General features: G+C 34.7%; 32 protein-coding genes (1 of these 32 running past the window's edge). 2 read left to right on the top strand and 30 right to left on the bottom strand.

The features are described from left to right. From OM075_RS03960 to OM075_RS03880, 17 genes are all read right to left on the bottom strand, one after another. Window positions 1–710, bottom strand: a 710-nt coding sequence (locus OM075_RS03960; RefSeq protein WP_301189175.1) for a thiamine pyrophosphate-binding protein, incomplete at its 3' end; no start/stop codon positions are given. Between the two features lie 27 nt (window positions 711–737). Next, the gene (locus OM075_RS03955) at window positions 738–1169 is read right to left on the bottom strand and encodes an RpiB/LacA/LacB family sugar-phosphate isomerase (RefSeq protein ID WP_301189174.1); all 432 of its coding nucleotides are present in this window, start codon (window positions 1167–1169) and stop codon (window positions 738–740) included. A 71-nt stretch (window positions 1170–1240) separates the two neighbouring features. After that, on the bottom strand, window positions 1241–2878 hold the full coding sequence (locus tag OM075_RS03950) for a ribulokinase (protein WP_301189173.1): 1638 nt from the start codon (window positions 2876–2878) through the stop codon (window positions 1241–1243). A 205-nt stretch (window positions 2879–3083) separates the two neighbouring features. Further along, window positions 3084–3773, bottom strand: a complete 690-nt coding sequence (gene araD, locus OM075_RS03945) for an L-ribulose-5-phosphate 4-epimerase (protein ID WP_301189172.1) — start codon at window positions 3771–3773, stop codon at window positions 3084–3086. Window positions 3774–3785: 12 nt separating this feature from the next. Further along, a complete protein-coding gene (locus OM075_RS03940; protein ID WP_301189171.1) occupies window positions 3786–5498 on the bottom strand; it encodes a sodium:solute symporter in 1713 nt (570 codons plus the stop codon). A 20-nt stretch (window positions 5499–5518) separates the two neighbouring features. Continuing rightward, window positions 5519–7021 (bottom strand): L-arabinose isomerase, encoded by a 1503-nt coding sequence (araA, locus tag OM075_RS03935; RefSeq protein WP_301189170.1) that lies wholly within the window; start codon window positions 7019–7021, stop codon window positions 5519–5521. A 140-nt stretch (window positions 7022–7161) separates the two neighbouring features. Beyond that, entirely contained in the window at window positions 7162–7845 is a 684-nt protein-coding gene (locus OM075_RS03930; RefSeq protein WP_301189169.1) for an NUDIX hydrolase, read from the bottom strand. Between the two features lie 524 nt (window positions 7846–8369). Then, on the bottom strand, window positions 8370–9116 hold the full coding sequence (locus OM075_RS03925) for a rhamnogalacturonan acetylesterase (RefSeq protein ID WP_301189168.1): 747 nt from the start codon (window positions 9114–9116) through the stop codon (window positions 8370–8372). A gap of 38 nt (window positions 9117–9154) precedes the next feature. Further along, window positions 9155–10852, bottom strand: a complete 1698-nt coding sequence (locus OM075_RS03920) for a glycoside hydrolase family 28 protein (RefSeq protein WP_301189167.1) — start codon at window positions 10850–10852, stop codon at window positions 9155–9157. 45 nt (window positions 10853–10897) lie between these two features. Next, window positions 10898–12514: a glycoside hydrolase family 43 protein gene (locus OM075_RS03915; RefSeq protein ID WP_301189166.1), complete on the bottom strand. Its 1617-nt coding sequence runs from the start codon at window positions 12512–12514 to the stop codon at window positions 10898–10900. Between the two features lie 39 nt (window positions 12515–12553). After that, window positions 12554–13519 carry a pectinesterase family protein gene (locus OM075_RS03910; protein ID WP_301189165.1) on the bottom strand — a complete coding sequence of 322 codons (966 nt, stop codon included), beginning with the start codon at window positions 13517–13519 and terminating at the stop codon, window positions 12554–12556. A gap of 10 nt (window positions 13520–13529) precedes the next feature. Then, a complete protein-coding gene (locus OM075_RS03905; RefSeq protein WP_301189164.1) occupies window positions 13530–15035 on the bottom strand; it encodes a right-handed parallel beta-helix repeat-containing protein in 1506 nt (501 codons plus the stop codon). Window positions 15036–15470: 435 nt separating this feature from the next. Continuing rightward, window positions 15471–17063 carry a DUF5123 domain-containing protein gene (locus OM075_RS03900; RefSeq protein WP_301189163.1) on the bottom strand — a complete coding sequence of 531 codons (1593 nt, stop codon included), beginning with the start codon at window positions 17061–17063 and terminating at the stop codon, window positions 15471–15473. Between the two features lie 29 nt (window positions 17064–17092). Next, window positions 17093–18874, bottom strand: a complete 1782-nt coding sequence (locus tag OM075_RS03895; protein WP_301189162.1) for a RagB/SusD family nutrient uptake outer membrane protein — start codon at window positions 18872–18874, stop codon at window positions 17093–17095. A 19-nt stretch (window positions 18875–18893) separates the two neighbouring features. Beyond that, on the bottom strand, window positions 18894–22112 hold the full coding sequence (locus tag OM075_RS03890) for a SusC/RagA family TonB-linked outer membrane protein (RefSeq protein ID WP_301189161.1): 3219 nt from the start codon (window positions 22110–22112) through the stop codon (window positions 18894–18896). 11 nt (window positions 22113–22123) lie between these two features. Further along, complete coding sequence (locus tag OM075_RS03885; protein WP_301189160.1) at window positions 22124–23419, bottom strand: pectate lyase family protein; 1296 nt, start codon at window positions 23417–23419, stop codon at window positions 22124–22126. Between the two features lie 38 nt (window positions 23420–23457). After that, entirely contained in the window at window positions 23458–24681 is a 1224-nt protein-coding gene (locus OM075_RS03880; RefSeq protein ID WP_301189159.1) for a glycoside hydrolase family 88/105 protein, read from the bottom strand. Window positions 24682–25187: 506 nt separating this feature from the next. On the opposite strand from OM075_RS03880, the gene OM075_RS03875 reads away from it, so the two are divergent. Beyond that, window positions 25188–25628: a hypothetical protein gene (locus OM075_RS03875; RefSeq protein WP_301189158.1), complete on the top strand. Its 441-nt coding sequence runs from the start codon at window positions 25188–25190 to the stop codon at window positions 25626–25628. Window positions 25629–25725: 97 nt separating this feature from the next. Here the strand turns inward: OM075_RS03875 and OM075_RS03870 are convergent, their stop codons facing one another. Genes OM075_RS03870 through OM075_RS03860 form a run of 3 tightly spaced genes read right to left on the bottom strand, consistent with a single transcriptional unit; the run spans window position 25726 to window position 29011 of the window. Beyond that, entirely contained in the window at window positions 25726–26685 is a 960-nt protein-coding gene (locus OM075_RS03870; protein WP_301189157.1) for a pectinesterase family protein, read from the bottom strand. A gap of 5 nt (window positions 26686–26690) precedes the next feature. Continuing rightward, the gene (locus OM075_RS03865; protein ID WP_301189156.1) at window positions 26691–27677 is read right to left on the bottom strand and encodes an alpha/beta hydrolase; all 987 of its coding nucleotides are present in this window, start codon (window positions 27675–27677) and stop codon (window positions 26691–26693) included. Window positions 27678–27697: 20 nt separating this feature from the next. Next, window positions 27698–29011 carry an acetylxylan esterase gene (locus OM075_RS03860; RefSeq protein WP_301189155.1) on the bottom strand — a complete coding sequence of 438 codons (1314 nt, stop codon included), beginning with the start codon at window positions 29009–29011 and terminating at the stop codon, window positions 27698–27700. A 146-nt stretch (window positions 29012–29157) separates the two neighbouring features. Here OM075_RS03860 and OM075_RS03855 point away from each other — a divergent pair, with 146 nt between their 5' ends. Continuing rightward, window positions 29158–31686 (top strand): hypothetical protein, encoded by a 2529-nt coding sequence (locus OM075_RS03855; protein WP_301189154.1) that lies wholly within the window; start codon window positions 29158–29160, stop codon window positions 31684–31686. A 198-nt stretch (window positions 31687–31884) separates the two neighbouring features. Here OM075_RS03855 and OM075_RS03850 read toward each other — a convergent pair whose 3' ends face one another. The 10 genes from OM075_RS03850 to OM075_RS03805 form a co-directional block, all read right to left on the bottom strand. Continuing rightward, a complete protein-coding gene (locus OM075_RS03850) occupies window positions 31885–33714 on the bottom strand; it encodes a right-handed parallel beta-helix repeat-containing protein (RefSeq protein ID WP_301189153.1) in 1830 nt (609 codons plus the stop codon). Window positions 33715–33740: 26 nt separating this feature from the next. Further along, the gene (locus OM075_RS03845) at window positions 33741–34712 is read right to left on the bottom strand and encodes a glycoside hydrolase family 43 protein (RefSeq protein ID WP_301189152.1); all 972 of its coding nucleotides are present in this window, start codon (window positions 34710–34712) and stop codon (window positions 33741–33743) included. Between the two features lie 70 nt (window positions 34713–34782). Beyond that, complete coding sequence (locus OM075_RS03840; RefSeq protein WP_301189151.1) at window positions 34783–35916, bottom strand: endo-1,4-beta-xylanase; 1134 nt, start codon at window positions 35914–35916, stop codon at window positions 34783–34785. Window positions 35917–35921: 5 nt separating this feature from the next. Then, a complete protein-coding gene (locus tag OM075_RS03835) occupies window positions 35922–37391 on the bottom strand; it encodes an MFS transporter (protein WP_301189150.1) in 1470 nt (489 codons plus the stop codon). A gap of 17 nt (window positions 37392–37408) precedes the next feature. Then, window positions 37409–40354, bottom strand: a complete 2946-nt coding sequence (locus tag OM075_RS03830; protein ID WP_301189149.1) for a glycosyl hydrolase 115 family protein — start codon at window positions 40352–40354, stop codon at window positions 37409–37411. Window positions 40355–40479: 125 nt separating this feature from the next. Then, entirely contained in the window at window positions 40480–42057 is a 1578-nt protein-coding gene (locus tag OM075_RS03825; RefSeq protein WP_301189148.1) for a glycoside hydrolase family 43 protein, read from the bottom strand. A 2-nt stretch (window positions 42058–42059) separates the two neighbouring features. Beyond that, entirely contained in the window at window positions 42060–43091 is a 1032-nt protein-coding gene (locus OM075_RS03820; RefSeq protein ID WP_301189147.1) for an NAD(P)-dependent alcohol dehydrogenase, read from the bottom strand. A 116-nt stretch (window positions 43092–43207) separates the two neighbouring features. Beyond that, window positions 43208–44683, bottom strand: a complete 1476-nt coding sequence (locus OM075_RS03815; protein ID WP_301189146.1) for an MFS transporter — start codon at window positions 44681–44683, stop codon at window positions 43208–43210. Window positions 44684–45031: 348 nt separating this feature from the next. Further along, window positions 45032–47113 carry a RagB/SusD family nutrient uptake outer membrane protein gene (locus tag OM075_RS03810; protein WP_301189145.1) on the bottom strand — a complete coding sequence of 694 codons (2082 nt, stop codon included), beginning with the start codon at window positions 47111–47113 and terminating at the stop codon, window positions 45032–45034. Window positions 47114–47124: 11 nt separating this feature from the next. Further along, on the bottom strand, window positions 47125–47340 hold the 3' end of the coding sequence (locus OM075_RS03805; RefSeq protein ID WP_301189144.1) for a SusC/RagA family TonB-linked outer membrane protein. It continues 2838 nt past the right edge of the window; 216 of the gene's 3054 nt are visible here — the last part of the coding sequence; its start codon lies beyond the right edge, outside the window; its stop codon occupies window positions 47125–47127.

The following is a 47340-nucleotide window of genomic DNA, read 5'->3' as shown; positions in this document are numbered from 1 at the left end:
AAGAAAGGTTTTTCTGTTTCAGCTTTGGCTGCATCAAGAGCTTTACGGATTTCGTCAGCGTTATTTCCATCAATGGTCATAACTGCCCATCCCCAGGCTTCATATTTTTTAGCAGTATCTTCTACTGTTACTGCATCTGTTTTTGTAGATAACTGAATGTCATTTGAATCGTAAAACATAATAAGGTTGTTCAAACCTAAATAACCTGCAATACGACCAGCACCCTGAGAAATTTCTTCCTGAACACCACCGTCAGAAATGAATGTATAAATATCATGAGACATCCAATCTCCGAATCTTGCCTTTAAGAATTTCTCTGTAATTGCAGCTCCAACAGCCATTGTGTGACCTTGTCCTAGTGGACCTGAAGTATTTTCAACACCTCTTGCAAAATCAACTTCAGGGTGTCCTGGAGTTGGGCTATCCCATTGGCGAAACTTAGATACTTCATCCATGCTGTATGTACCTGTTAAAGCCAGCTGAGCATATAGCATTGGTGACATGTGACCTGGATCAAGGAAGAAACGGTCTCTGTTTACCCATGTTCTGTCTTTTGGATCATAGTTAAGGTATTCAGAAAAAAGGATGTTAATAAAATCTGCACCACCCATAGCACCACCCGGGTGTCCTGAATTTGCTTTTTCAACCATTGCAGCAGCTAATATTCTGATATTATCTGCAGCTCTGTCTGTTACACTAATAGATGCCATAACAATGTCTTTGTTTACTTATTATTTTTATTTTAATTCTATCTTTTCAATTCGCTTTTGATGTCTTCCTCCTTCAAACTCAGTAGCCAGAAATACATCAATAATTTTATAGGCGTCTTCCTCCTCAATAAATCGAGCTGGGATAGTACAAATATTGGCATCATTATGCTGACGTGCGAGTGCAGCAATTTCTGTTTGCCAACAATAAGCCGATCTAACTTCTTTATGACGGTTAAGCGTGATATTTATGCCATTACCACTACCGCAAAAAGCCAAACCTACTTTTAGTTCTTTTGTCTCAATAGCTGTAGCTAATTGATGTGCATAATCTGCATAATCACAACTATCAGCAGAATAAGTTCCGTAATCTTTAACTTCCAAACCTTTTGAAGTCAAATACGCTATAACCTTAACTTTAAGGTCGTAACCAGCATGATCAGAAGCTAATCCGATAACCATTTTATAAAATTTTACGAGGGATAAAGGGGGAAATGAAGCATATTTCCCCCTATTATAAACATGAAAATTGACTACAATTCTTTTTCAGTGAAAGCACCTAATTTAAGGTACTTATCGTAGATTGCTTTGTAAGCTTCAACATTAGCTGCAATAGGATCGTATTCTTTTTCAAAACCTTGTCCCATTGCTTTTTGAGCTTCAGCAATATTTTTGTGCGCACCTGAAGCAACTGCTGCAAACATAGCAGCTCCTAAAGCCACACTTTGCTCTGAACGAGCTACCTTAATTGGCATACCAAGAACATCTGCCAGTGTTTGCATTACAAAATCTGATTTTTTTGCAACACCACCAATAGCAACAACCTGATCTACCTTTACACCATTATCTAAGAAACGTTGAACAATAGCTTTAGAACCAAAAGCTGTAGCTTCAACCAATGCACGGAAAATACGAGGAGCTGAAGAACCTAAGTTCAATCCTGTAATGGTTCCTTTTACATTTTGAGTAGCATCTGGAGTTCTACGTCCGTTTAACCAGTCTGTAGCTAAAATAGTAGACTCTTCAACTGGAATTTTAATCGCTTCTTCTGATAAAGCAGGAATAATTTTATCTTCAATTGCTTTAGCCTGATCTTTATCTTCGATAAATTGTAATGGCCATGCTAATACATTTTTGAACCATGCATAAACATCACCAAACGCAGACTGACCAGCTTCTAGTCCAACCATTCCAGGAATTACAGAACCATCTACCTGACCACAAATACCCGGGATTAATTTATCTCCCAATTCATCTTCAGGAGAAACCATGATATCACAAGTAGAAGTACCCATGATACGTACAAAAGTATTTGCTTCAATCTCAGCACCTACTGCCCCCATGTGTGCATCAAAAGCACTCACACCGATGACTACGTCAGTAGATAAACCTAATTTTTCGGCCCACTCAGGAGTTAAAGTTCCAAATGCCTCATCACTGGTATATGTATCTTCAAATAAGTTTTCACGTAAACCTTTTAATTCAGGTCCAAGTTCAACTAAAAACTCTTCTGGTGGAAGACCGTTCCAGTCAGTATGCCATAAAGCTTTATGACCAGCAGCACAACGGCTTCTTTTTACTTCTTTAAGAGCTGTTTTTCCTGTTAATACAGCTGGTAACCAGTCACAGTATTCAATCCATGATACAGCAGCACCTTTAACAACCTCATCTTTACGTAATATATGAAGAACTTTAGCCCATACCCATTCTGAAGAATAGATACCACCTTCGTATTTAGTAAAATCTACATCCCATTTACGTGCCAATGCATTTATTTCGTCTGCTTCTTTAACAGCAGTATGGTCTTTCCATAAAATAAACATTGCATTTGGATTTTCTTCGAACTCTGGTAACATTGCCAAAGGCGTACCGTTAGCATCTGTTAATGCAGGTGTACTACCAGTTGTATCAAAAGAAATTCCAACTACATTTTCAGCTACTGAAGCATCACATTTAGCTAACGCCTCTGTAATAGTAGCTTCCATTACTTCCAAATAGTCTTTTGGATGCTGACGGTATTGATTTTGTGCAGGAACACAATATTTTCCGTCCATCCAACGAGGATAATATTTTACTGATGAAGCCATTTCTTCACCTGTATTCACATCAACAATTAATGCTCTGGCTGAGTCAGAACCATAATCCAATCCAATTACATATTGATTTTTCATTGATCTATCTTTATCAAGAAGTATTATCTATCCTTGTTATGCAATCATCTCATAAAAGAGATTATTAACAGGATCTTTATAAAATTAATATTTGCCCAATTTGAGAATGTAATAAAAGGCAATTAAGAGAATATTTTACAATTGATTTAAAAGGGATTTTCTAATTAATTACTTAAAAAGAAAATCCCATCCCTATTCATATCAATTATTTACCTTGTCCATAGTATGCATTTGCACCATGTTTACGGTTAAAATGCTTTTCTGTAAGGTGATTATTCATATCTGCATTAGGATTAACCTGAAATGCAATAAAATCCATTTTAGCAATTTGCTCTAACACAACTGCATTATGCACTGCGTCATCTGCATTTTTACCCCATGAAAACGGACCATGATTTTTAACTACTACACCTGGAACATGAGAAGGATTACGTCCTTCGAATGCTTCAATAATAACAGTACCAGTATCTTTTTCATAGTCACCAGCAATTTCCTCTTCAGTCATAGACCTTGTACAAGGAACATCTCCATAGAAATAATCTGCTTGTGTAGTTCCTAAAATTGGAATATCTTTTCCTGCCTGTGCCCATGCTGTTGCATAAGTTGAGTGTGTATGTACAACACCACCAATTTCAGGAAAAGCCTTATATAATTCAAGATGTGTAGGTGTATCAGACGAAGGTTTTAAATCTCCATCAACCACATTTCCATCTAAATCTACCACAACCATATCAGAAGCTTTCATTACATCGTAATCAACGCCACTAGGTTTTATTACTACCAAACCTTTTTCTCTGTCAATAGCACTTACATTTCCCCAAGTGAAAATAACAAGTCCGTGTTTTACTAAATCAAGATTTGCTTTAAAAACGTCTTCTTTTAATTGCTCTAACATTTCCTTAATTTTTTACCAGAAATAAATATAAAATGCAACTGTTAAACTTAGGATAATCACAGTGTTAACTACATCCCAAATATTCCAGCTTTCTCTAGTAGCAGCTCTTTGTTCCGGAGTTGAAGTACCAAATACCAAACCTTGAATTTTTTCGGCAGATGGTGCTTTTGTATTTAAACTTACAATTACCACAACTGCAATACAAACTAACAACATATATCCACAGAAGAATAACCAGTTTGTATCAAAGAATACAGCTTTAAATAAGCTATCTCCAGCATCCGGGAATGAATTATAATAAACTTTAGCTCCTAAACGAGTAATACCAATGATAAATCCAGACATTAAACCCCAGTATCCACCTTTAGCTGAAGCTCTTTTCCAGGTAATACCCATTAAGAAAGCAGCTGCAATACCTGGAGCTAATACTGACTGAACATCTTGTAAATATTCATACAAAACGTCTCCAATACTTCTCATAATTGGAATCCAAAGAATACCTAATGTTACAATTACAACAGTTGCCATCTGGCCGATTTTAACCAATTTCTTCTCAGGAGTTTCTGGTTTAAATCTTTTATAGAAGTCAATAGTAAATAACATTGCCGATGAGTTAAACAATGAAGCTAATGAACTCATTAAAGCAGCAAGGATACCACAAACTACAAGACCTTTAACTCCTGCAGGTAATAACTGAGCAACTAATGAGGGGAACGCAGCATCTGCACTTGGTAAAACATACAACTGTCCGTTTAACATCACATCACCTTTAGCACTCATTGCATAAGCAATCATACCAGGAATTAAGAATAAGAATACTGGTAATAATTTTAAGTAAGCACCAAAGATAGTACCTCTACGAGCATGTTTCTCGTTTTTACCAGATAATACCCTTTGAACAATAAATTGGTCAGTACACCAGTACCAGAAACCAATAACGGCAGAACCAATTAAGGCTCCTAACCATGGAAAATCAGGGTCACCATTGTCACGAATAAGGTTAATCATACTGTCACCATATTCGTTTACTTTTGTAGCGCCACAAATTTCAAGAACATTTTCCCAACCCCCTACTGCTTTTAATCCAAGCACTAAGATAATTAAGGAACCCCCTAAAAGAATTGGAGTTTGTAAAACCGATGTATAAAGTACCGATTTCATACCTCCGAAAATAGTATAAAGGGCTGTTAAAATAACCAAACCAATAGCAGATATCCAGAAGAAGTCAATACCCCAAAGCTCTTCTATTCCAAAAACCTGTTGAAATACCAATCCACCTGCATAAACGGTAACTGCTACTTTTGTAAGCACATAACTAACTAACGAAATCAAAGACAATACTGTTCTGGATTCTTTGTTATATCTACGCTCCAAAAATTCAGGCATTGTTAACACCATACTGCGAGAATAGAAAGGCACAAAAACCCATCCTAAAATCAATATCATCCACCCTTGAATTTCCCAGTGAGCCATTGCCATACCACTAGAGGCACCAGCACCAGCAAGTCCAATTAAGTGTTCAGATCCAATATTTGAAGCAAAAATAGATGCCCCAATTGCAATCCAGGAAGCATCACGCCCCCCTAAAAAGTAATCTTCGGAATTCGAATTTTTTTGACTAACTACCCATACGATAATGGCAACCAGCAAAACAAAAAAGACTCCTATTACAATCCAATCTAAAGTAACCATATTTTTAATTGTTTCTGGCGTATGAATCCTCATACGCCATATTTAGTAAATTATTATATCCCTTTTGCTAAGTGATAATAAAGGTCGTTCCATTGAAGTTCTTTTTTGAACGCTGGAATAGTAGTATTGTTATCAATAACTACAGCTTCAATACCTGCAATCTCTGCATAATCTAATAAATCTTCAACAGTTAAATCATATGAGAAACTAGTGTGGTGAGTTCCACCTGCAAGAATCCAAGCAGCAGCACCAACTTCAAAGTTTGGCTGTGGAATCCAAAGTGCACTAGCTACAGGAAGTTTAGGTAATTTTTTAGATTCGATACAATCAACAGCATTAATGATCATACGGAAACGACTTCCCATATCAACAATAGTAGCTGCAACACCTGGTCCTGTTTTACTAGTAAATACTAAACGAGCAGGATCGTTTTTACCACCAATTCCTAATGGGTGAACTTCTAATTTTGGTTTGTGGTCAGCAATTAAAGGACAAACCTCTAACATGTGAGCCTGAAGGATAGAACTATTCTCACCATCGAAGTTTAATGTATAATCTTCAAGGAAAGAACATCCGTTAGGTAAACCTTGTCCCATATACCACATTGTACGACATAAAGCAGCAGTTTTCCAGTCTCCTTCAGCACCAAAACCGTAACCATCAGCCATTAAACGCTGAGAAGCTAAACCTGGTAACTGATCTACACCTTCTAAATCATCAAAGTTTGTAGTAAACGCTTTTGCACCTTTAGCTTCAAGATATCTGCGTAATCCAATTTCAATACGCGCAGCTTTAACAACTTGCTCACGATCTTTTCCTCCTTCTTTACAGTTATCAGCAAGGTCGTACTCTTCTTCGTATATTTTAACTAATGCAGCAACATCTTCATCACTTACATTATCCTGTACTTTTACAAAATCAGCAATTGGGCTATAATCAACATGGTAACCAAATACTCTCTCAGCATCTACTTTATCACCATCTGTTACAGCAACATTGTTCATTTGATCACCAAAACGGATGATTAACATATCTTGAGAATCAGCCCATCCTGCAGCAACGCGAGTCCAACCAGCTACTTTTGAAACTGTTTTAGGATCTTGCCAGTGACCAACTACAACTTTGCGGTTTAAACGCATACGTGCTGTGATGTGACCAAATTCTCTATCTCCGTGAGCACTTTGGTTTAAGTTCATGAAATCCATATCGATTTCATCCCAAGGAATCTCTTTATTATATTGAGTGTGTAAGTGAAGTAATGGCTTATTTAATTCTTTAAGTCCATGAATCCACATTTTAGCAGGTGAGAAAGTGTGCATCCAGGTAATAATACCGATACAATTTTCTGCACTGTTAGCTTCTTTACAAATTTTATGTATTTCAGCAGAACCTGTACCTGTAGGTTTACAAACAACTTTAACAGGAATTTCTGAAGAAGCATCAAATGCTGCTGCAATTTCTTTTGAATGATCAGCAACCTGATCTAATGTTTTTTGTCCGTACAAATGCTGGCTTCCTGTTACAAACCAAACTTCTAATTGATCTATAGTTTTCATAATTACACTGATTTTACCACAACCGCTAAAAAACCAAAATACTATATTATATACATCTGATTTTCTGGTCGTATCATTTCTATCTTAATGTTTCTTTTGTTTTATATAGTACTTTATACTATTATACAGTTAAAAAAAAGTCAAATTTTCACGATTCTGTCAAAAGGACGGGCCTTTGCTCCCTCGATAAATTTGAAATAATAAGCACCGCGTCTAGACTCTGTTGTATTTTTTTCATCCAAACGCTGTAGAACTTTTAACGACAACACTTTTTTTCTAAAATTTCCTGTATCAAGCTCTATTTGAAATATGGCTTCATACAACCTTCTTAATTGTAACAAAGTAAATTTATCTGGTAACAATTCACTTCCAACTAATTCCATTTCTGCTTTAACCTGCAGTTTTTCAAGCGCCTTCATCACCATCTCCTGATGGTCAAAAACCAGATGAGGCAAGGACTTCATTGACCACCAGTGTGCTCCATTTTCCCTAACTTTATCCGAGTTATGCTGATCAATTCTAATCAAAGCATAATACGTGATACTAACCACCCTATCTTCCGAATCCCTTTTTGGTTCAGAAAATGCTTGAACTTGCTCAAGGAAAATATCATCCAAACCGGTAATATTGTGAAGTATGCGACGGGCAGCTGTATCCGACGATTCTTCTTCTCCAACAAACCCTCCCATAAGCGACCACTTACCTTTAGCTGGCTCAAAACCACGATGATAGAGTAATAATTTTAAATCTCCATCTTCATAACCAAAAATTACACAGTCAACAGCTACAAAATACTTAGAGTGTCTGTTGTATTTATCTCCCATATAATACATATACGTTGCAAATATAATAATAGTATCAAATACTATTATAAATTTATAAACTTTTTTTTGGATTTTGTAACAATTCTAAATAACACAACATTTAAATTATTGATTTAATGCATTTTAAAAATTAACATTTGATTGATTTTTCTTTATTTAGATGTTTTATTAACATACACAAACCCCAAATAGGATTTAATGCTAAAATTCAACATTTTAAACTTAGATAAGCTAACTACAAAAGGGTATAAATTCAGATTATTACTATCATATTTATATCATACCTGTTCCTATTTAGGCTTGCTATAAAAACAAAAGAGGTTGCCTGCAAAGACAACCTCTTTAAATGGAAAACTAGTTTGTAAATTCTGAGAATTATTATTTATAAACAACTCATACAAACACTTCATTAAACTTTTTCTGAAAACAATTTAAATATTGTAATTCCATTATAAACCCAAAAACTATATCTAAAACACCTGTTCTATATTAACAGAACAGGAAAAGCACAAATCCTCTAGTCTCTAATGATTCTTAATTATATGTGCTGATAATACCTCATCTTTTTCAGACAGGCCTTTTACAGCTAAACCTGCAACTTTTTTGGCTCCTTCAACGCAAAGATGCGTGTCATCCTTTCTTCCTTCAGGAAATCTTTCACTGGTATTAGGATCCCATAAATAAAGCTGCTTTGAAGCCTCATCTCCAAGTGACTCCACTAAATTAGCAGTCATCGCTTGCAAATCAATTAATGGCACATTCATTTCTTCAGCCACCTTTCTCATAGCAGGCGGATAATCTGTATGTGTATCAACCAAAGTACCGTCTTCGTTAAATTTTCGGCGAACAATAGATGTTAACAATATTGGTTTTGCACCTTTAGCTCTACTCTCATTGATATACTTTTTTAAATTATCAGTATATTCCCCATAAGGCTCAGTATATCTATCCGGAGATTTGATTTTTTGATCATTATGACCAAACTGGATCAAGAGATAATCACCTGCCTTTAAACTATCAAGTACCACTTGCCATCTGCCTTCACCAATAAAGCTTTTTGAACTCCTTCCATTAACAGCATGGTTATGTATGGTGGTTAAGGTATCAAAATACAAAGGAAGCACTTGTCCCCAACCTGTTTCCGGATATACCTCAGGTATTTTATTTGCCATTGTAGAATCACCTATCATAAAAATATCAATAGGTTCGGGTTTTGTTGTACACGCAACAAAACCCATTACAAAAAGCATAAACACTATTAATTTATTCATCTGTTAAATTTATTTTCAAACACCAATTCAAAAATCAATTATTTAGTAGTAGCCACTACTACTTCATTTTTATCTACAGCTTTGCCAATAGTCATCGCCTTATCTTCAGAAACTCCTTTTGGTAATTCAATAGAAACTTGTTTTGTTTTACTACCTGCAACTGAAATCATAGGAAAATCAGGATTAGCCAGGTCTAATTTTTCAACTTTTAAATCTTTAACATTAACAAAATTAAGTGCAGGATAATTTTCTACATCCAAATGCAGATCTTTAATTTTAATACCAGTTGCATCCATGCATAAAAGACCATTTTTAGCAACCATGGTTAAATTTTCCAGAAGCACATTTTCAAGATTCATTTCAGGTAAACCTTGTAAGTAAATAGCCTGAAGGGCTCCCTTACATGTTACATTTTTGATTACGATATCTTTAAACTGAGGTGTTTCTTCGGTAACTTCAGGAAGAACCTCATCTGTTTTCTTATCGTCTTTTTGAGCTAACATTTCAGATACAGATAAACCTCCATAATACATATTAAATGATATTGCATTCGTTGGAATATCAATCATATCAATATCCGAAATAAAGATATTCTCAACGATTCCTCCTCTACCTCTGGTACTTTTAAAACGAAGACCCACATCCGTACCAACAAAAGTACAACCTGAAGCATGCAGATTTTTAACGCCTCCTGACATTTCACTTCCAACTGTAACACCTCCATGACCATGGTAAACGATACAATTTTTTACGATTGTATTTTCAGCAGGAATACCTCTGTCGCGACCATCCTTATCTTTACCTGATTTAATACAAATGGCATCATCTCCTACATCAAATGAAGAATTATATAACAATACATTTTTACAAGATTCAATATCAATTCCATCTCCATTTTGAGAATACCATGGATTACGCACAGTAATATTTCGAACAGTTAAATCATCACACATTAAAGGATGTACATTCCAGGCCGGAGAATTCTGAAAAACAGGCCCATCTAATAATACCTTTTTACAGTTAACAAGACTTACCAACACCGGACGAAGGAAATCTCTGATTTTCTGGTAATCTTCCATCGAATCAAACTGTGCTACGTTCATATCGCTCATGCTGGCCGCCTTCATATAACTTTCAGAAGGATACCAGGTATCACCTTTTTCATCCACTACTCCGCCAGAAGCTACTAATTCTTTCCAATGCGAAGCTGTTAATTTAGATCGTTTTACAAACCTCCAGGCATCACCTGATCCATCAATTACACCATTACCTGTAATAGCAATATTTTCTAAACCTTCACCAGATAAAGGGGCCTGACATCTAACCGTATTTAAGCCTTCAAAACTTGTTTCTACAAGTGGGTACAAATCCTTGTTTTCGCTAAATAAAATCAGTGCACCGTCTTCAAGATGAAGATTGATGTTACTTTTTAAAACAATTGGTCCTGTTAACCAAATACCTCTTGGAACAACAACCTTTCCTCCTCCATTATTGGCCACATCAGCAATAGCATCAGCAAAAGCTTTAGTATTTAATGTTTTGCCATCATTAACCGCATTGTATTTTTCAATTGAAACTGAATAATCCTGAAAAACCGGCTCCTTTACCTTTGGCATCTCAAATTCAACGCCTTCATAAATTTTGTCAACCGAATTCTGCACAACATCTTTTGGTTGAGTAGTACAAGCCATTAAAGTTACTATGGCTAAATACGTCAGCTTAGTTAATTTTATCATCTGCTTAATTATTTTATTCCCTTATTATATCTAAAAAACCCTTAACTATTTTGTAATTCTAAACCAATCAATATCAACTGTACCTGAGTTATTGATTACACCATCACGCAAAGCAAAATATCCAACTTTAGAACCAATCCATCTCCCCGGAACAGCTGTAAAATCAGCACCTACTTGCTTATATTTTTTTCCATTTAAGCTATAACTAAATCTACAAATAGCTCCCTTTTGAACTTCAACTCTAAAATAGATGCTGTTACTTATGCATTCTTCTTTATAAAGTTCCACTTCTTCGCCACCCGTTCTTGCGTTTTTACACACAACCACACGGGCAAAAAGTTCTTCTCCTATTTGTTTTAGTGATATATATTGATAGTCTTCTCCCATAACAACAAATCCAACTTCTTCTCCATCAAAACGATGATCAAAAGTTAATTTTGTAGTAGCGACAAACTCCTCTGCAGGAAATTTCTGTAATAACAAATTTGGAACAGTCCACAAATTCACATAATCTTCAGGACGTGTTTTACAATTTAATCTGTAGAAACCCAGATTACCAGAAGGAAATCCATATTTTGCATCAACATCATTATTGGCATGCCATTGCCACTGTATTCCCAATTCTGGTGAATTAAACTCATCATTTTCAAGCGGCGTTGCTATTGGATAAGTTTTTCCAACATTAGGTTTATTATAAGTTGCTACAGGTTCTCCTATTCCATCTCCGTCAGTATCAATACCCATTACAGGCCAATCATTTTTCCAACTCATTGGCTGCATATGTACAATTCGTCCGTAGGCCTCTTTATCCTGAAAATGAATAAACCAGTCCTCTCCAGAAGGCGTATCTACCCAGGCACCCTGATGTGGTCCGTTTATTCCGGAGTTTCCTTCCTCTAATGTTACTTTAACTTCATATGGCCCAAATACATTTTTTGAACGCAAAACGAGTTGCCATCCTGTAGAAACACCTCCTGCAGGAGCAAACAAATAATAGTATCCGTTGCGCTTATAAAATTTTGGACCCTCAACAGTTGAATGCTCTTTCTGTCCATCAAAGACCAATACATCATTATCCAATAATTTAGTTCCATCAGGAGTCATTTCACAAACCATCAATACACTTTTAACAGTTGCTCTGCTCCCGGCAAAGGCATAAGCCAGATAAGCCTTACCGTCTTCATCCCACAACGGAGTTGGATCGATAAATCCTTTTCCTCCTCTTACCAATACAGGATCAGACCATTTACCTGCTGGATCTTTAGTTTTAACCATGTAGATACCAAAATCAGGATCCGGATAGTAGATGTAATACTCACCCTGATGATATCTTATACAAGGTGCCCAAACTCCGTTACCATGCTGAGGTTTATCAAACACATCAAACGGTGGCTGCTTAGGTAATGCATAATTAATTAACTCCCAATTAACTAAATCATTAGAATGTAATATAGGTAACCCTGGAACACAATTGAATGATGAAGAAGTCATATAGAAATCATCTCCAACCCTAACCACATCCGGATCTGAATAATCGGCATGAATGATAGGGTTGGTATAGGTTCCATCCCCATTATCCGAAACCCATACTTTTGATTGCGCTTTAATCCCAAAACTAAAACAGACAAAACACAGTAATGTGATTAAATTTTTTTGATGCATCTTATATTATTATTGTAAGTGACCATGTTTTAGTAATGTTTATTTTCCTGATTCCTCTGGAATCCATCCACCTAAAATGTTTTCCACGGTATATTTTTCACGTTCCTCTTTTGAAAGCTGATGCGACCATTCTACTCTTTTTTCTGGCGTATAACCTTTACCTTTATTATTATACTCCGCATAGAAAGAAGTTTCCTCAGCATCCTTTTTATTCCAGTTATGCCATCCTTCCTCCTTTATAATCTTGCTCATCTCACATTCAATAAATACCGTTTTTGCGTACGAACGCCATGGTCTGCCTAAATAAAAAGATTGCTCAGGAGCATCACCAGTAATTTTACAATTCATAAATACAAAACCGAATGGAGTTTCTTCTAATGTTGCGGATGCAGTTACATAGCCTTTATCTTTGCAAAAAATTTCGCAATTCTGAAATAAGGCAGTCGATTTACCAAAAATAAAATCAACAGTTCCTTCTATATAGCAGTTTCTGTAATATTGCCTGCTAAGGGGACTATGAGGATAAAGTGTATCCTGATTTCCCAGGAAACGACAATTTTCAAACACAATCTGATCTCCATCAATACGCACAGCCACTGCTTGTCCAACAGGGCCCGCTGTATTTGAAAACGTTATATTTTTAGCAGTAAATTCATTTCCGAATACAAAAAAACCGGAAGAACCGGTAGTTCCCATTTCCTCTCCAAAACTGTTTTTCTTTGAAGCATAATCATCATTGGTAATAATTGTATTTTCCGCACTTTCACCAATCAGTGTTATTTTATTTTTTGAGGCTGGTAATACCAGCTTTTCTTTATATGTTCCATTTTTCACATAGATTACCGTGGTTACTTTTCTAAAATCAGGAACTGCATTAAAAGCATCCTGAACTGTAATAAAATCACCTGAACCATCTTTAGAAACTATAAAATCAGGTTCTGTTGCAAAACACATCGATGTTGAAAAACCAAGTACTATTAAAAAAACTAAAAAGGAAAGTTTCATGCTACAATAATTAATAATGATATATTTTATAGGTTACAGATGATCTGCCATTCTTTACATTTAACAAATACACTCCCTTTGTTAAAGCGGAAGTTTCAAGAGTTATAAGCTGATATTCCAATCCTTTAGGGATATCTTTATTAATTACAACTTTACCTGAAACATTTATGAGTTGAACCTTTAAATCCATTGATTCATTTGGAAGATTTACGATTTGAATTCTAAGCCTATCGTAGAAAGGATTACCAAGTATATCGACTTTGAGTTTATTTGCTGAAGCATTTACTTCTTCTACTGCTGTATGAGCTCCTGATTCAAAAGCACCAAGATCAGGTGCTGTTCCATTATAGGAAATACTATCATTTTTAACTCCGGCATCCACCATTTCAGAGGATGATGATAAACGTAAAAAATTAATTTCAGGAAGACTACCATCTGCTTTTCTCGGTCCTCTCACTCCTGCACTATCAACAGATAAAAAGTCATCATCAGATAAACTTACTCCACTTAAATCCCAGCTATTATTTTCTAAATCAGAACCTGAAACAAAATTAATATCCTTCGGATAACAAATATTATTATAAGCAACATGTCCTTCTCCTGCTGTTGTAGCTTCATACATTTGAAAATCCTTACCTTCATTTTTATAAGCCGTATTATTGATCATAGTAATCACACCCATATTATGATTCTGATCAAAACCTTTACCTCGGTTATAAAAAGCCGCACAACGATAAACAAACTTAGCGGATACAGTATAATCACCACCTAACTTAAATGCATTACCATCACCAGAAAAAGAAGCATCATCCCAATGATTATAACCATTTGAAAAAGCCCAGCAATTAACCAACTCTACCGGATTTATTGTTTGGTACATGTCCCATCCGTCATCAGAATTATCATAGGCTCTGCAACCATAAAAATAATTACCTGCACCTATGGCATGCTTGGGTGCAAAGCCATCTGCATCTTCTCCATTACCTGAAGGATCATAATTGTAATAAGAATCACAGTTTATAACCATGTTATAGGCAGCCCCGTTTTTCATCTGAAACCCAGAATCTCTGTTCTCCGTAAAATTACATTGCTTAATTACATTGTATGAACCGCCATCTATCAAAAGACCATTATCGCCTGCTCCTTTTACAGTAAGTCCTTTTAGTAACCAATAATTACCGTTGAGTAAAATTCCCTGATTTGCATCAGCTGTTACCATTGATGAAAAATCTAATATTACAGTTCCACCAGAATAATTTTGAATTGAACAACGATTACTTGCTGAACCACTATTTTGTATTCTAATTCGTGATGTAACAGTATAAACACCCTCCATAACAAAAATATCATCACCTGATGAGCAAACACTAATTGCCTGACTTAACGTTAAAAATGGTGTTGATGTAGATGTTCCATTATTGGAATTACTTCCACTTGTAGAAACATAATAATTAGTAGCCTCTGCGTTTATGAAACAGCAAAATGCTAACAATAAAAAAAACAGACTTCTAATCATATTTTAAAGCTTAAACTTTATTGCATGTGTAAATTACAGAGTTCCCTATTTTATTAACTCCATTTTATGCTTTACTATCAGTATTGAGATTAAATCTCAGATCTCTTAATTATATAGTGAATTTCATACGCCAAAGGCATTTGAAATCAAATCATTCACTCTTATAATATTATTCTCAGCCTCTTAATTTATTTACATTATTGACTTTAGTAACCAATATAAATTCAACTAAAAGTCAATAGGTATGATTTTTTAGGTTATGGCTTTGAAGTGGCTTTGAGATAGCTGTGAATAACAATTATATTCTGAAAAAAACCTTTATTTAATATGAGAATACTATACCGAATAACTACAAAAAATGTAATTAAATTAAGATTGTATAATAAATATGGATATAGTAAATTACTATATCCATATTATTAATCTATTTTAAGTTTATCTCCAACGAGGATCTCCTGCATCAAGAGAACCATCTGTTAATGTAAAATCGCCATTATCAGGATCGGTAAAAATATCTGTAGATGCCACTCCTAATGAAGTACATAATTCAACAATTGAATAACCTGTATTTACAAAATCAGTAGTTGCATAACTATCAGACACAGTTAGCGTTGTAATATCAGCATTGTAATAAACACCACTAATAGAAGGTGTATCACCGTAAGTAGAAGTTCCAAAAATACAATTGGTAATTTGGACTCCATCTGTAACTGCAACGTTTCTGATATCCATTAAGTATCTACCAGAGCTATAAGGCACTTTATTAAAAGTACAATTTTCAACCACAATGTTTTCGCAAGCTGTAGCATCATCATAACGTATGAAGTGACACTTTAAACTATCAATTGTAGAATTGGTTACTTTTATGTTTGTAACATTTGTATTTGTTTCTGTAGCACATAAAACACCATAACTACTGCTACTGCTACCTAAATTGTGAATAATACAATCATCAATTACAAATTCGCCAATAGTTTGATCAGAACCACCACGTAATCTCATAATCTGACGTCCCATGTCATATATTTTACAACCAAGGAATTTTACAGCACCAATATTACATGCTTCACTTTCCATATCAAATACACCTCTTATTTGAGAACCAGCAGTATAATTTACATAACCACTCATATAAAGGTTTTCAAAAACCAGTGAATCTGTTACTGTTGGTGTGGAACCAATGAAAAACATTCTATCTCCGGATGTGGTATACATAACAGGCATTTCACCACCATCGATACCTTTTATTTTCAAACTTTTATCTATAGTTAAATCTCCTACAAAACCATAAGACTCACCACCTTGTAAAACAATTACATTTCCACTTGCTGCAGCAGAAATAGCAGCAGCTAAATCACCTCCAGCCTCTAAAAGAATATCACCTTCAAGCACATATTTTTGTGTACCTCTTACTGCACTTCCGTTCATTAAGTTAATTGTATACAAATCATTAGCTAAACCAGGAAAATTCTTAACTCCGGCAGCTAATTCTTCTGGTGTAATGGCTAAATCATATGCAGTTTGACCTTCGCTATCAACAAACACCATAGAAGTTACTTGTTTACCTGGTGTCCAGCTTAAAGTAATATCACCCAAACCGTTCATCACAAGATCATAATTATAGAATAAGTTTTCTGGCAATGATTCAAATGAAACAGTTACCCATTTTGAATCATTTAAAGTTTCACTTAGTCCCATGATTCTTGCAGAATATTGCGTATCACCTGCAGGTAAATCATAAGTATAAGAAGTCACACCTTTTTCTAAGGTAACTGACTCAATAATATTAGTGAATTCCAAATTATCCTGACTAATTTCTAATTGATATGAATCAATATTTTTATTTGAATTCCAAGTGATTGTCACTGTAGTCTGATCTGTTATATCTGCTTCAATACCAGAAGGAGCAAAAACTCTCGTGATTGGCAGTTCTTCTACTACAGGATCAATATCGTCGTCGCAGGCACTAAATGTTAATGAAGAAACAAAGCCTAACAATATCCATATATATTTATAACTTTTTATCATCTGTTTAATTATTTATTCGTTAAACTTAACTATTCAACAAAACCTGGAACTAACTGACCATTACTATTGTTGATAAACACTTGCCAAACTGGCCAAAATTGATTTTCATCAGGATTGTTTTCATATAATGATTCAATTTTAAGCAGATCAAGTTTCTCTTCACTTATCCATTCTGTTGATGTGTATCCGGCAGGAGCATTTGCATCGCTATCACCTCTGTTTAATCCGTAAATATCTAAAGTTTCACCATCATCCATCAACTTATAGTAGATAGTATGTAAAACGTTACTATATGGAGCTTCACCTGCAGCTAATGCTTTCATATTAGCTATTGACTCATCCATTTTTGTTTTTAATAAATTCCAACGGATTAAAGCTTGCTTTCTTTCCATTTCACCACAGAACTCAAATCCATGTTCGTCAACAATTGCATCAAACATTGCTTCTTTGGTTGTTAATGCATCAACATAAGCATCAACTTTTGTTGACCAATCTGACTCATCAAATGCTCTTCTTCTTATTTTTTTCAGATAAGGAGCAGCTTCTGTTGGTCCGTATAATTCATTTTCGATTTCTGCTGCCATTAATAAAATCTCTGCATAACGCATATAAATTTTATTCACTCCATCATCATTGGTTGATGTTACAAAGCGTGTCATCCATTCATATCGCCATTTACCAAAATACCATGTCTCAACACCTGGAATTTCCTGATAAGCTTGTTCGTCATTAGACCATCTGTAAGGCACACATGTAACATCTCTACGCATATCTTTAGTATCATAATCATAAAATACAGTTGGTAACGGACCAAAAGATCCTCCTCTTGGCTGTCCTGTATATTGATCTTTATGCTGATGTCTTACAGCATATGTAAATAAATGTCTACCACGACCTTCTGAAAAAGGAATTTCCCATAATGATTCTCCACCTGCAGTAATATTTTCTTCACAATTTTTTCTCCAAAGCGTTTCAAAATCATCCTCAAGATTAACAGAAGAACCTTCTTGAGCAATTACATCTAAACATTCTTGTAATGCAAGTGGATATAATACACTAACTGCTAAATCAGGATCATTACTTCTTCTGATTCCATCAGCTCTTTGGCCATAACCTGCAGCCATTAAACACAAACGAGCTCTTAATCCTTTTACAAATGCTTTATTGATATCCTCAGTAGTTTTAGTCGCACTTGTTTCACCTGGCCATGCCACTAAATCCTCAGCTTCCCCTAAATCTGCAATTATTTGTTTATAGATCACATCACGATTGCTTTTAGGTAAGTAGATTGTTTCAGTAGTAATAGGCTCAAATCTTTCTACGATATCTCCATGAGCTTTCAATAAGTCAGCATAATAAAAGGCTCTTAATGTTAGTGCTTCACCTAATAATTGGCCCATTTCTGTTCCTGGAGCAGGGTTTCCGTAAGTTCTTAATCCTCGGATACACACATTTGCACGTTCAATACCACCATAAACCTTTGCCCAATACACATTGTCACGGTTCATATCTGAATTTTCAGGGCTATTAACGTACCTTGATAAGTCATTTCTTCCACCTGTAGAAGTAGCATCTGCATTAACCCATTCAATATCTGTATTAGATCCGTAGTGTGTTAAAAAACGACCACGATAAGAGTTAGTTTGCCCGATAGGCTCTTTAATTCCATCGATTGCTCCCTTTGCCAACTCATATATAGAGAAGATAGAAGCTTCATCCACATCAGATGGTGATGGAGCATCAAGATGTTCATCACAAGATGTGATCATCAATGCTAACAATACTGTTAATAAATATGTTATTTTTTTCATAATCAACACAATTCTTCAATTAAAAATTAAGATTTAAACCAAAAATAAACTGACGACTTTTTGGATAAGGAGAATAATCCACTCCAGGAGTTAACGGTGTACTTCTACGTGTTGAAACCTCAGGATCAAAACCACTATAATTGGTTATTACAAATACGTTACTACAAGTTGCATATAATCTCACATTATTAATGTGCACTTTATTTGTAATTGCCTTAGGAACAGTATAACCTAAAGTAAGTGTATTTAAACGTAGAAATGATGCATCTTCTATTGCCCAATCAGTCAACACCATTCTTTGCATATATGGAGACCACATTGTAGTATTAGCATTCATAGCTTCTAACTGAGCTGGATCATTAACCAATTGACCATTATCATCAATATTAGTCCATCTCTTTCCTTTTTCCATTTCAGTAATCATATTTCTGTACCTATAATTATTAGTACTTGTTGTGTATTCAATTTTATTAGCATTATACACATCGTTACCATAACTATAACTAAACACAGCTGAAAGATCGAAACCATAGGCACGTCCTGCAATATTAAAACCTCCTGTTCCCAGTGGGTTAACATTACCAATGATTTTCATATCACTTGCATCAATTACATCATCATCATTTGTATTTTGGATTTTCATAGAACCAGGACGAAGTTTTCCAATTACTTCATTAGCATCAACCACACCTGGTTTTAAAATCCACTCTTCTGATGCTGCATCATATCCTTCAAAATCTGAAACCTCATATCTACCACCTGAAACATATCCTTTAATTTCACCTACAGAACCTCCTTTTGAAATCCAGTAATCATCACCAATTTGAGTTGATGCCCAAGATGATGCACTACCAAAGTCATTCATTATTCCTAAAGAAGTAATTTCATTACGGTTCATTGAGATGTTAAATCCAACTGAAAGACCATATTTAGGTTTATCAATTGCTACCCAATTAACAGAGAATTCCAAACCTCTATTTTCAGTTTCACCCATATTTCGGTATTGTGTATCATAACCTGTACCGGCAACAGGGAAATTGATTAATAAGTCTGTAGTAGTATTATAATATACTTCAACAGATCCACTTAATTTATTGTTGAATAATCCATAATCCAACCCTAGGTTTCTGGTTACTGTTGTTTCCCACTTTAGATCTGGATTTGCCATTTGATTAGACACAGACCAGTATGAACTTACATTATTAATATATGTAGTTGAGTTTGATGCAAAGTTTTGTACTAATTGACCAGAAGGAATGTTATTATTTCCTGCAGTACCATAACTTAATCTTAGTTTTAAGTTACTAAATGTGGTAGTTAACCCACTCATAAAACCCTCTTCCAAGATTCTCCAAGCCACAGCTGCTGATGGGAATTGTCCCCAACGATTACCTCTTGCAAACTTACTTGAACCATCTGCACGATAGGTTGCTGATAACAAATACTTACCTTTAAAATCGTAATTAACACGTCCAAAAAATGAAACCAGTTTATCTTCTGCACTAACTTTATTATTCACACTCATTGGATGTCCCTGTGATGCAAGGTTAACAACATCTTTTGAGTCAAAAGAAGATGGGAAACCTGTAAGAATATCCACCTGTTCCTCTGAACTGGTATTTATCACTTCCTCACCTAATAATAACTTAAGAGAATGATCATCATTAGAAATAAGATCACTAAAGTCATAATTTAAAGTATTTGTATTCCTAATCGTTCTTCTATCTCTTCCTGTCATCTCTGAAGCAGGTAATCCTTGATCGTCAGCACTTGGGTAATTTTGTACCCAATAAGTAGAACTTCCTCTAAAACGGTCTCTGTCATATCTGTAAGTTTGCAGACCTAACTCTGTTTTGAATGTTAATCCTTTATAAACTTCCCAAGAAAAACTTCCTGCCATATTTAGTGTTTTTCTGAATTGAGTCTGATCATTATCTGCCACAGATGTTAATGGTGGTATCATTGAACTAGAAAACTCTTCATCATCATAATCCTCAATACCATTTAAAGGAATTGGAGAATACAGCATACAGTTTTTAACACGCGCATCTGTTGGTGTTGAACTAGCTTGTTCAATTGCACCTCCTCCTTCAATTTTTGTATCAGAGTAGCGAACAGAGTACGAAAGCTTAATTTTATCATTAGGTTTATGATCTAGTTTTAATGCAAGGTTAGTACGACTAAAACCTGAACCTAACATAATTTCTTTAGTATTTAATCCTGCATAACTAAAGTTATATGCAAATTTTTCAGATCCTCCTCTAACACTTAAGTCATGGCTAAATGTTCTTCCTAAACGTCCATACACCTGATCCATCCAATCATTTCCCTTTACTCCTGCATAAAGATCACGATCTTCATAATTTCCAAAATAGTCTTCATATTTATCAAGTTTATCAGGACCATCTACAAGATTGGTTAATTCATATTGCCAATCCACATAATCTTGAACACTAATTTGATCTAATTTTTTAGCAATTTTCTTTATACCAGTATATGCATTATAGCTTACAGAAACCTTACCTTCTTTACCACTTTTTGTTGTGATAATTACTACACCATTAGCACCACGAGCACCATAAATAGCTGTAGAAGAAGCATCTTTCAAAACATCAATAGACTGAATTTCTGAAGCCGGGATATCTGAAATAGAACTCACTGGGAAACCATCAACAATATACATTGGGGAGTTATCCTGAGTAATAGAACCACCTCCACGAATACGAATATTTACATCTGCATCAGGAGATCCCTCTGTTGTAGTAATTTGAATACCTGCCATCTGTCCAGCCATAGCTTCTGCAGCAGAGGCAACTGGAATTGCTTCTAACGCAGCACCTTTAACAGATGATACAGATCCTGTAATATCTCGTTTTTTAACTGTACCGTAACCAACAGCAACAACTTCATCTAATTGAGTAGTTGCGTCTACCATTACGATATCAATTTTTGTTCTGCCATTTACCTGAATCTCCTGAGTTTCCATACCAATAAATGATGCAATAATTACATCAGTACCAGGATCATTTATTTGTAAATTGTAAACTCCATCAATGTCTGTAATTGTTCCTACTGCACCAGCACCTTTAAGCATAATTGTTACACCTGGCAATGGTTCTTTTGATGAATCTGTCACCTTTCCTGTAAGCGTTTGAGCAAAACCACTTATACCACACATCAGCAGCATAAGAAAACTTAGCATAAACAAACGGCTAATTTTTAATCGATTTTTATTCATATTAAATTAAATTAAAGTAAACTGTGTAAATAGACTTCTATGTTTGTATAATGTTTATCTAATTGATAAGTAGAGGAATCAGAAGAATCCTTAGGGTTCAATTTATTTTCTATTTCCCATTCATCAGGTATTCCATCTTTATCTGAATCTTCAGGACACTGAGCTGTTTTTAATTCAGGCCAGCCTTGTACATCAGAAGGTGAATTAATTATTCCTTTGAATTCAGAATGCGCTGTTCCTGTTTCAACCTCTTTAATTACTCTGGCATCAGCGGCGTCTCTATATTTGCTTGCCCCTACTGATGTTAATACATTTTTATATGCTTTAGTTGCGGATTCTGGCCTATAACATGAAATAGATGAAGATTTCTTTTTAAAGTAGAAAGGAATTGAATCTTCTTCCATCTGAACACCTTCGAGGTTATTTTTTGTTATTGCTTCATAACCTTCTAATACATTCCCTTCAAGTACAAAATTTCCATAAGGGGAGTATGGTTCTATAATTCTTTTTGCTGCTGATTTAGAGGTAGCAGGACCTGGTTTGATGTAGTTATTAATGATATTGTAGGTGCCCTGTTCTCCGGCATAAATACATTTTGATTTCCAATTATAGATGACATTATTGACAATCTCTGCGTTCTCTGTTTCCGGAGTTGAAGTATATCTACATCCTTGTAATCTTGGATTTCGGCTTTTATGATGTGCCAACAGATTATGTAGAAATGATGTTTTCATCCCCCCCCAGATTCCTCCGTATCCGTGTTCTCCTTTTGAATGATAACTTTTATTTAAACTTTCACTAATTAAACACCATTGGATGGTCACATTTTCATTATCATACACGGAACAAACTTCATCGGTAGCCCAACTAAAACTGCAGTGATCGATAATAATATTTTTATGGTACTTACTGGTAAATGCATCTAATTCTTTTTTGTGTAAATCACCAGGACGTACTCTCAAGTACCTGATTATAATATTGTCGGCATTAATTCTAAGCCCTTCTCCTCTTAAACAGATTCCAGCACCAGGAGCACTTTCTCCAGCTATTGTAATATCATTATTATTAATCACTAATTGTGATTCAAGATCTATATAACCATCAACTGCAAATACTATTATTCTGGCTCCATGTTTTTGAATTCCATCTCTTAAACTTCCGGGACCATCATCATTCAGATTAGTAACCGTATAAATCACTCCTCCTCTTCCTCCTGTGGTATACTTCCCAGCACCTTCTGCTCCGGGAAATGCAAGAACCTTATCATTGTTCTTTTCTGCATTTAATCCCAGAAAACATGTAAGCATGAATACTATAGTCAAACACTTGTTCATATAAAATACCTTTACTTAGTCAATTCAATGCTAGCCAAAATAAACGGACCAACTCCTTTTGGGTCATTATCCCGTACTGGCTCACCTATATAGTATTCATACGTTCCTTCTCTGTATGGATTTCCTCCAAGACCTGCTACAGCACAAATTTTTGTTAAACTAATTGTACCATCTTCATTTTCTCTTACAAAAGATTTTAGAATTCCTTCATATCCTTTTACAGCTAAATCCTTATAGCTTTTATCGATATATCCATTTCGTACTGCTTTTAATAAAGTATACACAAACATACTTGATGCAGAAGCTTCTAAATAATTGCCTTCTCTATTCCCTTGATCCAATACCTGGTACCAAACTCCACTTTCCTGATCCTGATATTTTTTAATTGCTGCTGCAACCTCATTTAAAATTGTAATTAATACATCGCGTTCTGGATAGTTTGCAGGCACAAAATCCAATACATCAACCAAAGCCATAGCATACCAGCCTTCGGCTCTTCCCCAAAAATGGGGTGAACATCCGGTTTCAGGATTAGCCCATCTTTGCTCTTTACTTTCATCCCACCCGTGATAATTTAATCCAGTGATTGAATCGTAAGTATGTTTATGAACTGTTTTAAATTGGTTAATGACATCGCTGAATGATTCCGGTTCATTAAAAACTTTACAAAACTCAGCATAAAATGGAGCTCCCATATACAATCCATCTAACCACATTTGGTTTAAATATCGTTTTTTATGCCAAAAACCACCTTCTGTTGTTCTAGGATGATCCTTTAACTGATCTCTTAAAACATAAATGGCTTTTTTATATTTTTCATCTTTAGTAGCAGCATATAAGTCAAATAAAAATTTACCCGAGTTTATTTTATCAATATTAAAATCAGATCTTTTATATCCTTTAATATCACCATCTTCATTAATAAATTCATCAGCGTAACCTTTTGCATAATCAAAGTATTTTTTATCCTTTGTTACTTCACTTAGTTCAACCATTGCATAAGAAATTAAACCTGGTGTATAATTCCACTTTGGTTTTACATTAAAATCAACATAGGTTACATTTGGGAAAAATGTCATTTCAGAATCAGCCATTTTAACAGCCATTTTAAGTCCTACAGCTGAAATATCATCTTTAGCCGTTTTCTTATTTGCAGTAGAAGTACATTGCGTAAACAATAACAAAACTGCTACTGAAATTAATAGTAATTCTTTCCCTAACTTAATTTGACACATAATTGATTTATTAATTATTGATAATTGAACCAAACTTTACAGACAACATTTATTAACTTTTTGCGTTAATCACTGTTAAGGAATCGACAAATAATTAACAAATGTTTGCATTCTGATATTTCTCTGCGTCAAAAGTAGTACAGCAGCCTATTTTAACCTTTATTTAACGTCTCAAAAAGGATGGTCTGCATTCCCATCAGCGGGTTAAATTTTCCCAAAAAAGGAGGGTATACGTACCATTCTCTATGGTATTTTTATCAATAAAAGTTCCCTTAACCCTTGATTTAATGTATATTAAATAGAGATACTTTGTGTATTGTTAATTTTATTTAATTTTATCAAATATTTGTTTTGTTTTTGATATTACCATATAACTATTTAGTATCAAATCAAACCCAGGAATACACCATTATTTAATCTTTTTGGTATTTGATTACCTTATTTCCGAATCAAAAATTATCTCTATATTTGTACTCCCCCAGAATTAGAATATTTGAAACAAAAGAATGAAAAGTAACTTTTATAGAATGTACCCTGAGTATAATTTTGCTGTTGTTAAATTACAGTCAGAATTTCTATATCTGGAGGAACTCGATAAATTGAACAATGAATATAAGTTAGATCCAAATTATTCTAAGATTCATTATCTCGTCATTATTATTGATGAAAAAAGCAGACCTAATTTTAAAATTAGTGATCTAGGTAGACTTTCAAAAAAATATAACACTGAACCCCAGGAAAACAATCATAAATCTGTTGTATGGGTTGTTTCGAGACCAATAATAACGGCTTTGGCTCATTTGTTTATACTAAAAACCAAGGATAACAGCAGTTATTGCTCAACAACAAAAAAGGCCTACAGACTCCTGGAGGCTCCTTTTGACTATGATACTTTTAGTCATTTAATTGAAACTGCAGTTGAAGTTAATAACAAGTGCGATAAATAATCCACACTGATCCCTGATCTAAGTTTTAAAAACAAAAAATGCTCCTGATTATTTTTGAGGAGCATTCATATTTTAAGTGATGGATATGTAACAGATACTATCTTATAATCCAGTCAGTTTTACCTCTAAATATATTTGATAAAGTATAACTATTGGCCCCTTCTTTTGTTAATTGATGTGACCATTTCACCCTATCCTTATTAATAGCTCCAGGTCCATAATTTTTATATTCAGCATAAAATGCTGTTTTCTCTCTATTGGGCTTTGACCAGTTATGCCATCCTTCAGGTAGTATATGGCTACCCATTTTACATCGTATAAATACTGTTTGCGCATAATCCCTCCATGGACGGCCCAGATTTACTTTATTGGTTTTATCATCGGAGGTCAGCTTACATTTAATAAAAACCAATCCAAAAGAGTTTCCCTGAGGAGTATTGGCCGCAGTGATATAAGAATTCTTTTTACTATGTACCACACATTTATGAAATACAGCAGCCGCAGATCCAAAAATAAAATCAGTAGTTCCTTCAATGTAACACTTATAAAAATACTGTCTGGTAGATTTTCCTCCATTATAGACAGTATCCTGATTGCCTAATAACTTACAATTCCAGAAAGAACAGCAATCCCCATCTAAATAGATAGCTAAGGCCTGACCTACATCTCCTGCAGAATTTTCAATAGTTAAATTCTCTATTTTCGTATAATTAGCCTTAATAATAAAAGTATAGCTATTAGCGGTAGTTATTCCTTCCATACCAACATGATCGCCATAGCTGATGACAGTTTTATCTTTGCTTTCTCCAATAAAATGTAGGTGAGTATATGCCGAATCTAAAACAAGTTTTTCTACATAAACACCATCTTTTATAAAAATGATTTGATCTTCTGTTTGATTCTTTTTACATGAATTAATGGCATCCTGAATCGTGGAATAATTTCCAGTCCCATCTTTAGCTACAATAATTTTTTCAATACTATAAACCATCTGACAGTTAAAAACCATCAACAGTAAAACTCCAACTAAATATTTAAACATTATATTCTTCATCATTAATATCACAATACTTTATTCATAAAATCAACCATATAATCCACTGTTTCATCTATAAAAGGATGAAATAGCCAGAAAGTGTGCATGCGTACTTTAAATTTTACCACATCATTATAAATTCCCCATTCATTGAACATGCCAATAAGCTCATCCTGTCCGGCATGAAACCTTGGGTATCCACTATTTATAAAAAGCATGGGCACACTATTTTCATTGGCCCAATAAATTGGAGAAACTTCTTTCCATAGTTCCGGAACATCTTTAAACTGGCCCCCGATCCACTGCACATCCGGACTATCATCTGCCCTTTCTTTATTTAAGGATATAGGTGCCATAAAATTCAATACACCATCTATATCTATAATTGCCTGAATTTCACTACTTGAATCAGAGTTCCCCATCGTTCCTTCAAACTTTTCAAGTCCATTTGTTAATCCAACTAAAGATGCTAAATGACCTCCAGCCGAAGTTCCTGAAATAACTATCTTGTCAGCATCAATATTATATTTTTCTGCATTGGCACGCATCCATCTTATGGCCGACTTAATATTATGAACAGCCGCCGGATAAGGAGCTTCGAGGCCCAGTTGATATTCAACGGAAACAGCCACAAAACCCTGCTTGGCAATCATTTGAGCCATTGGCACCAATAATTGTTTGTTCCCGGCTCTCCATCCTCCACCATGAACCAGAATAATGGCTGGAAACTTTCCTTCTTTTTCCGGACGAAAAATATCTAAATGCAAATCCCGTTTCCCGTATTTAGTATTTTTTAGCGAGGTATAAATGACATCACTTTCTCCCACAACACCTTTAAAATCCTGATCTTTAGCCGGGATAAGGTATGGATAATGTTTTTGATACTTTCGCAATTGATTGCTTACTGTATAGCTTGAGTCGACTGGATAAGCAGGTGCTTTTGTTTGCGCACACACAATTGTAGCAAAAAACAAAAAATAGATAAATATTGATTTCGGTATAGAATTTATCATGATAAAAATGAGCTTAACGATTACTTTAATTGAGTTCTAATCCAATCTAAAATAGAATGGCGAGTGGTTAATGAAATCCAGTGTTCTGTTACTGGCATTATTAACGCTTCTTTTTGTGTATTTAAGGTATTATAAACAATATAACTTGTTGTTGGAGGGCAAGTATTGTCATTAAATCCCCATGTCATAAATACCGGAACATTGATGTTTCTGGCAAAATTTACCACATCGTAATACTGCAATGTATTTAACTTTTCAGGCGTATCCATACCTTCAAACTTTGTAAATAAATGAGGATATCCACCAGCTCTGCCCATTTTATATCTGGCCATATCACTTAAAGCTGGATGATTGGCAGCACAGGCCGTAATTCTGGAATCAAGAGCTGTAGTTATTAGAGCCAGTGCTCCACCCTGACTTCCTCCTTGAGCTATAATATTTTTTCCATCCCACTCAGGTAATGTTGTCAGATAATCAATAACCCTAAGACATGAAAGATAAACCTTCTTCATGTAGTAATTATCCTTATTATCCAAACCATTTACTAAATAGCTATTATTCTTGTTCCCAAAGGCTCTGCTAATCTCGTCGTACGTTTGTTTATCTAAATTAGGTCTGATTCCATGAATCTCCATATCGAAACGAATAAAACCACTTTCAGCATAAAAAATATCTTTTAAAGGATTCATTGGTTTGATGCCAGCTCCGGGAGGAGAAAAAACAACCGGAAATTTACCTTTTTTATTAGGCATAGTTAAATATCCATATACACAGCTTGATTTTTCATAAGCCTGTATTTTAACCAGATAGCAATTCACTTTATCACTGGAATATTCAGGAATAAAGGTTTTTTCAACCACCATAGGACACTGATCAGCCTTTTCCTTTGCAGCCTTCCAAAATGAATCAAAATCAGATGGATATTTTGTATAGGCAGTTAGTTTGTCAGGATCGAATCCTACTTTAATATGATGCTTAAATTCCTCTCCTCCTAATTGTACCTTTAAACTCAAATCCAGAAAGCCCGGATATTTAAGAGTTCCCACATCAATGGTTACTATACCATTTTTAATATGAGCAACTCCGGATTGAACCTCTTCCATCAATTCTGGTGCAACACTATATTTTACAGTTAAGGTATCCAGCAAAATTCCATAATGATAGAGAGATACGGATACTTTTGCTTTTTCATTGGTTTTATATATCCAATCGGAATGATTGGGATTAGTTATCCACAGAACATCACTTCTATGAGGATAATTTTCTGCTTTCAATATGGTACTAAATACCAAAAGAAAGAAGAGTAAAAATGTTTGAAATATTGATTTATTCATAAGACGGACTATGTTTATTAAAAAGTAAAAATAAAAGCTCTGCTAACATATTACTAATAATAACATTAAAAAAGATTAATTCTTAATTACGAACTACATAAAATGGTTATAACTTTATCGCCCTTACTTTAAAATTCCAACTATAAATGAAAAAAACACTACTTCTAATCTTTCAAATTATAATATCATCGTATTGTTTTGGACAAAATCGTCTTCAATATAAATCTCTCGATGATTCCAATCCAATTCAGTTTAAAGGGAAAAGTATTATTTATCAAGGTTCCGAAATTACGTTAGGACCAAAAGCCTTTTTTATTGACGGACAACTCTCCGACGAAGAGGTGAACCAACATCCATTTGTTTATAATTCGATTAATAAGGCAGCTAAAGACCTAACACAGGGAACAGAAGAAGAGCCAATGGTTTTATATATTGCTCCATGGGTTTATTGGATTGATAACCCTGATGATTCGGAAATAAGAACAAAGGGAAATGATCCGGTTCCATACGGATTAAAAATAGATTGTGATTGGCTCCGGTTTTTTGGACTAACCAACAATCCTGAAAATGTAGTATTAGCATGTAACCGAGGTCAAACAATGGGAGCTACAGGAAACTTTACCATGTTCAGGTTTTCCGGCGATGGCACTTCTTCAGAAAACATCACCTATGGAAACTACTGCAATGTTGACTTGAATTTTCCTTTAAATCCAGCACTAAATCGCAAAAAGAGAGGTGACGCTATTGTTCAGGCGCAATTGATTCATTGCAATGGAGATAAAATTGTAGCACGAAATACTCATTTTATCAGTCGGTTAAATCTATGCAATTTTATTGGCGCTAAGCGAATTCTTTTTGACCGATGCCACATGGAATGCACCGATGATGCACTTTGTGGAACTGGCGTATATTTAAATTGTACTTTTAATTTCTTTAGTTCAAAACCATTTTATAATACCGTACAAACTGGCTCTGTCTTTTTAAATTGCGATATAAACTCCGTAACACATGGCAACCAATATTTTACCAAAGCCAATGGACAAGTAGCCGTAATCGATACACGCATAAATGGTGACAATGTTAAATATGTAGGTTGGAGAGACAATCCTCCACATGAGATGAAAAACTACCAGTATAATGTCTCTTTAAATTCGAAGCCAATAATCATAAGCGAAAATGATCCCGCCACAACTATCAATATAACAAACCTACCTATATTGAATGCTTATAGAATTCAATTAGAAGATACGGTAATTTATAATACTTATAACCTATTAAAAGGAAACGATGATTGGGATCCTTGTGGTATTAAAGAAAAAGTATTGCAAGCTGAAAAACTTCATCATAAAAAGTATACAGATTTGCCTACACAAATTCGGATTCCATCAAGTCGTAATACAATTGAAACGGATAGAGAAGCTATATCTTTAGGTGCAATTGTAAACCGTTTTGGTAGTTACCCAATAGAGAATGCAAAATTAACCTGGTTTGTAGCCTCTGAAGATAGCTCCATCGTTAAATTAATCCCTTCTTCAAATACTTTATCATGTAAAGTAATTGCTACAAATAATAATGATAATATAGAAGAAGTAATTCTACATGCCACAAATGATTTAGGTTTAGAGGCTGCTAGTGTGGTTATGGTTTCGCCATTAAAACTTGAAGCGCCTAATTTCACTAAGTTTCCAGAACTATCTAAACCTTCAAAAGGTATTATCACAATCGACTATACACTTGATATGGAATACGAGGATGAATCCATCATAACCTGGTACAGATGCGATAATAAGGAAGGTAGGCATCCCATAGAAGTGATGGTTTCACGATTAAAAGAACCTTTAAAGATATACGATTTATCAAGTGCAGATATTGGTTATTACATCATGGCTACTGTAGCTCCAAAACATTTAAGATGTGAACCAGGGAAAGCCATAAAAGTCATAACAAGAAAGCCCGTTTCAAGTAAAAATATTGTTTCGAATGACCTGTCTTATTCAACAGACTTTAAAAATGTATCGGTTAAAAACCAATTTCAGATTATTCCCGGATTTTGGACGTTCAGACCATTGGAAACGATAAAGGATGGACAAATAATTCCTGCCGATACAACTAAAAACGCATGGTATTATGGTAAGGGTTATGAAGGCAATGCAAACATGTCAGGACTTCTTCAAACAGGCAGAAGTGCTACAATGCTTTATACTCCATCAAAAAATACTTGTACCAATATGCAACTAAAAATGACTGTTTCACCGTTTAAAACGGCTGGTCAAGGTTTTAGCGTGGCACCATTATATATGGATATTCTTATCAAATTCGACAATAAAAACATGTCGGGTTATGGTTTACGATTTATAAGAACCACAAAATATGGCAATGCTGTTGATTGCTACTTTGTGAAATACGAAAATAATGAAGTAAAACAGATAAGCGAAGCTGTAACTACAAGCTGCTTCCGATCTCCTTGTTTAATTGATTTAAAAGTTGACGGAAACCAACTAACAGCTCATGTTTCTACAACTAAGAAATACCCAGCTTATACAAAACATCCAGAAATTGTTCCGGAAGTCAATATCAAAACAGCAATTGACAACACTCCTTTTTCAGGCTTTGGAATTCAATACAATGGAGGTTCTACTACTATGATTAACAAAGTAGATGCTCAATGGGAATAGATACAGATTAATGTTTAACTATTGCGATGCAATTACATTTCCCATAAAAATTGGGTAGTTTAGATTGGGTACTGGAGCTGAAAATCTCCAGTACTCATTCTATTATTTTAAAAGAAGTGTGTAGATTTTAGAATCTATGTAAAGATAAAGATTGTAAATTATGCATTTTGACCATGAAATGGTTTCTTAAAACACTCACTAATAGGCACCAACTCTTATCGTTTTTTTATCTGAACTTAGCTTTACAACGCTATCAATTTCTTTCGGTAATTTTGACCCTTTTACGTCAGGTAAAAAATTTGTTGATAAATGAAAATCCCCTATCTCAATACATTTGAATAAAGGACCTTTATAATTCGTTAATACTATGCTTCCTTTGCCAAATTCAGGATATGTATTGCTCACATCTTTTAATGTTTTATATGGAGCTTTACTGTTAACAAACGATTCATCAACCACATAATAATCCTGAGAATCAGAAACAGTGTTTACCCAAATATTATTTGACATTCTGGCTACAGAAGGAACCTTAAGCTTACTACACAAATCCTCTGGCTGAGCTACAAATAGTAAAGGTCCCTGATATTTTTCTGTATTAACAACGATATTATTCACAAACTGATGACCTGTTCGTTCGTCAACATCAGGGCCAGTACTAGGATGCCATCCAAAATGATCATTTTGTGCACTTCGAGCAGTTCTGCCAAAAACTGGCAAACTATTTACAAAGGTGTTATTAAAGACTTTAACATTATTACTGTTTAAAATCAAGCAACCATGATCACAGTTATTAAATACATTACCGGCACAAATTGCTCCTTTTGATATTTCAAAGAAGAATGCGTTACGACTGGGATAAACACTATTCGTTGAAAATTCTTTTCGTGGAGCACCTACACCCTGCAAATAATTATTTACAAAAACACCATCTACATTACCTACATCATACCATACTCCATTTGATTCAGGCAGATCAATTACAAGATTATCTCTGAATACAGCTCTATAACATTGATTAAATATTTTAACTGCTGCAGGATAATAACCATCTAAAATCTCAATATTATTACGAGTGAAAATATTTTTTTCTATCAGAATATCGTCTGAACTCACCACATAAAGTCCTTCTGTACTGGTATCAGAGATTTTACAATTTCTAAATACAAAATTGTCTCCAATAATATTGACTCCCATTCTGGCACAGAATGACATGGTGCAATTTTCAAAAGTTGTACCCACAACATCATTACCATGATCCGAATCGTTTGATAATCCTTCTGGATAATAACCTTCCACGTCAATTATTCGATGCGGATATTGTGAAAATTCAATTCCGCGAACTACAGGACCAATTTTATCAGACTTTTTACCGTGCACATCCACTGTTGTACGAATTAATCCTCTTGAAAAAGCTGTGATTTCAACTTGCTTATTTTTTGGATCAATTCCGATATAAACATGATGATTTTTGTAATCGATATAATAAGTATTCTCATTCACTTCTCCCTCCCATCCTGCAGATTGAAGGAATTTACCATCTACAAAAACCATATCATTGTTAAAACGATGTAAAGGAATATAAGTGCCATGTCGATGGCGACGCCACCAACTTTGAGGTTCTGATGGAAATAAAAGATCCCAGGATGTACGCCATAAACCATTTTCAAGATGCTCCCATTCCGAGGCAATTTTTGTCCCTTTAATTACTGGAGTTTCGTCTTTATAAGGTTGAATTGTGATGCCCTGATTAAATTTTAAGTCTCCCGAACGATAAGTACCTCCTCGCATTACAATTGCATCTCCTGAATTAACTTTTTCCAGAGCAGATTCAATTGTTGTCGGTGTGGTTAGTTTTAATCCATCAGCATTTGAATTACCTTCAGGTGAAACAAAATATATCGTTCCTGAAACTTCAGGCAATTCATAGGTCTTTTGAACCGGTCCATATGGTCCTCCCGAAGGTTGAGCCCGCAAAAATACGGGACTCAACAGGAAAACAACAAAAATAAAATAAGTCAATTTACACATTGAATATTTCTTTAACTGTGAAACTATTACTTAGCTGTACCTTCAATAGTTTTTATCGATCCATCTGCATTATATTCCAATTCCACCACTTTTAAACTTCTCAACCATGTTTTACCCTTTGATGGCACACAATCATGATGAAATAAATACCATTTTCCTTTAAACTCACAAATTGAATGGTGTGTAGTCCAACCCACAACAGGAGTTAATATCACTCCTTGATAAGTAAACGGACCATAAGGATTATCTCCTGTAGCATAACACAACTTGTGGGTATCACCTGTTGAGTAGGAGAAATAATACTTTCCATTATACTTATGCATCCAGGATGCTTCAAAAAATCTACGATCGTTATCTCCTGATTTTAAAGGATTCCCAATTTCATCCAGAATAACCAAGTCTTTTGGTTCTTCGGCAAATTCAAGCATATCATCAGAAATCTTAACGACTTTAGGACAAAGTGCATCCTCATCATCTGCAGGAAATACGCCACCAGCTTCAAGAGCTTTATTATTTCGATAGCGCTGCAACTGACCACCCCAAAGACCGCCAAAATACATGTAGTAATTACCATCTTCCTCAAATACACATGGATCTATCGAATAACTACCTTTCATTGGTGCTTCCAGCGGAATAAAAGGCCCCTCTGGTTTGTCACTAATGGCAACACCTATTCTAAAAATATCTGTTTGATCTTTTAATGGGAAATATACATAGTACTTACCATCTTTGTGTGCAGCATCACAATCCCATAGCTGTCTCCCAGCCCATGGAATATCTTTTACATCCAGTGCTACACCATGATCTGTTACCTCTCCATCAATAGAATCCATTGAAAATACATGATAATCTCGCATATCAAAATGATCTCCATTATCATTCTCAGGAATCCCGGATTCAACATCATGGGACGGATAGATGTAAAGTTTTCCATTAAACACATGTACTGCAGGATCTGCAGTATATAAATGATCTACTAAATACCTTGGCTCTTTCATATTAATTAATTGATTTATAATTTTTGATACCTTTTAAACATTTCTCTCTCATTAAAATGCGTTGTGTGTTTTATATACTTGTACTTTCTGTAATTAATCTCTCTACAACCGGTTTGGCTTTATATTCCCTATCAAATAATAAAGGATAATCTGTTCTTGTTTCAATAGGCCAGTAATTTCGCCATGACTGGGTATCATTTACACCCCATAGTGTAACTCTGTCAATTTTGTCACTGTGTTTTTCAAACATTTTAAACAGCTCATAGTATTTTTGATTCAACATAACATCAACTGAATCAGGTAAACCAGCAGAATACGGATCATACTTTTTATTAAATTCATGACTTAAACCAACATCTGCAGTCATTGATTTTTCAGGCCATGGTAATACTGTTATATCCAACTCTGTAATCATAACCGGAATATTAAGTTCTGAAAGCTTTAATATAGACTGTTCAACGCGTTCGATAGATGGATTATCTAAACTATAATGACCTTGCATACCAACCCCATGAATTGGGACGCTATCTTTTTGTAATTCCCTGATAAATGCAATTATACCATCTCTCTTTGAAGGAATAGTCATTGCATAATCATTATAATAAAGTTTAGCATCAGGATCTGCTTCATGTGCAAACTCAAAAGCCAGTTTAAAATAGTCCGGTCCAATAATTTTATAATATTTGCTTTCTCTTAAACTTCCGTCATTTTCAAAAGCTTCATTTACAACATCCCACGCAGTTACGCGTCCTTTGTAACGACCTATCAATGCGAATATGTGATCTTTCATTCGTTCAATAAGCACTTCTCTACTTACCTCATTTCCTTCCTCATCTGTAAAAAACCAATCAGGAACCTGTGAATGCCAAACCAATGTATGTCCATGCATAAACATGTTGTTTTTAACTCCAAAATCAACAAACTGATCAGCCGTACGAAAATCATAAGTCCATTCTTTTGAAAAGATGCGTTCAGCTTTCATACAATTTTCTGCAACAAGGGCATTGAAATGTTGTTTTACAAGTTCAATTGCCAAAGTATCCTCTCCTTTAATTTGAAGGGTATCAAGAGCAGTTCCAATTAAGAATTTTCCTTCAAAAACATCTTTCAATCCTGATGATGACTTTTCTTGAGGTTCTTTTGTTACACATCCCAACGCAAGTAAGGATAATAGTACGTAAATGATTGTATAGATTGTTTTCATTATAGCTATGATGTTTTAATTCGTCGTTCTTTTAATTCTTTTTCGATTACTAATTCCTTGTTTTTATCTATCTCGTAAAAAAGCAAGCATATAAAGGCCAATATGAAAGTGATGGCGGGATAAACGCTAACCGACATTTTAATACCTGCAATTGTTTCAGCATTTTGCATAACAAGCTGTTCTTGATATCCATATCGGGCTAAAATGGCAGCAACCAAAGCCCCTCCAATACTCAATCCCACTTTTAATCCAAAAATCATTACTGAAAAATTAAAGGCTGTGGCTCTTCTGTAATTTTTCCATTCTGAGAAATCAACCACATCTGCTATCATTGACCAGAGTAGAGGAATGGTAATCCCATAAGAAAATCCATGTAACATCTGAGTAAAAAATACCATGCCTATTGAATCTGGCTGATAAAATACAAACACCGATAATGTGAAAGCTGATAGTATTAGTCCTGCAGAAAATACAATCCTTTTTCCATATTGATTTGCTAAACTTTTAGATGTAATAATACCTATAATCATTAAAATAATTCCCTCCGCATTAAAGAGTCCAAACGCAGATTCTGAAGGATTTTCAGGCCACTGAAACCCAATTAATCCCAAACTTTTAAAAAAGGCATTTAACGCTTCAACATAACTATTGAAACCTATATCATTTAAAAACTTAGCTAAATGGGGTTCACTCAGGTAATGTTTAAAATAATAAACATGCATACCAGACTTTAATGTCAGTGTAATAAAAACAAAAATAGTGACCATAAATAAGATGATTCCTGGTTTATTATTGGCTAAATCAGTAAAATCAATTTTAACACTGGATTTTTGAGCAGCATTTGTTTCAACGCGTTCTTTTGTAGCGTAGAAAGATATCACAAATAGCATAATTCCAATGACAGCAAGAATTCCTATTGCATTTTCAAATCCTCGTGTTTTATCACCATCACCTAAAATTAAGCTTAGTGGTAAAAGTAAAGTCTGAACAATAAACTGCGCTACCATTACCGCCAAAAACCGATATGAAAAAACACTGTTTCGTTGCACCATTTCACCAGTAATAACGCCACTTAAAGCAGAATACGGAACATTATTAGCAGAATAGGCAATTACTAACAGCGTATAGGTAGTAAATGCGTAAGCCAGCTTACCCTGTAAACTAAAATCGGGCGTTGAAAATGCCAGAATTGACATTATTCCCAGAGGAATAGCAGTCCAAAGAATCCATGGTCTGAATTTACCCCATTTAGTATTTGTTCTATCAGCAATAATTCCCATTACCGGGTTAAAAAATGCACCAACCATACCTCCAACGAATATAATTCGAGAAGCAGTTCCCGGGTTAATTTTGTAAACGTCAGTATAAAAAAATGCCAAAAAGGTTACAATAGTTTGAAAGATCAGGTTTGCCGCCAAATCTCCCAAACTATAGCCTATTTTCTCTTTGACCGATATCTTATCTGATGTAATCATCGTTATCCTTAAATATTTTACTTCTTGATAATTGATTCTGGTGGTCCTAAATACGATACTTTCAAACCGCCATTATTCACCACAATTTTTTGGAGTATTACTCCTCCATTTATCATGAAATATTTTAAAGTATGCTGTCCCTGGCCATTCAATTTAAGCCTTACCTGTTTGGTAATAATTTTATTACTCACAGCACTATTAAACCAATCGGGATAGGTCCAATCCCGAATCTCCATTCCTTCATGCATATAAACTACTTCCGGTTTTTGATCATCTACAGACAAGGCAAACTTCAAACCTTCTCCTCCAACAAAATTTAATGTGGGTGATAAGAATACAGTAACCTCTACTACTTCATTTTCGGGTGCATGTAATAAATAAAAATCGTAAGCTAAATATGGATTATCTGATACATTTGAGTGCTCTTTTGATCCTGTAACCGGAAAGCTACTCATTCCAGAATCTGTTTTGCTCAACCCGGGTATTTCTTTCCATTCAATATCCTCAGTATTCAATTTTGCAGCGTAGTTATTAGCTTCCATACTCACATATCCATTTCTTTCAATAAAACCAACAGGCTTATCATCTTCTGACAGCTTTAAAGCATTTACTAAAACAGTGACCTCATCATTATCTTCTGAGTGTATCAATAACTTTGAATAATGACGGCCATCTTTTAATTTAGACCAATCTATACTTACTTCAATTTTCTGTTGATCTTTGATAACGCCATTAGTTTCAGATACCTTAATCCATTCATCCTGATTTATTATACTATAATTAAAGCTCTTACTTCCTCTGTTAAATATTTCCACATAAAAATGCTGATCATTAAAAACATCGAATTCGGGTAGATTAAGAGCAACAGTATCCTGTGGCCAAAATAATTCAGAACCTTCTGCAACCACTCCCAATGATGAATTATCAGACAATGCAATCTTCTCTGTTTTAGGCATTACATTAAAAGGAGGTTGTTGCCAGTAAGTGTAACCAATATGTGTTTGCGACATGATATGATTCCATTTACCATCAGAAACTTTAGTATGATAATAGTCTGCTAATTCTGCATCATAATCAAATAGCTCTTTAACTTTATCAGCCATATTGTTTGTGAGTGCTCTTCCCTGTGTGGCATATTGCAAATTTTTAGCATGCGTATAATAGAGTTCGTATAAATTTGAACATGCTAAAACCGGAAAGTGAACCAACTGATAATACGCATCTTTCATTTCCTCAGGCAACTCATTAAACACATCTGTAGATTCCTTTGCCAGATCCTTATATGCGTTTGTAACCGTTTCAAATTCGCGGTAATTAGTTAAACTATAAGTATCAGAATAAAGTAATTCTGGAGTACGGCGACCATTATATTTTGTATACAGATCCAATATATTTGCTATCTGATCTGCATATTGATCTCCAAATTGCTCTTGTGCCCAATTACTTGTATAATGATCTAACTTTTCCAAAGGAATACTTTCCGGATTCCATGCATAATCTAAAAAGAATGAGATAGGTAATTCCATTGGTTTTAAATCACCAACATTCACAATCCATATTTGATCCACTCCGTATTGATAACATAAGTTCATTTGTTCCCAAATACGGGGAATAGGACTGGTATTTAACCATTTGTAATTTCGAGGACCTCCAACAAAATCAAAATGATAATACATGCCATAACCACCTTTTCGCTTTGGTGCATCCAAATCAGGTAATTTTCTTACATTGCCCCAATTATCATCGCATAAAAGTAAGGTAACATCATCAGGCACCCTCATTCCCTCATCATAATACTCCTGCACTTCTTTATATAGAGCCCATAGTTGAGGTGTTTCTTCGGCCGGTTTACCGGTTACTTCTTCTATAATCTCACGTTGATTTTCTACTATTCGCTCTAACAGTTTGGTATTGGTTTCTTCACTCATACTCTCATCACCATCACCACGCATTCCAATTGTTACAATTTTATCCCAGTTGTTCATGCGTTCCATTCCACCTTGCCAAAACTTGTCGAGTGTATCTTTATTTACAGTATAATCCCAAGCTCCTGAGCCATATCTTCGCCATTCAATATGTGCTCTTCCCAAAGGTTCATGATGCGATGTTCCCATCACAATGCCATATTCATTGGCTAATACTCCATTCATTGGATCATCATCATAAAAACCATTACTCCACATGGCTGGCCATAAATAATTCCCCTTTAAGCGAAGAATAAGCTCAAACACATTCTCATAAAACTTATGGTTAAATCCTCCAAACTTTTCCTTTGACCAGCCACTTAAAGCAGGAGCCTCATCATTTAAAAAGATACCCCTGTATTTTACTTTAGGTTCGCCCAGATTATATCTGCCCTGCTTTACGAATATTTTTTCTTGTTTTTTTACCGGAACATCGGCCCACCAATACCAAGGTGAAACTCCAATTTTTCGAGAAACATCAAACATAGCGTATATTATTCCTCGTTTATCACTTCCGGTTATAACCAATGCCTTTTTAATGTTTGGGAAGGGATTATCAACCACTTCAATCAATGAATTCTCCCATTTCCCAATAATGTCTTTTGTGTTGATTTTGCCTTGATCAGCTAACTGTTTAATAAAGGGATTTTTATCAATTGATCCAACGATCACAATTTCATCTACCTCTGGAAGAGAATCTAAAAATAGCATTGGCTCTATTCCTGAAACTTCAGAGATGTCCTTCTGAAATAATTTTGCAACTCTATTAACACCTGAATAATCGGCCTGCGATATTATTATTGGAGCTACTTGCTGCTCGTTTAATAATGTGAAGCTATTTTGACTAATAGAATGAGTAATATAATTAGTTGGTGCATTAGTTATACTTTTATCATGAGAAGTATTATTACAACTAATATTTCCGATAAGCAGACCAATTAATGCCATATAAGCTATTACCAATCTATGAACCAATACCCTTTTTACTAAACATTTCATTGTTATGTTGTTTAAATGATAACATGTACCGGAACAAACAATGCTATTTGTTCCGGTACACAGTGTTAATCCAAAAACCAATATTCATATTTACTAACGATATGAATCTTTTCTATTTCGCTTTGCTATTTTGCTTCATATTTGAACCAATCAAAATCAGCAAATGACTTTGATTCCTGTTTATTTGAACTGGCATACATTCCAATATAGCTACCGGTAAATCCTTCATTAACAGTAGAACTTAATAATGAAGCTTTCAGTCCTTTTTTAAACAGATTCATCTCTGACTCTGAATCCCCATAATAAAAATCATAAGAAGTATCAAAAGCCTTTATTCCCAACAATATTTTACTGCTATTCTCAATAGAAATTTCTTCAAGTAATTCATATTTTGAATTTTCTGTTTGATACAGACGAAGCACACTTTGATCTGCTTTTTTAGCGACTACCATAGAATAATTAAAGCGATCATCACTTAACAATACAATGCCTGCTTCCTCATTTTCTGTATCCGGTGTAAAATCCATCGCAACAATAGCTTCAAAGTTTTTATGTTGCTGTCTTCTGCCAATAAAAGCAGGTGTACATATTTCATGAATCACTTCGGGTTGAAGATAAATCCTTAAATGACTCTCTCTCTCTGTAAGACTAAAAAACTCTTTTTTATATGGTTTAACTGTATTCCAAATCATACTCAATTCACCATCAAAATCGTCTTTTGCATCTAACTTAGGATAGGAATGTTCTTCGAGATTTGGTCTTCGTTCCTCCTCTTGAATTAAACCATAAGGAGTATCTAATCTAATCCAACCATCTTCATCCCAAACAATAGGTGCTAAAAATGTTTCTCTACCCAAATTATAATTAATGCCTTCGTATGGTCGCACTCCTAATAAAACCATCCACCATTCGCCATTTTGTGTTTCAACAATATCTGCATGTCCCACAACAGAAATTGGATTCATTAATGATACATGGCGATGTGTTACTACCGGATTTCTTGGACAGATTTCGTAATCACCATCAATTGTTTTACTTCGGGCCATCATAACACTATGATTGGTAAAAGTTCCCCCCTCAGCTACAATAAGATAGTAATAGCCATCTTTTTTATAAATATGAGGTGCCTCGATCCATTTACTTGTAGTTCTGTTACCATTCCAAATCAATTTTATATCTCTGATAATTTGAAATGATTCCGGATCCAATTCACAAAGATAGATCGCATGATGACCTTCATATTCGCTTTCCTCTTTTGGAATGATACAGTTACCTGCATACCAAACTTTTCCATCATCATCAAAAAAGATAGAAGGATCAATTCCATCAGCACCTTCAATAAAAACAGGATCACTCCATGGTCCCGCAGGATTATCTGCCGTAATAATAAAATTATCCCTTCTTGCCTCTCTTCCTTCAGAAACGAAAGTATTTATGATATAAAACTTCCCTTCATTAAAACGAATTGTGGGAGCCCATAATCCTAGTGATGTTTCACAATTTTTATAATCCAGTTGATTCGTGCGTTCAATACCATGTCCAATTTGTTCCCAGTTTACCAAATCCTTACTATGAAAAATTGGTAATCCCGGATAGTAAACAAATGAAGAAGTAACCATGTAGTAATCATCTCCTACCCTACATATAGAAGGATCAGGATAAAAACCACTCAAAATTGGATTACTAAAAGTTTTTTGACTCATAATTACATTTTGATAACTGCCTTAACAATATCTTCCTTATTATTCACACACTTTGTTAATCCATCTTGTATGTCATCAAAATCAAAAGTATCTGATACAATTTTTTGAATTGGTACAATACCTGCAGCAACACTTTCAATAGCTAAAGGGAAAATATTACGGTATCTAAAAACTGATTTAATGGTAATCTCTTTATCCAGAATTAAATTAACCGGAACATTGACGGTTTCTTTGGCACTATAACCAACAAAAACAACCGTTGAGCCTTTTTTGGCTACATGCAACAACTGAGAAATAGTTACTTCTGCTCCAGCTGTTTCTATTGATAAATCAATCCCCTTGCCTTCTGTCAATTCCATGATTTTATCAACAGTATTCTCATTCTTAGCATTGATAACTCCTGTTGCGCCAATTTCCATAGCTTTTTCCAATCGTTTCTCAACAACATCAACCACGTATACTTTAGAAACGCCCATAGCCTTTAACGCCATTACGCTTACCAAACCAATGGCACCAGCACCTGTTACAACAGCTGTTTGTCCCACAGTAGCTCCACCTTGCACAGCAGCATGAAATCCAACTGCTAAAGGTTCAATTAATGCTCCTTCTTTGGTACTTACATTATCAGGTAATTTGAAGCATAAACTGGCTTCGTGTGTGACATATTCCTGAAAAGTTCCAGGAACCGGAGGTGTAGCAAAAAAGATAACATCTTCACATAAATTATACTTTCCTGATTTACAATGCTCACATTCTCCACATGTTTTTCCTGGTTCAAGGGCAACTCTGTCTCCTTCCACTAAATGAGTTACTTCGCTTCCAACTTTAACAACGGTACCTGCACACTCATGACCTAAAACAAAAGGTGTTTCTACAATAAAGTTACTGATTCTTCCATGCTCAAAATAATGAAGATCAGATCCGCAAACACCCACATATTCCAGCTTTATTAATACTTCATTATCCAAAGGCACTGGAATTTCAGCCTTAACAATTTCGACCTTATTTAATTCAGTCATTACTGCTTGTTTCATATGCTCTATTTTTATTGTAATGGTTGTATAAAACTGACTGGATATAAAGATTCTGTATAGCAGATATCATTCATTTCTCTAGCCAAGTTTCAACACCCTTGTTTATTAAACTTTATTCAATTCACTTTTGTACTTCTTCTTCTGGTAAGCTCCTGCTCTATTTCTACTTCTTTGTTTTTATCTATTTCGTAGAAAAACAAAAATCCAACTGCAATAAAAAATGTAACAGCAGGTATAATACTCATCGATAATTTAATACCTAAAACAGTTAGATCTGATTGCACAGGTATTGTCTCGGCATATCCAAACCAACCTAATATTCCTGCTACAAGTGCACCTCCAACACTTAATCCTACTTTTAAACCGAAAATCATGGCAGAAAATATTATAGCGGTAGCACGCCGGTTGTTTACTACTTCAGAATAATCTGCTACATCAGCAATCATTGCCCACAATAATGGAATGGTAACTCCATAACTTAATCCATGTAATACCTGAATTAGAAAAATTAATCCAATGGCTTGCGGACTGCAAAAAATAAACGATAACTGAAATAATGCAGATATTAGCACTCCATATTTAAAAACATCCCGTTTCCCATATTTATCAGCAAGGCGTTTCGAAAATGTAATTCCCACAATCATAAAAATGGTTGCTAAGGCATTAAATAAACTATATCCGGATGTAGCTACTTCTTTGGGCCATTGAAAACCATGTAAGCCCATGCCTACAAACATATTATTCAATCCATCTATAAATCCATAGAAACCAATATCGCTTAAGAAATTATCAAGATTTTGATTATTTATAAAATCCTCAAAATAATATACATACATACCACCTTTTAACGATACTGTGACGAAAATAAATATGACCACACCACACATCATTATCCAGGGTTTGTTTTTAAACAAATCGGATAGATCCTGCTTTACAGAAGAAGATTGCTCTACACTGGGAATAATACGTTCTTTTGTTGTTAGAAATGTTATGATAAAAAAGATGGTTCCGGTAATTGCAAATGTCATCATTACTTTCTCGAAGCCCAGCGCTCTATCGCCATCTCCCATTATTAGTGCTAGTGGTAATAAAAACACCTGAATAATAAACTGAGCAATCATTACGGCAGTAAAACGATATGAAGAAATACTATTTCGCTCCTTCATATCTCCAGTCATAACACCACTTAATGATGCATAAGGTAAATTATTTGCCGAATATATTAACACTAAGAATATGTAGGTAACCAAGGCATATATAATCTTACCTGTCATGCCAAAGTTAGGTGTAGTAAAGGCTAAAATAGCTGACAAACCAAAAGGAATTGAAGTCCATAAAACCCATGGTCTGAATTTTCCCCAACGGGTATTTGTTCGATCAGCAATCATACCCATAACCGGGTTAAAGAATGCCCCAAACATTCCACCAAAAAATATAATTGCAGAAGCTGTTGTTGGTGGAATTTTATACAAATCAGTATAAAAAAAGGCAATAAAGGCCATTAATGTTTGAAAAATCAGGTTTGCAGCGAGGTCACCCAAACTATATCCTATCTTTTCAACAATTGAAATTTTTTCTGAAGAATCTGACATTTTGTATATTTTATCTTATTAGTTTTTATTGATAAACTAACCTGAAAAACTATCATTCGTAAATACACAATTGTGGATTAATATTTTATGCTTTATAAAGAACCCCTTCCTTTTAGTTACATGTATTCCACTTCGTATGTATTACCTGATAATTATTTTCTACAAATCACATTTGGCTAATCTTATCAATACTTTCAATAGGTTGGGTATTTTATTGCCATAGTTCTTCCATTCTAAGAACTAATCTGTTCTACTCATTTTTTCTGATTGATTTTAAGATTTGAGTTTAAAAGGAGTAGCTACAAAATAAATGTAGCTACTCCATATCAATGAGTTATTTAAATCTTTTTAGTTTGCATAACCAGGATTCTGGTATTCTGCTTTTTCTGCTTCAGTCATTGTCATTCTGTCTAATTGACCTCTAGGAATAGGTCTTAAATATAGATATGGCTGAATACTTCTGGTATGAGTTTCTGCTACATGATCATACTTAGAACTTCCTGCTATTTCATAGGTTGCTGCAACTTCTGACCATTTTTGCGTTCTAACTAAATCAAACCATCTGTAACCTTCCCCAAAATACTCACGAGAACGTTCTTGTAAGATATAATCAATATCAACTATTGCAGGTGTTGCATCCATCATAGCCTGACTATTATCTTCAACTCTTTCTTCTCTATTTTTATTATAGTAGCGCCATTTACCAGCTCGTGCTCTAATAACATTGATCAAGTCACGAGCACTCTTTCCTGCTGTTGTAGCTGCACCTTTAACTGCTGCTTCTGCTGCAATAAAATATAGTTCTGAAAATTTAGCAATATTAAATGGACGTGTAATACCACCATTAGGTGCACCTAAACCACCATTATTATCAGTACGATAAGTTCCTAATTTCCATAATCCTGGGTATTTTTTTCTGCTTATTGCATTTGGTGGAATAACCCAATCTGATCTATCAGGTAGAATTCCTGCTCCAATACCTGTTGGATCAAAAAGTGATTCTTCTGCATTATTTTCATTCACAAACTTTCCTTCCGTAGGATAACGAACCGAGATTGCAGGAATCTCATCTAAAAATGTAAGAACTGGTTCATCCATTGCAATTGGCATATTATGAGAATTATATGCAAATTCATAGGTATCCCCTCCTTTTTGCCAATTACCTCTATAACAAGTTACAAAAGTTCCATCATATCGTGAGTCATTAGTTTTATCAGCAAAGGTATTTGTAATTGCACCAATAGTTGGAGCCATCCTTGTCCATGGTCGGCCAAAATCCTGAGCTGCTTCTCTTTTTACAGATGAAGTGCTACTCCAAGTACCTCCATGATTAGAAAGTAATTGATTAAAACTGGTCGCAGCACTTGTTTGTGATAGTCCGGCAATATCATAAAAATCAATATTTGCTCCAGCGGCACTTGAACTTCTAATTTCTGTATAGTTCCATGTTACCATCCATACAGCACAGTTATCTCCAGTACCAGCTCCACTATAAGTTAAACTAGCTCCGTTATATTCTTCACTATCTTCTGTGCGGTCTGCATATAATAAGATCTCATTATTTCTATCGTTGCTACCTAAATGCACATCATAATAAGTTGGTTGTAAACCAAAATTACCAGGATTATCAATTCCTTCTGTAGCCACATCATAAGCTTGTTGGTAATACCATGAAGCATCGTGACCATCAGGATCTACTCTACTTGTTTCTGGGTAAGTAGGAATATTGTTAGGATTTTCTAACCACCAAGCATAAGTAAGATACGCTTTAGAAAGATATAAACGAGCTACTGTTTTTGTAACACCACCAGTTACACGACCTTCGTCAGGTAGATCATTTACAGCTTTTACCAAATCAGGAAAGATAGCTTTTGTATATACCTCTGAAACTGTATTACGCACTGAAGTTCTTAATGGAGAAGTATTGAACATTAATTCTCCTGCTCCTAAATCTAAAGGAACCCCACCAAAAGTTTGAACTAATGCAAAATAATCGAATGCTCTGAAGAATCTTGCTTCTGCAATTAAGGCATCAGAAAAAGTACCAACAGCCTCAGCATTTTCTATAATTCCACTAGCTGTATTAATATTTCTAAATGAGGCACCCCATAATACATCTGATCTACTTGTTTCTGATGAAATTTCACCTTCACCTGTCAAATCCATTACTTTAAAGTTCTGGTCAGCACTTTGAGCATAAGTATATTCGTCAGTTCCTGTTTCTAATGTATTATAATAATACGCTTGTCCATAGATATCTCTTAAATTGGCATATAGTGAAGTTATACCCGCATTAATACCACCTTCTGTAGAAAAATAACTAGGCTCATACTTATCGCGTGGCTGTTCTTCTAAAATATCTGAGCAGGACATTAGGAACATTGTCATTAAAACAGCTCCTATAGTAGCTTTTATATTTAATTTATTCATCTTCATCGTGATTAAAATGTTAAGTTAAGTCCTATTAAAAAGTTTCTGGTAGTTGGTGTGTTTGTACCAACTGTTAAAAGGCGCTTTTTGTAAGTTTCTGTTGTTGCAGCGTTTTCATTACCATAAGAGTTACTTTCCGGATCAAGACCTGTTGCCTTTTTAAATGGAGAGAACATTACAAATGGATTTGTTACAGTTGCATAAACTCTAAGCTTACTAATTCCTGA

This window comes from Plebeiibacterium sediminum (assembly GCF_026013605.1).
GTDB lineage: Bacteria > Bacteroidota > Bacteroidia > Bacteroidales > Marinilabiliaceae > Saccharicrinis > Saccharicrinis sediminus.
This window is presented reverse-complemented; position numbering and strand designations above follow the sequence as displayed.

Excerpts from the sequence above, each read along its gene's own strand:
- OM075_RS03840 (WP_301189151.1), bottom strand. The coding sequence starts at position 35,916 with ATGAAAACAATCTATACAATCATTTACGTACTATTATCCTTACTTGCG.
- OM075_RS03895 (WP_301189162.1), bottom strand. The coding sequence starts at position 18,874 with ATGAAAAAAATAACATATTTATTAACAGTATTGTTAGCATTGATGATC.
- OM075_RS03910 (WP_301189165.1), bottom strand. The coding sequence starts at position 13,519 with ATGAAACTTTCCTTTTTAGTTTTTTTAATAGTACTTGGTTTTTCAACA.
- OM075_RS03835 (WP_301189150.1), bottom strand. The coding sequence starts at position 37,391 with ATGATTACATCAGATAAGATATCGGTCAAAGAGAAAATAGGCTATAGT.
- OM075_RS03850 (WP_301189153.1), bottom strand. The coding sequence starts at position 33,714 with ATGTGTAAATTGACTTATTTTATTTTTGTTGTTTTCCTGTTGAGTCCC.
- OM075_RS03955 (WP_301189174.1), bottom strand. The coding sequence starts at position 1,169 with ATGGTTATCGGATTAGCTTCTGATCATGCTGGTTACGACCTTAAAGTT.
- OM075_RS03950 (WP_301189173.1), bottom strand. The coding sequence starts at position 2,878 with ATGAAAAATCAATATGTAATTGGATTGGATTATGGTTCTGACTCAGCC.
- OM075_RS03875 (WP_301189158.1), top strand. The coding sequence starts at position 25,188 with ATGAAAAGTAACTTTTATAGAATGTACCCTGAGTATAATTTTGCTGTT.
- OM075_RS03865 (WP_301189156.1), bottom strand. The coding sequence starts at position 27,677 with ATGATAAATTCTATACCGAAATCAATATTTATCTATTTTTTGTTTTTT.
- OM075_RS03885 (WP_301189160.1), bottom strand. The coding sequence starts at position 23,419 with ATGCTTACATGTTTTCTGGGATTAAATGCAGAAAAGAACAATGATAAG.
- OM075_RS03845 (WP_301189152.1), bottom strand. The coding sequence starts at position 34,712 with ATGAAAGAGCCAAGGTATTTAGTAGATCATTTATATACTGCAGATCCT.
- OM075_RS03915 (WP_301189166.1), bottom strand. The coding sequence starts at position 12,514 with ATGCATCAAAAAAATTTAATCACATTACTGTGTTTTGTCTGTTTTAGT.
- OM075_RS03870 (WP_301189157.1), bottom strand. The coding sequence starts at position 26,685 with ATGATGAAGAATATAATGTTTAAATATTTAGTTGGAGTTTTACTGTTG.
- OM075_RS03825 (WP_301189148.1), bottom strand. The coding sequence starts at position 42,057 with ATGAGTCAAAAAACTTTTAGTAATCCAATTTTGAGTGGTTTTTATCCT.
- OM075_RS03930 (WP_301189169.1), bottom strand. The coding sequence starts at position 7,845 with ATGGGAGATAAATACAACAGACACTCTAAGTATTTTGTAGCTGTTGAC.
- OM075_RS03880 (WP_301189159.1), bottom strand. The coding sequence starts at position 24,681 with ATGTGTCAAATTAAGTTAGGGAAAGAATTACTATTAATTTCAGTAGCA.
- OM075_RS03920 (WP_301189167.1), bottom strand. The coding sequence starts at position 10,852 with ATGATAAAATTAACTAAGCTGACGTATTTAGCCATAGTAACTTTAATG.
- OM075_RS03860 (WP_301189155.1), bottom strand. The coding sequence starts at position 29,011 with ATGAATAAATCAATATTTCAAACATTTTTACTCTTCTTTCTTTTGGTA.
- OM075_RS03940 (WP_301189171.1), bottom strand. The coding sequence starts at position 5,498 with ATGAGGATTCATACGCCAGAAACAATTAAAAATATGGTTACTTTAGAT.
- OM075_RS03810 (WP_301189145.1), bottom strand. The coding sequence starts at position 47,113 with ATGAATAAATTAAATATAAAAGCTACTATAGGAGCTGTTTTAATGACA.
- OM075_RS03925 (WP_301189168.1), bottom strand. The coding sequence starts at position 9,116 with ATGAATAAATTAATAGTGTTTATGCTTTTTGTAATGGGTTTTGTTGCG.
- araA (WP_301189170.1), bottom strand. The coding sequence starts at position 7,021 with ATGAAAACTATAGATCAATTAGAAGTTTGGTTTGTAACAGGAAGCCAG.
- araD (WP_301189172.1), bottom strand. The coding sequence starts at position 3,773 with ATGTTAGAGCAATTAAAAGAAGACGTTTTTAAAGCAAATCTTGATTTA.
- OM075_RS03830 (WP_301189149.1), bottom strand. The coding sequence starts at position 40,354 with ATGAAATGTTTAGTAAAAAGGGTATTGGTTCATAGATTGGTAATAGCT.
- OM075_RS03905 (WP_301189164.1), bottom strand. The coding sequence starts at position 15,035 with ATGATTAGAAGTCTGTTTTTTTTATTGTTAGCATTTTGCTGTTTCATA.
- OM075_RS03815 (WP_301189146.1), bottom strand. The coding sequence starts at position 44,683 with ATGTCAGATTCTTCAGAAAAAATTTCAATTGTTGAAAAGATAGGATAT.
- OM075_RS03820 (WP_301189147.1), bottom strand. The coding sequence starts at position 43,091 with ATGAAACAAGCAGTAATGACTGAATTAAATAAGGTCGAAATTGTTAAG.
- OM075_RS03900 (WP_301189163.1), bottom strand. The coding sequence starts at position 17,063 with ATGATAAAAAGTTATAAATATATATGGATATTGTTAGGCTTTGTTTCT.
- OM075_RS03855 (WP_301189154.1), top strand. The coding sequence starts at position 29,158 with ATGAAAAAAACACTACTTCTAATCTTTCAAATTATAATATCATCGTAT.
- OM075_RS03890 (WP_301189161.1), bottom strand. The coding sequence starts at position 22,112 with ATGAATAAAAATCGATTAAAAATTAGCCGTTTGTTTATGCTAAGTTTT.